The sequence below is a fragment of the Actinomadura sp. RB99 genome (assembly GCF_014706005.1).
GTDB lineage: Bacteria > Actinomycetota > Actinomycetes > Streptosporangiales > Streptosporangiaceae > Spirillospora.
This window is the reverse complement of sequence record NZ_JABMCA010000030.1, coordinates 1-57,195: the sequence shown is the minus strand read 5'-3', so window position 1 is coordinate 57,195 and position 57,195 is coordinate 1. Positions and strand designations below refer to the sequence as shown.

The 57,195-nt window shown below is 73.3% G+C and carries 49 protein-coding genes and 1 pseudogene (1 of these 50 only partly in view); 20 read left to right on the top strand and 30 right to left on the bottom strand.

The annotated features are described in order from the left end of the window. Together amrb99_RS25330 and amrb99_RS25325 are read left to right on the top strand one after the other, a co-directional pair. Positions 1-683: the 3' portion of an ABC transporter ATP-binding protein gene (locus tag amrb99_RS25330; RefSeq protein WP_347256849.1), read on the top strand. 115 nt of this gene lie to the left of the window's left edge; 683 of the gene's 798 nt are visible here — the last part of the coding sequence; the start codon falls outside the window, past its left edge; its stop codon occupies positions 681-683. 107 nt (positions 684-790) lie between these two features. Next, positions 791-1,312, top strand: coding sequence for a YbhB/YbcL family Raf kinase inhibitor-like protein (locus amrb99_RS25325; RefSeq protein WP_190860381.1), 522 nt, complete (start codon positions 791-793; stop codon positions 1,310-1,312). Between the two features lie 64 nt (positions 1,313-1,376). Here the strand turns inward: amrb99_RS25325 and amrb99_RS25320 are convergent, their stop codons facing one another. Beyond that, positions 1,377-2,360, bottom strand: coding sequence for a DUF5937 family protein (locus amrb99_RS25320; protein ID WP_190860379.1), 984 nt, complete (start codon positions 2,358-2,360; stop codon positions 1,377-1,379). Positions 2,361-2,418: 58 nt separating this feature from the next. Here amrb99_RS25320 and amrb99_RS25315 point away from each other — a divergent pair, with 58 nt between their 5' ends. Further along, complete coding sequence (locus amrb99_RS25315) at positions 2,419-3,633, top strand: MFS transporter (RefSeq protein WP_190860377.1); 1,215 nt, start codon at positions 2,419-2,421, stop codon at positions 3,631-3,633. Positions 3,634-3,639: 6 nt separating this feature from the next. On the opposite strand, the gene amrb99_RS25310 is transcribed toward amrb99_RS25315, so the two are convergent. Further along, positions 3,640-3,984 carry a hypothetical protein gene (locus amrb99_RS25310; RefSeq protein WP_190860375.1) on the bottom strand — a complete coding sequence of 115 codons (345 nt, stop codon included), beginning with the start codon at positions 3,982-3,984 and terminating at the stop codon, positions 3,640-3,642. 71 nt (positions 3,985-4,055) lie between these two features. Then, a complete protein-coding gene (locus amrb99_RS25305) occupies positions 4,056-5,372 on the bottom strand; it encodes a lysine 2,3-aminomutase (RefSeq protein WP_347256848.1) in 1,317 nt (438 codons plus the stop codon). A gap of 354 nt (positions 5,373-5,726) precedes the next feature. Here amrb99_RS25305 and amrb99_RS25300 point away from each other — a divergent pair, with 354 nt between their 5' ends. The 3 genes from amrb99_RS25300 to amrb99_RS25290 are packed head-to-tail and all read left to right on the top strand — an operon-like array spanning position 5,727 to position 7,866. Further along, the gene (locus amrb99_RS25300) at positions 5,727-6,530 is read left to right on the top strand and encodes a DUF998 domain-containing protein (RefSeq protein WP_347256847.1); all 804 of its coding nucleotides are present in this window, start codon (positions 5,727-5,729) and stop codon (positions 6,528-6,530) included. Beyond that, positions 6,527-7,516, top strand: a complete 990-nt coding sequence (locus tag amrb99_RS25295; protein WP_190860373.1) for an alpha/beta hydrolase — start codon at positions 6,527-6,529, stop codon at positions 7,514-7,516. The genes amrb99_RS25300 and amrb99_RS25295 overlap by 4 nt, the downstream gene beginning before the upstream one ends. Next, a complete protein-coding gene (locus tag amrb99_RS25290) occupies positions 7,513-7,866 on the top strand; it encodes a hypothetical protein (RefSeq protein ID WP_190860372.1) in 354 nt (117 codons plus the stop codon). Before amrb99_RS25295 ends, amrb99_RS25290 begins: the two co-directional genes overlap by 4 nt. Before the next feature lie 9 nt (positions 7,867-7,875). Here the strand turns inward: amrb99_RS25290 and amrb99_RS25285 are convergent, their stop codons facing one another. Then, a complete protein-coding gene (locus amrb99_RS25285; protein WP_241755909.1) occupies positions 7,876-8,274 on the bottom strand; it encodes a hypothetical protein in 399 nt (132 codons plus the stop codon). Positions 8,275-8,536: 262 nt separating this feature from the next. Here amrb99_RS25285 and plsX point away from each other — a divergent pair. Continuing rightward, a pseudogene (gene plsX / locus amrb99_RS25280) lies at positions 8,537-9,577 on the top strand (phosphate acyltransferase PlsX); the annotation flags it as partial. Between the two features lie 460 nt (positions 9,578-10,037). After that, positions 10,038-11,783 carry an arginine--tRNA ligase gene (gene argS, locus amrb99_RS25275; RefSeq protein ID WP_190860365.1) on the top strand — a complete coding sequence of 582 codons (1,746 nt, stop codon included), beginning with the start codon at positions 10,038-10,040 and terminating at the stop codon, positions 11,781-11,783. Positions 11,784-11,788: 5 nt separating this feature from the next. Here the strand turns inward: argS and amrb99_RS25270 are convergent, their stop codons facing one another. The 12 genes from amrb99_RS25270 to amrb99_RS25215 form a co-directional block, all read right to left on the bottom strand. Beyond that, positions 11,789-12,730 carry an LLM class flavin-dependent oxidoreductase gene (locus tag amrb99_RS25270; protein ID WP_347256846.1) on the bottom strand — a complete coding sequence of 314 codons (942 nt, stop codon included), beginning with the start codon at positions 12,728-12,730 and terminating at the stop codon, positions 11,789-11,791. Beyond that, the gene (locus amrb99_RS25265; RefSeq protein ID WP_190860363.1) at positions 12,727-12,978 is read right to left on the bottom strand and encodes a DUF2630 family protein; all 252 of its coding nucleotides are present in this window, start codon (positions 12,976-12,978) and stop codon (positions 12,727-12,729) included. Before amrb99_RS25265 ends, amrb99_RS25270 begins: the two co-directional genes overlap by 4 nt. 204 nt (positions 12,979-13,182) lie before the next feature. Then, entirely contained in the window at positions 13,183-14,124 is a 942-nt protein-coding gene (locus amrb99_RS25260) for a hypothetical protein (RefSeq protein WP_190860361.1), read from the bottom strand. An 84-nt stretch (positions 14,125-14,208) separates the two neighbouring features. Next, positions 14,209-15,060: an aldehyde dehydrogenase family protein gene (locus tag amrb99_RS25255; RefSeq protein ID WP_190860359.1), complete on the bottom strand. Its 852-nt coding sequence runs from the start codon at positions 15,058-15,060 to the stop codon at positions 14,209-14,211. Beyond that, positions 15,053-16,483 (bottom strand): aldehyde dehydrogenase family protein, encoded by a 1,431-nt coding sequence (locus amrb99_RS25250; protein ID WP_194737163.1) that lies wholly within the window; start codon positions 16,481-16,483, stop codon positions 15,053-15,055. Before amrb99_RS25250 ends, amrb99_RS25255 begins: the two co-directional genes overlap by 8 nt. A 2-nt stretch (positions 16,484-16,485) precedes the next feature. After that, entirely contained in the window at positions 16,486-17,442 is a 957-nt protein-coding gene (gene deoC, locus amrb99_RS25245; protein ID WP_190860357.1) for a deoxyribose-phosphate aldolase, read from the bottom strand. A gap of 55 nt (positions 17,443-17,497) precedes the next feature. Continuing rightward, entirely contained in the window at positions 17,498-18,565 is a 1,068-nt protein-coding gene (locus amrb99_RS25240; RefSeq protein WP_190860355.1) for a hypothetical protein, read from the bottom strand. Then, positions 18,562-19,074, bottom strand: coding sequence for a SigE family RNA polymerase sigma factor (locus amrb99_RS25235; protein WP_190860353.1), 513 nt, complete (start codon positions 19,072-19,074; stop codon positions 18,562-18,564). The genes amrb99_RS25240 and amrb99_RS25235 overlap by 4 nt, the downstream gene beginning before the upstream one ends. 87 nt (positions 19,075-19,161) lie before the next feature. Next, positions 19,162-19,704 carry a protein kinase gene (locus tag amrb99_RS25230; RefSeq protein ID WP_190860351.1) on the bottom strand — a complete coding sequence of 181 codons (543 nt, stop codon included), beginning with the start codon at positions 19,702-19,704 and terminating at the stop codon, positions 19,162-19,164. Between the two features lie 11 nt (positions 19,705-19,715). Then, positions 19,716-20,255, bottom strand: a complete 540-nt coding sequence (locus amrb99_RS25225; protein WP_190860349.1) for a chorismate mutase — start codon at positions 20,253-20,255, stop codon at positions 19,716-19,718. Positions 20,256-20,293: 38 nt separating this feature from the next. Continuing rightward, positions 20,294-21,253, bottom strand: coding sequence for a DUF1152 domain-containing protein (locus tag amrb99_RS25220; protein WP_190860347.1), 960 nt, complete (start codon positions 21,251-21,253; stop codon positions 20,294-20,296). 117 nt (positions 21,254-21,370) lie between these two features. Continuing rightward, the gene (locus amrb99_RS25215) at positions 21,371-23,080 is read right to left on the bottom strand and encodes an LLM class flavin-dependent oxidoreductase (RefSeq protein WP_190860344.1); all 1,710 of its coding nucleotides are present in this window, start codon (positions 23,078-23,080) and stop codon (positions 21,371-21,373) included. Positions 23,081-23,232: 152 nt separating this feature from the next. Here amrb99_RS25215 and amrb99_RS25210 point away from each other — a divergent pair, with 152 nt between their 5' ends. From amrb99_RS25210 to amrb99_RS52585, 3 genes are all read left to right on the top strand, one after another. Continuing rightward, the gene (locus amrb99_RS25210; protein WP_190860342.1) at positions 23,233-23,496 is read left to right on the top strand and encodes a hypothetical protein; all 264 of its coding nucleotides are present in this window, start codon (positions 23,233-23,235) and stop codon (positions 23,494-23,496) included. A gap of 116 nt (positions 23,497-23,612) precedes the next feature. Next, positions 23,613-24,683, top strand: coding sequence for a CoA transferase (locus amrb99_RS25205; protein ID WP_190860340.1), 1,071 nt, complete (start codon positions 23,613-23,615; stop codon positions 24,681-24,683). A gap of 42 nt (positions 24,684-24,725) precedes the next feature. Continuing rightward, entirely contained in the window at positions 24,726-27,740 is a 3,015-nt protein-coding gene (locus amrb99_RS52585) for an AAA family ATPase (RefSeq protein ID WP_347256845.1), read from the top strand. A gap of 197 nt (positions 27,741-27,937) precedes the next feature. Here amrb99_RS52585 and amrb99_RS25195 read toward each other — a convergent pair whose 3' ends face one another. Together amrb99_RS25195 and amrb99_RS25190 are read right to left on the bottom strand one after the other, a co-directional pair. Then, positions 27,938-28,756, bottom strand: coding sequence for a methyltransferase domain-containing protein (locus amrb99_RS25195; RefSeq protein ID WP_241755908.1), 819 nt, complete (start codon positions 28,754-28,756; stop codon positions 27,938-27,940). Positions 28,757-29,023: 267 nt separating this feature from the next. Next, a complete protein-coding gene (locus amrb99_RS25190; protein ID WP_190860338.1) occupies positions 29,024-30,991 on the bottom strand; it encodes an acyl-CoA dehydrogenase family protein in 1,968 nt (655 codons plus the stop codon). A 218-nt stretch (positions 30,992-31,209) separates the two neighbouring features. Here amrb99_RS25190 and amrb99_RS25185 point away from each other — a divergent pair, with 218 nt between their 5' ends. Then, positions 31,210-31,974, top strand: coding sequence for an IclR family transcriptional regulator (locus amrb99_RS25185; RefSeq protein WP_190860329.1), 765 nt, complete (start codon positions 31,210-31,212; stop codon positions 31,972-31,974). Between the two features lie 61 nt (positions 31,975-32,035). On the opposite strand, the gene amrb99_RS25180 is transcribed toward amrb99_RS25185, so the two are convergent. The 4 genes from amrb99_RS25180 to amrb99_RS25165 form a co-directional block, all read right to left on the bottom strand. Then, positions 32,036-32,830 (bottom strand): enoyl-CoA hydratase-related protein, encoded by a 795-nt coding sequence (locus tag amrb99_RS25180; RefSeq protein ID WP_190860327.1) that lies wholly within the window; start codon positions 32,828-32,830, stop codon positions 32,036-32,038. Between the two features lie 114 nt (positions 32,831-32,944). After that, entirely contained in the window at positions 32,945-34,078 is a 1,134-nt protein-coding gene (locus tag amrb99_RS25175; protein WP_190860324.1) for an acetyl-CoA C-acetyltransferase, read from the bottom strand. Positions 34,079-34,241: 163 nt separating this feature from the next. Continuing rightward, a complete protein-coding gene (locus amrb99_RS25170; RefSeq protein ID WP_190860321.1) occupies positions 34,242-36,281 on the bottom strand; it encodes an MFS transporter in 2,040 nt (679 codons plus the stop codon). Positions 36,282-36,399: 118 nt separating this feature from the next. Beyond that, positions 36,400-36,798, bottom strand: coding sequence for a hypothetical protein (locus tag amrb99_RS25165; protein WP_347256844.1), 399 nt, complete (start codon positions 36,796-36,798; stop codon positions 36,400-36,402). Positions 36,799-36,905: 107 nt separating this feature from the next. Between amrb99_RS25165 and amrb99_RS25160 the strand changes: the two genes are divergently transcribed. Next, positions 36,906-37,070 carry a hypothetical protein gene (locus amrb99_RS25160; protein WP_173096635.1) on the top strand — a complete coding sequence of 55 codons (165 nt, stop codon included), beginning with the start codon at positions 36,906-36,908 and terminating at the stop codon, positions 37,068-37,070. 130 nt (positions 37,071-37,200) lie between these two features. Further along, positions 37,201-38,019: a methyltransferase domain-containing protein gene (locus amrb99_RS25155; RefSeq protein WP_190860318.1), complete on the top strand. Its 819-nt coding sequence runs from the start codon at positions 37,201-37,203 to the stop codon at positions 38,017-38,019. A 190-nt stretch (positions 38,020-38,209) separates the two neighbouring features. Here amrb99_RS25155 and amrb99_RS25150 read toward each other — a convergent pair whose 3' ends face one another. The 3 genes from amrb99_RS25150 to amrb99_RS25140 all read right to left on the bottom strand — a co-directional run bounded on the left by amrb99_RS25150 (position 38,210) and on the right by amrb99_RS25140 (position 42,480). Then, a complete protein-coding gene (locus amrb99_RS25150) occupies positions 38,210-39,205 on the bottom strand; it encodes a zinc-binding alcohol dehydrogenase family protein (RefSeq protein ID WP_190860454.1) in 996 nt (331 codons plus the stop codon). Continuing rightward, positions 39,205-41,544, bottom strand: a complete 2,340-nt coding sequence (locus amrb99_RS25145; protein ID WP_190860315.1) for a SpoIIE family protein phosphatase — start codon at positions 41,542-41,544, stop codon at positions 39,205-39,207. The genes amrb99_RS25150 and amrb99_RS25145 overlap by 1 nt, the downstream gene beginning before the upstream one ends. A 234-nt stretch (positions 41,545-41,778) precedes the next feature. After that, positions 41,779-42,480, bottom strand: coding sequence for a metal-dependent transcriptional regulator (locus tag amrb99_RS25140; RefSeq protein WP_151542213.1), 702 nt, complete (start codon positions 42,478-42,480; stop codon positions 41,779-41,781). Positions 42,481-42,580: 100 nt separating this feature from the next. Between amrb99_RS25140 and amrb99_RS25135 the strand changes: the two genes are divergently transcribed. Next, positions 42,581-43,285 (top strand): UdgX family uracil-DNA binding protein, encoded by a 705-nt coding sequence (locus amrb99_RS25135; RefSeq protein WP_190860312.1) that lies wholly within the window; start codon positions 42,581-42,583, stop codon positions 43,283-43,285. A 6-nt stretch (positions 43,286-43,291) separates the two neighbouring features. On the opposite strand, the gene amrb99_RS25130 is transcribed toward amrb99_RS25135, so the two are convergent. Together amrb99_RS25130 and pdxH are read right to left on the bottom strand one after the other, a co-directional pair. Further along, a complete protein-coding gene (locus amrb99_RS25130) occupies positions 43,292-44,719 on the bottom strand; it encodes an MFS transporter (RefSeq protein ID WP_347256843.1) in 1,428 nt (475 codons plus the stop codon). After that, a complete protein-coding gene (gene pdxH / locus amrb99_RS25125) occupies positions 44,716-45,453 on the bottom strand; it encodes a pyridoxamine 5'-phosphate oxidase (RefSeq protein WP_347256842.1) in 738 nt (245 codons plus the stop codon). Before pdxH ends, amrb99_RS25130 begins: the two co-directional genes overlap by 4 nt. 126 nt (positions 45,454-45,579) lie before the next feature. Here pdxH and amrb99_RS25120 point away from each other — a divergent pair, with 126 nt between their 5' ends. Next, positions 45,580-46,689, top strand: a complete 1,110-nt coding sequence (locus amrb99_RS25120; protein ID WP_190860304.1) for a citrate synthase 2 — start codon at positions 45,580-45,582, stop codon at positions 46,687-46,689. Positions 46,690-46,829: 140 nt separating this feature from the next. On the opposite strand, the gene amrb99_RS25115 is transcribed toward amrb99_RS25120, so the two are convergent. Next, entirely contained in the window at positions 46,830-49,721 is a 2,892-nt protein-coding gene (locus amrb99_RS25115; RefSeq protein ID WP_190860302.1) for an ABC transporter substrate-binding protein, read from the bottom strand. A gap of 206 nt (positions 49,722-49,927) precedes the next feature. On the opposite strand from amrb99_RS25115, the gene amrb99_RS25110 reads away from it, so the two are divergent. Together amrb99_RS25110 and serC are read left to right on the top strand one after the other, a co-directional pair. Continuing rightward, positions 49,928-50,263 carry a hypothetical protein gene (locus amrb99_RS25110; RefSeq protein WP_190860300.1) on the top strand — a complete coding sequence of 112 codons (336 nt, stop codon included), beginning with the start codon at positions 49,928-49,930 and terminating at the stop codon, positions 50,261-50,263. Positions 50,264-50,273: 10 nt separating this feature from the next. Beyond that, positions 50,274-51,413 (top strand): phosphoserine transaminase, encoded by a 1,140-nt coding sequence (gene serC / locus amrb99_RS25105; RefSeq protein WP_190860298.1) that lies wholly within the window; start codon positions 50,274-50,276, stop codon positions 51,411-51,413. A gap of 214 nt (positions 51,414-51,627) precedes the next feature. Here serC and amrb99_RS25100 read toward each other — a convergent pair whose 3' ends face one another. Further along, a complete protein-coding gene (locus amrb99_RS25100; RefSeq protein ID WP_347256858.1) occupies positions 51,628-52,515 on the bottom strand; it encodes a hypothetical protein in 888 nt (295 codons plus the stop codon). Positions 52,516-52,755: 240 nt separating this feature from the next. Between amrb99_RS25100 and amrb99_RS25095 the strand changes: the two genes are divergently transcribed. Then, positions 52,756-53,793 carry a hypothetical protein gene (locus amrb99_RS25095; RefSeq protein ID WP_190860293.1) on the top strand — a complete coding sequence of 346 codons (1,038 nt, stop codon included), beginning with the start codon at positions 52,756-52,758 and terminating at the stop codon, positions 53,791-53,793. Between the two features lie 478 nt (positions 53,794-54,271). Then, a complete protein-coding gene (locus tag amrb99_RS25090; RefSeq protein ID WP_190860291.1) occupies positions 54,272-56,452 on the top strand; it encodes a hypothetical protein in 2,181 nt (726 codons plus the stop codon). On the opposite strand, the gene thpR is transcribed toward amrb99_RS25090, so the two are convergent. After that, positions 56,389-57,012, bottom strand: coding sequence for an RNA 2',3'-cyclic phosphodiesterase (gene thpR / locus amrb99_RS25085; RefSeq protein ID WP_190860288.1), 624 nt, complete (start codon positions 57,010-57,012; stop codon positions 56,389-56,391). The two genes, amrb99_RS25090 and thpR, sit on opposite strands and share 64 nt — an antisense overlap. Positions 57,013-57,195 lie beyond the last annotated feature (183 nt).

The following is a 57,195-nucleotide window of genomic DNA, read 5'->3' as shown; positions in this document are numbered from 1 at the left end:
AGGGCAACGCCGCCAGCGCGTTCTCCCGGGTGCTGCGCCGCAAGAACCGTCCTTCGATGAAGGAGGTCCACGCGATCAAGGGGCTGTCGTTCGTCGCGTACCGCGGCGAGGCGGTCGGGATCATCGGGACCAACGGCTCCGGCAAGTCGACGCTGCTGAAGGCCATCGCGGGCCTGCTGCCGCCGCACAGCGGCGCGGTGTACACCGACGGCCAGCCGTCCCTGCTGGGCGTGAACGCGGCGCTGATGAAGGACCTCACCGGCGAGCGCAACATCGTCCTCGGCTGCCTGGCGATGGGCATGACGCCGACGGAGACGAAGGCCCAGTACCAGAAGATCGTCGACTTCGCGGGGCTCAAGGAGGGGTTCATCCAGTACCCGATGCGGACGTACTCGTCCGGCATGGGGGCGCGGCTCCGGTTCGCGATCGCCGCGGCGAAGACCCACGACGTGCTGCTGATCGACGAGGCGCTCGCCACCGGCGACGCCAAGTTCAAGCGCAAGAGCAAGAAGCGGATCGAGGAGCTGCGCAACGAGGCCGGCGCGGTCTTCCTCGTCGCGCACCAGCTGGACACGGTCAAGGAGATGTGCGACCGCGTCATCTGGATCGACGAGGGCCGGATGCGGATGGACGGCGATCCGGAAGAGGTCATCGCGGCCTACAGCGAGGCCGCCGGGAAGTGATTCCGGTCACGGACCGGTTCGTCACCGGGTTCTCTATGGGCGCGGTCAAGACCTGACCCGCCTGATAGAGATGGAGTGACAACTGATCCTTTGACGAGGAGGTCGCCATGGCCGGCCGGCCACCGCTTCCGCACGAGCACCTTCCCGAGGTCCCGTCGTTCACCGTGACCAGCGACGACGTCGTCCACGGCGAGCGGCTCGACGACAAGCACGTGTTCGACGACTGGGGGTTCAGCGGCGGCAACCAGTCCCCGCACCTGCGCTGGTCCGGGTTCCCGCCGGAGACCAAGAGCTTCGCCGTGACCTGCTACGACCCGGACGCCCCGACGGGCAGCGGGTTCTGGCACTGGACGCTGTTCGACATCCCGGCGGACGTCACCGAGCTGCCGACGGGCGCGGGCACCGCCGACTCCAAGATCGGGATTCACGCCCGCAACGACTACGGGAACAAGGAGTTCGGCGGCGCCGCGCCGCCGCCCGGCGACCCGCACCGGTACGTGTTCACGGTGCACGCGCTGGACGTGGAGTCGCTCGGGATCGGCTCGGACGTCTCCCCGGCCGTGGCGGGCTTCAACATCACCGCCCACACCCTCGCCCGCGCGACGATCATTCCCGAGTACGGCGTCTGACGCCCCGCTGAGGCCGTCCCGCTGAGGCCGTCCCGCTGAGGCCGTCGCGCCCGCCGGGGCGGCCTCAGGAGGCGCCGACCAGCATGTCCCCCATGGCCGTCCGCCGGTACAGGACGGAGCGGCCGCTGCGCTCGCGGGTGACGAGGCCGGACGCGCGCAGCACCGCGAGGTGGTCGCCGGTCCCGCCGAGGCTCACCCGGAGCCGGGCGCTGAGCCAGGTCGTGGTGGCGGGCTCGGCCAGCGCGCGCAGCAGGTCGGCGCGGGTGCGGCCGAGCAGCCGGGCGAGCGCGTCGTCGTCCCGCGGCACCCGCCCCTCCCGCCCCTCCCACAGGGCCGCCACTCCCCTGGCCCGGTACATCAGCGTGTACGGCCAGTTCCGCTCCAGCGCGACGCCGAGTTCGGAGAACACGGTGGGGACGAACATCAGCCCGGCGCCGTCCAGCCGGTAGGCGCCCTCGTCGGGGATGTCCACCTCGATCATGCCGCCGCGCCACCGGACCTGCCGGGACAGGCCGTCGAGGGCCTCCGCCCAGCCGTAGGCGGCGAGCCGTCCCGCGCGGTGCACGATGTCCTGTTCGAGGATCGCGCGCAGCACCGGCCAGTCCGGTTCGACGAGCGCCGTCCACGCGGCCTCCAGCGCGTCGCTGAGGCGCCGTACGACGTCGGGCGCGTGCAGGACCGCCCGGACGTCGTCCGGCGGCGTGGGAAGGCCGTCGAGGTTGCGGGCGATCTCCTCGCGGGCCTGGGGTTCGGGCGTGGCGCGGGCGACGGCGAGCTGCTCGGCGACCGTGAGGTTCGGGCGGCCCGGCGGCGGCTGGACGAAGTCGGCCATGTACCCGTGGCGGCGCCGCAGGAACGCCAGCGCCCGGACGGCCGGGTCGGCGGCGATCGACGCGTAGCGGGGGCGCGCCCGCTCCACCCACGGGCTCACCGGGCCGGCCGGCACGCGCCCCGCCGCGAGGCCGAGCGCGGTGATCGTCTCGTGCAGCGGCGCGATGCCGAACCGGCTCGCCGCGAGGTCGCCGGGCCCCACCTCGATCCGGTACATGTTTCGCTCCTCCCCGAAACATTATCCAGGCCGGCCCCGCCGCCCGAGTCTGGTCGCCATGACGGCATCCACCGCTCCCCCCGGCCCGGCCGCACCGGCCGCGTCCGCGCGCTACCGCGACGTCTTCGGCGTCCCCGAGTTCCGCACGCTGTTCGGGCTGCAGACGCTGCAGGTGACCGGCGACTCCGTCCGGATGATCGCGCTGTCGGTGCAGACGTTCGAGCGGACCGGGTCCGCGCTCGCCGCGGCACTGGTGTTCTGCGCGGGCATGCTCCCGTACGCGGTGGGCGGCGCGCTCCTGCTCTCGCTCGCCGACCGGGTCCCGATGCGGCGGCTGCTCACCGGGTTCCACCTGCTGCGCCTCGCGGTCACGGCCGTCCTGGCGTGCGGCGCCGTCCCGCTGCCGGGGACGATCGCGCTGATCACCGTGCTCGGGCTGGTGGCGCCGGTCGGCGGCGCGACCGTGCAGGGCCGGCTGCCCGCGCTGCTCCCCGGCGACGGCTTCGTGCTGGGCCGGTCGCTGTTCACGATGACGTCCGCCGGGGCGCAGATCACCGGGCAGGCCGCCGGAGGGCTGCTGCTGGCGGCGCTGTCCCCGGCGGGGACGCTCTGGCTGGCCGCCGCGAGCGCCGCCGTGGCCTCGGCGCTCGCCCGGTTCGGGCTGCCGGACGTGCCGGCGCCGAACCGCGGCGGCTCCGGGGTGGCGCGCGAGACGTGGCGGGTGAACCGGCGGCTGCTCGGCGCGGGCACCACGCGGGGCCTGCTGCTGGCCTTCTGGCTGCCGCTGTCGCTGTCCGTCGGGTCGGAGGCGATGGCGATCCCGTACGCGAGCGGGCTCGGGAATCCGGGGGCGGCCGGGCTGATGCTGTCGTCGGCCGCGGCCGGGATGTTCGCGGGCAACCTGCTGGTCGGCCGCTGGATCCGGCCCGGCCTGCGCGACCGGCTCACGTTCCCTCTCGCGCTGCTGACGGGCGCGCCGCTGCTGCTGTTCGCCCTGCACCCGCCCTTGCCGCTGGCCTGCGCGCTGATGCTCGCGGGGACCGTCGGCCTCGGCTACGACCTGCCGCTCCAGCGCCGGCTCGTGGACGCGACGCCGCAGACCGTGCGGGGCCAGGCGATCGGGCTGGCGAGCACCGGGGTGATGACGGGCCAGGCCGCCGCGATCGGCGGCGCGGGCGCGCTCGGCGACCTGCTGGCCCCGGCGCAGGTCATCGCCCTCTGCGGGGCCGCCGCGGTGCTCGCCGCGCTCGCCCTCCACCGCCACCTTCGCTGACGGCGCCTATTCGGCGGAACGGCGGCGTCGTCGTCCGGGCCACAGGAGCCAGGTCTGGAGCGCCCCGGACCCGGTCGTCGCGACGTAGAACAGGACGTTGGTGAGGGCCTGCGGCATCTCCCCGAAGTCGAGGAGGTAGAGGCTCACCATCGACAGCGGCGCGGTGGCCAGGATGAGGAAGACGCCGATGAAGCCGGGGTCGTCCGCGAACAGGTCGGCGGCGAGGACGATCCCGGTCGTCACCGTGACGGCGGCGCCGTAGCCGATCGCGATGGCGAGCCGCACCCGGTCGGCCGTGCCGCGGGCCGGCCGGGGGGATCGGGGGGCACGGGCGGAGAAAGAGGAGAACATGTCGGCAATGCTCGCCGCGCGCCCGGTGGCGCCGCCTGAGTACCGGTACTCAGGCGGCGCCCGGAAGGTACCTACTTCTCCCAGGGGAAACGGTCGGCGAACGCCGGCTTGAGATCGTCCAGCCAGGCCGCGTCGGGGTCGTACTTCGCGAAGAACGGCTTACCGACCAGGTCCGCGTCGCGGCACTGGATGAAGTGCAGGACGAACACCTTCTCGCCCATCAGGTCGATGACGCCGTCCACGCACACCTTGCCGGGGGTGGCGGACATGGACGGGCCCCGGACGGTCCTGGAGAGCCCCGAGACGTTCTTGTAGGCGTCCCGGTAGATCTCGTAGGCGCGGGCGAGCGGGACCGCGAAGTAGTCCTGCGGACCGGTGTCGCGCTCGACGAACATGTAGTACGGGACCAGGCCCATCCGGGTCTGGGTCCGCCACATGCCCTCCCACGTCGCGGAGTCGTCGTTGATCGTCCGGATGAGGGGGGCCTGGGTCCGGATGACCGCGCCCGTGTCGCGGATGCGGCGGCACGCCTCGGCGACCATGAGCGGCTCCAGCTCGCGGGGATGCGAGAAGTGCGCCATGAAGGCGAGGTTCTTGCCCGACTCGACGACCTGCTCGAACAGCCGCAGCATGTCGTCGGCGTCCGGGTCGGTGACGAACTTCTGCGGCCAGTACGCCAGCGACTTGGTGCCGATCCGGATGGCCTCCAGCTGCTCCAGCTCCAGCAGCGGCTCGATGTAGCGCCGCAGCACCGGCTCGCCCATGATCATCGCGTCGCCACCGGTGAACAGGACGTTCGTCACCTGGGGGTTGGCGAGGAGGTAGTCGCGCAGGGCGGTGGGCTCGTCGCCGGCCATCTTCAGGTCGGGCTCGCCGATGAACTGCGCCCAGCGGAAGCAGTAGGTGCAGTACGCGTGGCAGGTCTGCCCCTGCTTGGGGAAGTACAGGACCGTCTCGCCGTACTTGTGCTGCATTCCGGGGATCTTGCCGTCCCCGAAGCTCGGGATGTTGAGCTCCATCTGCCCGGCCGGGTGCGGGTTCAGCTTCATCCGCACGGCGTGCGCGGCGGCCTCGATCTCGGCCTTGGGGGCCTCGCGGCGCAGCAGGTCGGACAGGCGCGCGACGTCCTCGGCCGGGAGCATGTCCTCCTGCGGGAACACCAGCCGGTAGATCGGGTCGTCCGGCGCGGCCGACCAGTCGATGAGCTCCTCAATGACGTAGGCGTTGGTCCGGAAGGGCAGGACCGTCGCGACCGCTCGGGTGGCGAGCCGCTGCTCGGGCGACAGACCGGCGCGAGCGGTGAGCTCGTCCAGGTGCTTCGCCGTGAAGGCGCGGAACTTGCGACCTGTGGATCGCATTGCGGGAGCCGCGTCGTTCACCAGTGTCACGTGTTGGTACTCCTTGATGTCATGGGGGAGCGGGTCCCCGGGCGCGTCGTCACGGACGGTGATCAAAAAGCCGCGGGACACCCCCATTCAACCGTTTGGGACCGGTTCATACCGAATTGATACCCCCTACAGGGTACGGAAAAAGCTGGTCAGCCCGGACCCCGACAAATCGCCCCTGCATCATCGTCGACGCCCCGCCCCATGTTCAACGACTACGGGACGTCAACCTCTCCGTCACGGCGGGGCCACGCTTCGGCCAGCGGATACTCCGGAAACCGCGCCCCAGGTCACACGCTGACACGATGTTCGGAAATACTGGCGAGGGCGGCACCGCGGACGGGCGAAGGGGCTGGTGTGCACTCCCATGACACGGACAGTCCGGCCGAGCCGGTCGATGGCCAGGGTGGAATCGCGCCCGGACCCGGCACCGGCGGACCGGACCTCCACGAGCCCGGCGGGCCGGGGGTCGCCCCGCGCTACGTGATCGTCCTGGCGTTCCTCGCGGCGCTCTTCTACGCCTCCTTCTTCCTGGAGAACTGGCTGAGCCCCGACCTGGACGTCGTCAACGGCTACGTGAGCGAGCTGTCGGCGATCGACCAGCCGTTCCACCTCGTCTACAGCGGCGGCGACCTGATCACCGGGGTCCTGTCGATCATCGTGTCGGCCGGCACGCTGCGCCGGCTGCGGCGCCGGCCGCTGGCCACCGCCGGCTGGGCGTTCCTCGGCCTGTTCGGGATCTGGGCGATCGGGGACGCCTCCTTCCCGCTGGACTGCGCCCCGAACCTGGAGACGTGGTGCGCGCTGCGGGAGCGCTCCGAGCACGTGTCGTTCTCGCACGAGTTCCACTCCGTCACCAGCACCGTCGTGATCACCTGCGGGGTGATCGCGCTGTTCCTGCTGTCGCTGGCCGCGCGCCGCTACGGGTGGTGGCCCGTGCTGGCCCGCTGGGGCTGGGTGGTCGCGGCGGCCGAGACCGTGTTCGCGCTGAGCACGCTGCTCGCGATGTACCTGGGCCGCTGGCTCGGCATCATCCAGCGCGTGCAGATCTCCGTCCTGTGCGCCGGGCTGCTGCTGATCGCCTGGGCGCTCTACGCCGACCGCCGGAACGCCGGGCGGGCCCCGGCCTCCCCGCCGCTACGGGAGAAGACGCACCTATGAGCGACAGCCGCGCCGCGAACGACGGCGAGATCACGCACGAAGGCGGCACCGTGAACGACGGCGACTCCGCGAACGACGGCACCGTGAACGACGGCGGCGCCGCACACGACGGCCGCGCCGCCGTGAGCGAGGTCGTGAACGTGGGCCGCGAGCAGGTCCACGTCGTCGAGGAGGGGCCGGCGGACGGGCCGCCGCTGCTGCTGAGCTCCGGTCTCGGCGGCGCCTGGTTCGACTGGCGGCCCAGCGCCGACCTGCTGCGCGACCGGAACCGGGTGATCGCCTTCGACCGCCCGGGGCTCGGCCTCAGCCCGGCCGCGATCGCCGCGCCGACGCTGCGCCGCGAGGCGGACGTCCTCGCCGCCCTCGCCGAGCGGGCCGGCCGGCCGGTGATCGCGGTCGCGCACTCGATGGCGGGGTTCCACGCCGAGGCGCTCGCCCGGCTCCGCCCCGACCTGGTGCGGGGCCTGGTGCTCGTCGACCCGAGCTACGAGCCGCACCCGCACGAGCTCGTCCGGTTCGCGGCGGCCGCGACGCCGCTGGCGACCGCGGCCGGGGTGCTCCTCGGCGCGACGCGGCTGGCGCGGGTCCTCGGGCCGATCGGGCGCCGCGCCGTCCTGAAGCACACCAGCCGGCGCGACGAACCGGTCCCGGACGTGGTCGTCCGCTCGGTGTACGGGCGCGGGACCGTCCTCGGCACGGTCATCGCGGAGGATCTCGCGTACCGGGAGCAGGCCGTCGATCTGGCGCGGCTCCGCGAGCGCCGCCCGTTCCCCGCCGTCCCGCTGATCGTGCTGACCGCGCTCGGCGACGTCAAGGGCGAGGCCAAGAGGCGCGAGTGGTCGGAAGGGCACGCGCGGCTGGCGAGGATGACGCCCTACGGGAGCCAGGTGGACCTTCCGGACGCGCGGCACATGGTCCAGCTCGACCGCCCGGACGCCGTCGCCGACGCGGTCGCGGAGGTGCTCCGGGCGGAGGAGACGGTATGAGGCGCGTCCTGGCGCTGGTGCTGGCGGCGGTGCTGGGCGCGACCCTGTCCGGATGCAAGGTGATGCAGCGGATCTCCGAGGAGTCCTACCGCAACGCCGTCACCGACGGGGTCGTGGCCGAGCTGAAGAAGCGGGACATCCGGCTGAAGGCCCGCCCGTCCTGCCGGACGCCGAAGATCGGCGACACCGTCCGGGTGGCCTGCACCGCGACGACGAAGGCGGGGCAGCCCGTCGTGGTGACCGGCACCGCCCTCGGAGCCGACGGCGCGCACCCGGTCGAGGAGTACACCGTCACCGTCGCCGGGCGACAGGTCCTGGACCAGGACTGCCTCGGCCTCGGCTGCTCCTGAGCCGCCGTCTCAGCCGCTCTTCTTGTGGCAGGAGGCGCCGAGGCACTGCGCGTTCTCCACGACCGGGCGGCCGTCCACGAGGATCGTGAAGTAGTTCCTCTTGGCCTCCTGCTCGCCGCTGCCGATCACCTTGACCTGCTTGTTGTCGGCGGTCGTGCCGGTGCAGGACACCCGCATGCTCTTCTTCGTCCAGCCGGGCAGGTCCTCGCACTTCAGCGGCGACCGCAGGTTCACCCCGCGGACGCTCAGCTCGTCGGTGGCCTTCGCCGGCATCGCGTTGCGCAGGGCCGCCTGCGTCTTGTACGTCAGCTCGCCGCCCGAGGTGACCAGCACCCACGCGGCACCGCCCGCGACCAGCAGGACGAAGAGCACGGCGGAGCCCAGGATCAGGGTCTTCTTGCGATTCATCACCATTTCCACGTCCGGTACATCACCGTCCGTACTGGATCACATGCGGTGGGTACCGGACTTTTCCCTGATCATGCGCATTCGTTGCCCAGGGGCGCGGGCCGTCCGGCGCGGCGGTCGCGGCGGTCGCGGCGGTCGGGGGCGCGTGAGGCTCGCCACCTCCGGGCCGCGCACCGCCAAGGCACCCGAACCGAGGACTTACCATGCGATGAGCTGCGGATCTCGCGCGCGCCACCCGTCCCTCTCCCTCCTGGAGCGACCCATGACCGGTCAAGGCGAGCCGCCGCGCCCGGCGGCCCGCCGTCCGGCGACGGTGCGGCCGCTGCCGATCGCGGTCGACACGATGGGCGGCGACCACGCCCCCGGGGAGATCATCGAGGGCGCGGTGGAGGCGGTCCGCGCGCACGGCGTGCGGGTGGTGCTGGTCGGGCAGGCGCCGCGGATCCAGCGCGAGCTGGACCTGCACGGCGTCGCCGGGAAGATCCCGATCGTGCACGCCGAGGAGGCCCTCGACATGGGCGAGGGCGCGCTCGCGAGCTGGCGCAAGCCGAAGTCGTCGATCGCGATCGCCTGCCATCTGATCAAGCAGGGCCGGGCGTCGGCGCTGGTGTCGGCGGGCAGCACCGCCGGGGTCGTCGCGACGTCCCGGCTGCGGCTGAAGGGCCAGCAGGGCGTGATGCGGCCCGCGATCGCGGTGACGCTGCCCACCTCGCCGCACCCGACGATCCTGCTGGACGCGGGCGCCAGCGTGGACGTGAAGCCGGAGGGGCTCGTCCAGTTCGCCGCGCTCGGCACCGCGTACGCGCAGATCCTGCTGGGCGTGGAGCGGCCGAGCGTGGGGCTGCTGACGATCGGGGCCGAGCCGGGCAAGGGCAACAAGGTCACCAAGCGGGCGTACGAGCTGCTGTCCGGGTCCAGCCACGGCATCGAGTTCGCGGGGAACGTGGAGGGCCACGACCTGCTGAGCGGCGAGGTGAACGTGGTCGTGACCGACGGCTTCACCGGCAACGTCGCGCTCAAGACCATGGAGGGCACGATCCGGACCGCGTTCGCGGAGATCCGGGGCGCGATGACCGCGAGCGCGCCCGCGCGGGTCGGCGCGCTGCTGCAGCGCCGCCGGCTGCTGGAGCTGCGCGAGCGGCTCGACCCCGACACCTACGGCGGCGGCGTCCTGCTCGGCCTGAACGGGACGGTCGTGATCGCGCACGGCGCCTCGCACGCCCGGGCGATCACCTCGGCGTGCGAGCTGGCGCACCGGCTGGCGGCCGGGCGGATCGTGGAGCGGATCCGCGAGCAGGTCGCGGCGACGCGGACGTCCCGGTTCGGCCGGTGGACGCACGGTGAGCGCGACTCCCAGGCCGACAAGGCAGATAAGGCCGACAGGCCGGACAAGAGCGACAGGGCGGACCGCGCGGACCGCGCGGACAGGGCCGACCGGGCCGACCGGGCCGACCGGGCGCCGAAGTCCCCGGAGCGGCCGCCGGAGCCCGCCAAGCCCGCGGAGCCGGCGCGGGAGGCCGCGGCGCCCGCCGGCGAGCGCGCCGCGCCGGAACGGACCGAGCCGCCCGCCGCGACATAGTCCGGGACGGTCCGGGAGAGATCTCGCGGGTGTGAACGGGGTACCGGCGGCGGCCCGGCGCGGGCTGACGGCCCCCGAGGCGCGCGAACGGGTCGCGGCGGGCCGCGCCGACGACGTGCCGCGCCGTCCCGCACGGCGGGAAAACCCGTGCCATGCGGTACGCGCGCGCCGATAACCTTGGAACATGCCCGATCCGCAACTCGTACTCGCCGCCCGGGTCCAGGACGCGCTGAGCGCCGCCTTCGGACCGTCGTACGCGGACGCCGACCCGGTCATCCGGCCGTCGCAGTTCGCCGACCTTCAGGCCAACGTGGCGCTGCCGCTGGCCAAGAAGCTGGGCCGCAAGCCGCGAGACGTGGCCGACGAGATCGTCAAGCACCTCGACGTCGCCGGCGTCGTGTCGGACGTGCAGGTCAGCGGGCCGGGCTTCATCAACCTCACGCTCAGCGACGAGTGGATCGCCGGCGAGGCGCAGCGGGCCCTGGAGGACGCGCGGCTCGGCGTCCCCGTGACCGCCGCGCCGCAGAAGGTCGTCGTCGAGTACTCCTCGCCGAACGTGGCGAAGGAGATGCACGTCGGGCACCTGCGGACCACGATCGTCGGCGACGCGATCGCCCGCATCCTGGACTTCCTCGGCCACGACGTGGTCCGCGACAACCACGTCGGCGACTGGGGCACCCCGTTCGGCATGCTGATCGAGCACCTGCTCGACCTCGGCGAGGACGCCGCCGCGCGGGGCGACTCGTCCGTCAGCGACCTCACCGCCTTCTACCAGGCCGCCCGGGCGAAGTTCGACGGCGACGAGGGGTTCGCCGACCGGTCCCGCAGGCGGGTCGTCGCGCTCCAGGCCGGCGACCCCGAGACGCTGCGGCTCTGGAACGTCCTCGTGGACGTGTCCAAGAAGTACTTCAACTCCGTCTACGGGCTGCTCGGCGTCACCCTCACCGACGACGACATCAAGGGCGAGAGCTTCTACAACGACCTGCTCGCCCCGACCGTCCAGGAACTGGAGGACAAGGGCATCGCGGTGGTCAGCGACGGGGCGCTCTGCGCGTTCCCGCCCGGCTTCACCGGCCGCGAGGGCGAGCCCCTCCCGGTGATCATCCGCAAGAGCGACGGCGGCTACAACTACTCCACCACCGACCTCGCGACGATCCGGTACCGGGTCGACACCGAGCACGTCGACCGGATGATCTACGTGGTGGGCGCTCCGCAGTCGCTGCACTTCCAGATGGTCTTCGCGGTCGCCCGGATGGCCGGCTGGCTGAACGACGACGTCCGGGCCGACCACGCGCAGATCGGCAACGTCCTCGGCACCGACGGCAAGATCCTGCGGACCCGCGCCGGCGGCACCGTCAAGCTCGCCGAACTGCTGGACGAGGCCGTCGAGCGGGCCGGCACGGTGTTCGACGAGATCCAGCACGACGAGCCGTTCGACGACGCCACCCGCGCCGCGATCGTCCAGGACGTCGGCATCGGCGCGGTCAAGTACGCCGACCTGTCCGTGGCGCGCGACAGCGAGTACGTCTTCGACCTCGACCGGATGATCTCGTTCAACGGCAAGACCGGCCCGTACCTGCAGTACGCGGCCGCGCGGATCCGGTCGATCTTCCGCAAGGGCGGCGTCGCCCCCGACGAGGCGACCGGCCCGATCGTCCTCACCGATCCGGCCGAACGCGCGCTGGCCCTGCAACTGCTCGGCTTCGGCGCGGTCCTGGAGCAGGCGGGCGAGACCGCCGAGCCGCACAAGCTCGCGACCTACGTCTACTCGGTCGCCGACGCCTACACGACGTTCTATGAGAACTGCCCGGTCCTGAAGGCCCCGGACGAGGCGACCAAGGCGTCCCGGCTCGCCCTGTGCGCCGCCACGCTCCGCACCCTCACCACCGGCCTCCACCTGCTGGGCGTCCCCACCCCGGAACGCATGTAGCGAGGTCAGTGCGCGGGAGCGGCCTGCGCCGGGGCGGCGTTCGGCGCCGGCCCGGCGGAGAGGCCCCGCCTCTCGCGGGCGGCCTGCTCGCGGACGGCGGGGACGACCTCCAGCGCGAAGACCGGAAGCTGCTCGGGATCGCCGCCGAACAGGAACGTGTCGACGCCGTGGCCCACGGCCAGCTCCGTCATCTCGTAGACCCATTGGCGCGGCGGTCCGTGCAGGAAGCCGCGCGAGTCCCGCCCGTCGATGGAGCCTTCGAGCAGGTAGACGCGGCGCAGCTCGGACGGGGCGCGGCCCGCCCGGGCGGCGGCGTCGTCGAGGCGGCGCTGCCCCTCGGCGAGCCGCTTCGGCGGGACGAGCGACGACGGCGCGATCCAGCCGTCGGCGACGCGCCCCGCGAGATCGAGCGCGCGCGGCCCGGTCACCCCGAACCAGATCCCGATCTGGTGGGCGGGCGCCGGCCCGGCCTGCGCGGCGGCGAACCGGTGGTGCTCGCCCTGGAAGCGCAGCCCGTTCTGGTCGCTCCAGTGCAGCCGGATGATCTGCACCGCCTCCTCCAGGGAGCGGCGCGCGGCGGCGGCGCCGAGCCGCGGGCCGCCGTAGGCCTCCACGCCGTCCCAGGACGTGCCGGCGCCGAGCCCGAGCTCCACGCGCCCGCCGCTCAGGGCGTCCATCGTGGCGAGCGCCTTGGCCAGCAGCGCGGGCGGCCGGAGCGGCAGGCACGCCACGGCGGGCAGCACCCGGATCCGGGGCGTGACGGCCAGCGCGGTCGCCATCAACGTCAGCGCGTCGGCGGTGTCGCGCAGGTACGGGCGGTCCCGGACGCCGAGCAGGTCGAGCCCGTACCGGTCCGCGTCCTGCGCGATGCGGACCAGCGGCGCGGACGCGTCCGGCGCCAGCGACAGGCCGAAGCGCAGCGGCCGCCGGGCGAGGGGCTGCGTCACTGCAGGTACCCCTCGACCTCGTCCGGCGGGCGGACGTGCGCGTCCGCGTCGCCGGGGTCGCTGCCCGCGTCGATCCGGGCGCGGCGGCGGCGCAGCAGGTCCCAGCACTGGTCGAGGGCCACCTCGAGGTCCTCGAGCCGCCGGTGCTCCTCGTCGCGGTCCAGGTCGCCGCGCTGGTAGCGGTCGCGCAGCCGCTGCTCCTCACCGACGTACTCGTCGATGCGCGCCAGGATGTCCTTCTCGTCCAATGGGCCCTCCCGTGAGCCGGCCGTCGTGGATCGCCGGCCGGCGGCGTGCGTGTGCGCGGCAGGCTCCGCCCGTGCCCGTGCCCGTGCTCGGGCACGGCCCCGCCCGCGGGCTCGCCGCTCGCCGCGTCCCGGGCAGGGCGCGGCGACGGGCGGGTCGGTGCCGCCCCTGGGGGCGGACCCCCGGGGGCGCCGTCCGGGCGGCGGTCAGCGCTCGCGCTGGCCGGCGCTGGTCAGGCCGCTCAGGAAGCCGCCGTCGGTGCCGGTCGAGTGCTGCAGGCCGTTGGAGGTCTTGGGCTCGACCATCGGCCCGGCGGGCGGTGCGGTGGCCGACTCGGCGGTCCGCCGGGCCGTCGTCCCGCCCGCTCGCGGGCGGGTCCCGGTGGTCCCGCCCGCCCCGGCGGTGCTCGCCTTGCGAGCGGTGCCGGACGAGCGGGATGTACCGCTCTTGCGGGCCGTGCCGCTCCGCGTGCTCGCGGTCGTCCGGGACGAGGACGCGGTGGACTTGCGCGCGGCGCTGGTCCGCGGCTTGGCCGCCGTCGTCCTCTTCGCGGTCGACGGCCGGGTCTTGGACGCCGTGGTCTTGCGCGCCGTCGACTTCGGCGCCGACACCCGCGCCGACGTCGTGGACCGCGAGCGGCTCGCCGCCGAGGTGGACTTGCGGGCCGTCCCGGACGTGCTCTTGCGCGCGCTGGTGCCCGTCCTGCTCCTGGACGCCGTGGACCGAGCGGCCTGCTGCTGCTTCCCCATGTCCTTGGCCGCGGTGTTCATCGCCTTGGCGGCGTCGGTCATCGCCTTGGTGGCGGTGGTCATGGCCTTGGTCATCGCGGTCATGGCCTTGGCCGACGAGGACGCCTTGGTCGCCACCGACTTCATCTGCTTGGCGGCGGCCTTGGCCTGGTCGGCGGCCTTGGTGACGCGCTGCGACGCCTGTGTGGACGTCCGGCTCGACGCGGCGCTGGTCCGCTTCGCCGGAGTCTTCCTCGCGGCGGTCGAGCGGCTGGTCGTGGACCTCGACGGCGTCTTGGCGGCCGAGGTGCTCTTGGAGGCCGTCTTCTTGGCGGCCGTGGACTTGTTCGCCGTGGTGCTCTTCGTACGAGCGGCCGTACCTCGGCTCGTCGTCGTACGCGATGCGGTGTTGGTAGGCACTGATCTACCCCCCGTGATGATCAGTTACGGGGGGTTCTATTCCACCGTTCGTGACGCTCTACACACTCCGCGCCATTTCCACTTTCAGACGCCCACGGGATGCCACACCGTCTTGACCTCCAGAAACGCCGTCATACGCGCGGTTCCGGGGTCGCCGGACCAGTCCTCGGCGGCGCGGAAGACACGCTTCAGGTTCTCGGCCGCCTTCTCCTCCAGAGCGGTCACGTCGGCCTCCGGGACGCCGGTGAGGTCGATGGCGTTGACGTCCATGTGGGAGGCGAGCCAGGGGGCGAGTTCGGTGCGGTGTCCGGTGAGGATGTTGACCACGCCGCCCGGTAGGTCGCTGGTGGCGAGGACTTCGGCGAGGGTGATGGCGGGGAGTGGTGCGGGTTCGGAGGCGATGACGACGGTGGTGTTGCCGGTGGCGATCGCGGGTGCCAGTACCGAGACCAGGCCGAGGAGCGGGTCGTCGGGTGCGATGATGGCGACGATGCCGGTGGGTTCGGGGGTGGAGAAGTTGAAGTAGGGGCCGGTGACGGGGTTGGCGGCGCCGGTGACGGCGGTGATCTTGTCGGCCCATCCGGCGTACCAGACCCACCGGTCGATCGCGGCGTCGACCTGGGCGGCGGCGTGGGTCTTGGACGCGCCGCCGTGGCGGACCTCGGTGATGAACTGGTCGCGGCGCCCTTCCAGCATTTCGGCGATGCGGTAGAGGATCTGCGCGCGGTTGTAGGCGGTGCGGGCCGACCAGCCGGTGAAGGCTTTGCGGGCGGCGGTGACGGCGTCGCGGACGTCTTTGCGGGAGGCCTGGGAGGCGTTGGCGAGGAACCGGCCTTTGGTGTCGGTCACGGGGTAGGTCCTGCCTGACTCCGAACGCGGGAACGCGCCGCCGATGTAGAGCTTGTAGGTCTTGCGGACGGTGAGACGTTCAGACATTGAGGTAGGGCTCCAGTCCGTGGCGTCCGCCTTCGCGGCCGTGTCCCGATTCCTTGTAGCCGCCGAACGGGGAGGCGGGGTCGAACTTGTTGAAGGTGTTGGCCCACACCACCCCGGCGCGCAGCCGCTGCGCGGTCCACAGGATCTGCGAGCCCTTGTCGGTCCAGATCCCCGCCGACAACCCGTAGGGGGTGTTGTTGGCCTTGGTGACCGCCTCGTCGGGGGTGCGGAACGTCAGCACCGACAGCACCGGCCCGAAGATCTCCTCCCGCGCGATCCGATGCGATTGCGCCACATTGGTGAAGACGGTCGGCGGGAACCAGAACCCGCGGTCGGGCAGCTCGCACGGCGGCGCCCAACGTTCCGCGCCCTCGGCCTCGCCGGCCGCCGACAGTTCGCGGATCCTGTCCAGTTGCGCGGCGGAGTTGATCGCGCCGATGTCGGTGTTCTTGTCCAGGGGGTCACCGACCCGCAGCGTCGCCATCCGCGCCTTCAGCCGCTCCAGCACCTCGCCTGCGACCGATTCCTGCACCAGCAGGCGCGATCCGGCGCAGCACACGTGGCCCTGGTTGAAGAAGATGCCGTTGACGATGCCTTCGACGGCCTGGTCGAGGGGGGCGTCGGCGTAGACGATGTTGGCGGCCTTGCCACCCAGCTCCAAGGTGAGCTTCTTCGATGTTCCGGCCAGGGTGCGGGCGATCTGGCGGCCGACGTCGGTGGAACCGGTGAAGGCGACCTTGTCGATCCCGGGGTGGGCGACCAGCGCGCGGCCCGTGTCGCCGGCGCCGGTGATGATGTTGACGACGCCGGGCGGCAGGTCGGCCTGGCGGCAGATGTCGGCGAACAGCAGCGCGGTCAGCGGCGTGGTCTCCGCCGGCTTCAGCACGACGGTGTTCCCGCAGGCCAGCGCCGGGGCGATCTTCCACGCCAGCATCAGCAGCGGGAAGTTCCACGGAATCACCTGGCCCGCGACGCCGACCGGGCGCGGGTCCGGGCCGAACCCGGCGTGGCCGAGTTTGTCGGCCCAGCCGGCGTAGTAGAAGAACCACGCCGCGACCAGCGGAACGTCCACATCGCGGGATTCGCGGATCGGCTTGCCGTTGTCGATCGACTCCAAAACGGCCAGCTCGCGGGAGCGTTCCTGGATGATGCGGGCGATCCGGTACAGGTACTTGGCGCGCTCAGCGCCCGGCAGCGGCCCCCACACCGTCTCGAACGCCCGCCGCGCCGCCGCCACGGCACGGTCCACATCCGCCTGGTCGGCGGCGGCGATCTCGGCGAGGGTCTCCTCGGTGGCGGGATTCACCGTCTTGAACGGCTCCCCGCCCCCATCGGTGAACTCGCCATCAATGAACAGCCCGTACGACGGGCGGATGTCGACGACCGACGCCGACTCCGGTGCGGGCGCGTACTCGAACACCATGATCAGTCCAGGGTGAAGTAGTCGGGACCGGAGTAGACGCCGGTGGACAGCTTGCGGCGCTGCATCAGCAGATCGTTCAGCACACTGGAAGCACCCAGCCGGAACCAGTCGGGCGACAGCCAGTCCTGGCCCGCGGTCTCGTTCACCAGCACCAGATACTTGATCGCATCCTTGGTGGTACGGATCCCACCCGCCGGTTTGACACCGACCTGGCGGCCCGTCGCCGCGCGGTAGTCGCGGACGGCCTCCAGCATCACCAGCGTCACCGGCAACGTCGCCGCCGGAGACACCTTCCCGGTCGAGGTCTTGATGAAGTCCGCGCCCGCCCGCATCGCCAACCACGAGGCACGCCGCACGTTGTCGAGCGTCGCCAGCTCACCGGTCTCCAGGATCACCTTCAGATGCGCCTCGCCGCACGCCTGCTTGACCGCGGTGATCTCCTCGAACACCTTCAGGTAGTCGCCGGACAGGAACGCGCCCCGGTCGATGACCATGTCGATCTCGGCCGCGCCCGCCGCCACCGCCGCGCGGGTGTCGGCGAGCTTGGCCTCCAGCGGCGCCCGCCCGGACGGAAATGCCGTCGCCACCGACGCGACCCCGACCCCGGTGCCGTCCAGCGCCGAGACGGCCGTCTCCACCATGTCCGGATACACGCACACCGCCGCGACCTTCGGCACCGTCGCATCCGCCGGATCAGGCCGAACGGCCTTGGCGCACAACGCCCGCACCTTCCCCGGCGTGTCCGCACCCTCCAACGTGGTCAAATCCACCATCGAGATCGCCAGATCGATCGCCTCGGCCTTCGCCGACGTCTTGATCGACCGGGTCGCCAGCCGCGCCGCCCGCTCCTCCGCCCCGACCTGGTCAACGCCCGGAAGTCCGTGCAGGAATGCGCGCAGCTCGGCGGCGCCGATGAGAGTCTCCGTTGACACGCCCCCAGCATCGCCGAAGACCCCCATCGGCACAAACGGCACGGAACCTCCGGCGGACCGGTCCGCCGGAGGTTCCGTCCGATCAGCCGAGCGGCGCCGTCGTCCAGCGCGCCGGGTCGTCGCCGAGCAGGGTGACCCGCCGGTACAGGCCGGTCAGCCCGCCCACCGCCTGGAGGCTCCGCAGCGGCCCGCCCGTGGCCTGCAGCGTGACGTCGAAGCCGTGCGAGCCGTAGACGACCAGCCGCTGCGCGTTCGCCGGGTTGCGGCCCGTCTTCGGATCGGAGCGGGACAGGCGGGAGTCGAAGGCGGGATGCCCGTCGACCTTCGTGTTGGTGCGCGCCGGGGTTCGCCGGCTTCCGGCGGTGACCTCGATGAGGAGCTCGCCGCCCCCCTGCCCGGAGGAGGTGAGCCAGAGTTCGGCGTCCGGGCCCTGGCCGAGCGAGACCTGCGCCGGCTTCAGCCCGCCTGGTACGCCGGTCGCCCGGAACGGGAACGCCGCGGGCCTGCCGCCGCCGAACCGCACCCCCTTCGCGATGCGCTGGACGGTCTCCTTTTTCGCGATCCCGCGGTCGAGGACCGACAGCAGCGCCCAGCGGTGCGGCTGGTACTCCCAGCGCAGTTCGGCGGGCACCTGGTCGGAGCCCGGCCCGCCCGGCTCGATCGTCCAGTGCCCGACGCGTCCGTTGATGAGCTCCGTACCCGTCCAGCGGCCCTCCTTCCCGCCGGGCAGCTTCGCGATCGGCGGCTCCGGGCCGGGCCCGAGGACGGTCAGCTCGACCGCCGTGTCCGGTTCGTCCCCGCCCTTGCCCTTGCTCGCGGACACCGTGACGCTGGGCCGCTCCTGGTCGTCCCGCGAGACCTTGGTCTGCGCGTAGCCGGGCGGCAGCCAGCCGAACGACGCGGGCGGGACGAGCAGGTCCGGATACCGCACCTGCTCGGCGGGCCGGACCCGCCGCGGCTGGTCCGGCGAGCCGGGCAGCACCGCGACGGCGACCGCCGCCGCTCCGAGCCCGGCCGCCAGCGTGCCCGCCGCGGCGCGCCGCCCGCGCCTGATCCGGCGGCCCCTCCTGATCGCCGCCGCCGCGTCCACGGACGTCACCGGTCCGGGCGTCGCGGCGATCCCTTCCAGCCGCTCCTTTAGATCGTTCATGCCGGGTTCTCCCCATCCGTGAGGCTCTGCACCGGGTGCAGCGCGCGGCGCAGCGCGTCCAGCCCGCGCGACGTCTGGCTCTTGACGGTCCCCGTCGAGCAGTTGAGGACGCCGGCGGTCTGCTCGACCGACAGATCGCAGTAGAAGCGCAGCACGACGGCGGCCCGCTGCCTCGCCGGCAGCGCGGCGAGCGCGTCCCGCAGATCGAGGCCGCCGTCGGGGTCGGGCGCGCCGCCCGGTCCGTCGGGCGGCTCCGCGACGAGCCGGACGCGCCGCAGCCAGCCGCCGCGCTGCTCGGCGAGGAACACCCTGACCAGCACCGTGCGCGCGTAACCGTCGAGGTTGTCGGCCGCCGACGCGCGGTGCCACCGCAGGTACAGACGGGTGATCGCGGTCTGCACGAGATCGTCCGCCCGGTGCCAGTCCTGGCACAGCAGGTACGCCACCCGCCGCAGCCAGGGCGTCCTGGCCGTCACGTAGGCGGTGAACTCGTCGTCCCGTCCCTGCATGTGCTCGCTCCTCGGCCGTTCCACACCCCACTGATGCGTCCAGGGGCCGGGAAGGTTGCACGGCCGGCACGAACGGCCTCAGCGTTTTCAGGCCGTCGCGTGCATGCCCGCGTCAGCCGCGTCCCACATCCCCAGGGTCGCGTCACCGCTCCCGATGGCCGAGGGTCTTGCCGTCAGGACTGAACGCCATCGCGCTGACGGGGTTGGTGTGCACGGCCGGATCACGAAGACCTTGCGGGTGTCCGCATGCCCGCGGCAGCACGTCGACGTCCTGCGCGCTGGGACACCGTCGCGGATCGCGGCGGAGCATCCTGCGCAGGACCGGCGCCAAACGCCCGCGCGCGCTCTACGGGCGCGGGCTCGCCCCGCGAGGCGGTCGGCAGCAGCGCCGCCATCGTGCCGCCGGCGCCCTTCGACGGCGTTGTCCAGGATGACGCGGAGGGACCAGACGTCGGACGCGGCGGTGGTCTCCCGGTCGTCGACCTGCTCGGGGGCCAGGTAGGCGGGAGTACCGAGCAGGGCGCCGTCGGCGGTGAGGGCGGTCTCCCCCGGCACGGCGGCGAGCCCGAAGTCGAAGGCCACGACCCGCTCGCCTTCCAGGATGTCGGCGGATTTGATGTCGCGGTGCACGACCCCGCCCGTCAGCAGATCGATGGAATCGCGCGGAGCAGCCCGGCGCGGTGCAGGGCGTCCGGGCGGCGGGCCGCCTCGACCCGCCCGACGGCCGCCACCAGCTCCGTGCGGCAGGACGGGGCGCGGCGCGCGTCCTGCGTCTCCCTGAGGTCGGCGAGCATCTCGCCGGTGATCCGGTCGAGCAGCGGCCGGACGTCTTTTTCCAGGTCGGGCCGGTGCGCCGGGGCGTCGCCGGGGCGGATCGCCCACCGGGCGAACAGGCCGTGCTGGACGAGCTTGCCCGCCTCGATCTGGTCACGGAAGATCCGCTGCGCGGCCTCCGGGTCGATGCCCATCGCCGCGGACCGCTCGGCGACCGAGTCGAGTATCCGCTGCTCGCGCACCGGATCCTCGATGGGCTTGCCCGTCCCCCACTTGGCGGCGGCGACCAGGTCCGCGACGTCGAGCCGCCACGCCGCCACGTCGACCAGTGGCGCCAACCCCGCGTCCGCCCGCGCCGGAACAGCGAATCCGCTCAGAACCAGCGTCGCGGCCACAATGACCTTCATCCGCCAAGGCTAGGCCCGGGCGCAGCAGCCCGTTGAGGTCAGTGAGGGTATTGCCGAGGCGGGCGGGTCTGCGGGAGTTCCTCCCGGAACGCTTCGATCGCGGCGGCGATCTGATGGATCGTCCGGGTCTTCTCGAGACGGTCGAGATAGAGCGAGCGGCGGGCCAGCCCGTCCAGGTCGACGGCGAAGTACATCGCCATCAGGGGATTGATGAACAATTCGCTCCCCCGCGTGCGTTCGGTGAACCGGACGTCGCCGAAATGGCCGCGCAGGGCGGCCGCTATCGAGCCGTTGACGATGCTCGGATACGGTTCGTGCGCCGCATGGGCGTACTCCACCGCGTCGAGGTAGAGCGAGGCTTCGCGGCTCTCGGCCGGTAGGGAGAAGGCGCCCAGGTAGGCGCCGTCGCGGGCCAGGGCGGCGAGGTTCTCCAGGACGTGGACGTGGTTCACGCCGTGATAGGCGTCCACACCGAACCCGAGCGAGACGACGATCTTCTCGGGGACGTCGAGGCCGTGCACGGCGGCGAGGCTGGCCATGTCCTCCTCGGGCGTGCCGAGCCCGGCCTCGTCGCCGCGCAGCAGGATGTCCGTGCCGCCGTCCACCAGGACGATCGCGTCCAGCCCGAGCCGGTCCACCAGGTGGCCGTACGCCTCGCGGAGGGGCCGCACGCCGAACTTGGGGAAGGCGTGGACGGTCGACGGGAGGCCGTTGCGGTGGAGCCAGCGGGCGAGGGCGCCCTCCGGGAAGTAGGCGTCGCGGCTCTCGGTCTCGGGCGTCACGGCGGCGACGCCGTCGTCCAGCCAGGTGTCGGAGGGCAGCCCGTAGAGCGAGCTGAACGAGAGGTTCGCGAAGTGGACGTCCTTGCCCCGGTCCAGGAGGGCGATGGCGAGCGGCAGCCCGGCGTAGACGTCGAATCCGCCGCCGGCCCCGGCCACCAGGATCCGCCGGGCGTCCCGGAGCCGTGCGAACAGCGGCGGTTCATGGAGCGAGAACACCCCGCGACGGTACTGCGGCGGCGAACATTCGTCCCCTAACACCACGAACCCGAGCGGCACGGGGTGCATCAGACGTACTGGTGGCCGTGGTGATCGGGGGACCACGGCCACCCCTTCTCAGTAGGGGGACGGGCCGCCGAACATCTCGCTGATCCGCGGCGCCAGCTCGTAGTTCCCCCGGATGGCGAGCCGGCCGTCCATGAGCAGCGACGCCGGGTTGGCGTCCCCGGCGAGAATGCGCAGGAAGTCGGCCGTGCGGGCGCTGAGCGCGATGGCGGGGTCCCCGGACCCGCCGGCGCGGGCCCTGGCCCGTTCACCGGACACGTGGACCGTCCAGGTGGTCGCGGGGCCGTGGCCGGGCGTCAGGCGGAACTCGATGTCGCCCGCGAACCCCGCGGCGGCGGACGGGTCATAGGCGCGGGCCATCCCGGTGAAGAACAGCCGCTGCGCGTTCGGCCCGAAGCGGCGCTCGATCTGCTCGTCCGTCCTGCCGTGCACCAGTTTGTAGAAGCCCTGCGCGGCCCGCCGCCGGGCCGCGGCGCGGATCTCCTGCCGCACGGGGCGGCGGGTGCGGGACGAGCGCTGGGCGCGCGCGACCTCGGCGTCCTCGTCGATGCGGTAGCCGGGCGGCGATGTCCGGGCGGGCTTCCGCCGTGCGAGGGCCGCCTCGATGGCGGGCGCGAGGCGCTCCGCCTTGGCCGCCTCCCGCTCCTCGCGGCCTTCGGTGAAGTGCGGCAGCACCGACGTGCCGAACAGTTCGAGGCTCTCGCAGATGTGCTCGTGCCGGTTCGGCCCGGCCTGCAGCACGAACGAGATCTGGTCGACGCCGACCGACTCGTACCGCCGGATCAGATCGACGACCTGCTCCGGGGTCCCGACCGCGCCGCGCAGGGAGCCGACGTTCACGTTCAGCGACTCGGCGTTGGCGATGATCTGCTCGCGGTCGAACCCCTGGGACGCCCGGCGCTCCTGGAACTCGTCCCACACGCTGGTGCGTCCGGGGTCGTGCGGCGTCGCCCCGTAGTAGTGGGCCAGCGCGAACGCGAAGAAGTGCGCGCCGTCGATGCCCCGGTCGATCGCGGTGGCCTCGTCCTCGTGCAGCATCATCGGGAGCACCACCGACACGTTCGGGTTCACCGCGAACCCCGCCGGGACGCACTCCTCCGACTCCAGGATGCGGTAGTACTCGTCGACCCACTTTCCCGCGTCCTCGGGTTCGACGAACGAGAACGACAGCGCGCCTATCCCGTTGCGGGCCGCGAACTGGATGGTCTCCCGCCTCGAACAGGCCACCCACAGCGGCGGATGGGGCTTCTGCACGGTCTTCGGGATGACGTTCCGGGGCGGCATCCGCAGGTACGGCGACCGCCATCCGGCGAACGGCTCCTCGACGAACATCCGGGTGACGGCGTCGATCGCGTCCTGCCACTGCGCCCGCTTCTCGGTGCGCCGCACGCCGAACCCGCCGAGTTCCGCGCCGGAGCTGGACTCGCCCGTCCCGAAGTCCACCCGCCCGTTCGAGACCAGGTCGAGCGTCGCGATCCGCTCGGCGATCCGCGCGGGATGGTTCACGGCGGGCGGCAGCTGGACGATCCCGTGCCCGAGCCGTATCCGCTTCGTCCGCTGCGACGCCGCCGCGAGGAACACCTCGGGCGCCGACGAGTGGCTGTACTCCTCCAGGAAGTGGTGCTCGACCTCCCAGAGGTGGTCGAACCCGACCCGGTCGGCGATCTCGACCTGGTCCAGCGCGTCCTGGTAGAGCCGCAGCTCCTGCCCGTCCGCCCACGGCCGGGGCAGCTGGTGCTCGTAGAAGAGACCGAACCGCATCTCGACCACCCCCATGACCAGCGAAGACACCCTGCGACCCGGCCCTACCCGGCCAGCATCACCCGAATTGGACACCCCGTCAACAGCCACCTCCGGCGACAACTTGCCAGTGATTACTGGCATTTTCAGCCGGCGAGAGGGAGGATCGGCGCATGAGGAAGATCACTGCCGCCGCGACGGCGCTCGCACTGTCCGGAACGCTGGCCCTCGGCACCCTGCCCGCGGAGGCCGCGCCCAAGCCCAAGGCGCCGGCCGCGCAGCTGCCCGCGCAGCTCCGGACCCAGGTGGAACTCGGCTTCGTCGGCTGGGACGACAAGGGCCCGTACGTCGTCTGGGGCAACATGTCGTGCCACATCCACCTGCTCGCCCCGGAGGAGTGGTCCTGGGCCTGGGGCAGCGGCCCCTGCTGGTTCTGACGCGCGGGCCGAGCACGCGGACCAAGCACTTGCTTGACTGAGCCGTCCGGAGATCGACACGATGGCGGGAGGCCGGGCGCCCGCCCGCCGGAGGGCCGAGGACGCGGAGAGAACCCATGGCGCCGCTGGACGGACTGCGCGTGCTGGACCTGACGATGTGGCGGCCGGGCCCGTACACCACGCAGCTGCTCGCCCAGCTCGGCGCCGACGTCATCAAGGTGGAGCCGCCGGGCGGCGAGCCCATGCGGATGTTCCAGGGGCACTTCGACCTGCTCAACCGGCGCAAGCGCAGCATCGTGCTGGACCTGAAGTCCGACGAGGGCCGGGAGCGGTGCCTGGAGCTCGCGGCGGACGCCGAGGTGTTCGTCGAGGGGTTCCGGCCCGGCGTCGCGGACCGGCTCGGGGTCGGCGACGCCGTGCTGCGCGCGCGCAACCCGCGGCTCGTGTACTGCTCGATCTCGGGTTACGGGGCGGACGGGCCGCTCGCGCAGGTGCCGGGGCACGACGTCAACTACCGCGCCTACACGGCGACGCTGCCGCCGGACGCGGTGTCGCCGTCCCTGGAGGAGCTGCCGGTCGCCGACATGTCCGCCGCGACGATGGCCGCGTTCGCGATCACCGCCGCGTGCCTCAAGGCCCGCGCCACCGGCAAGGGCGACCGGATCGACCTGGGGATGGCCGACGTGCTGGCGCACTGGACGAGCACCGTCCCGGAGGCCCTCCGGCCGCAACCGGCCACGCCCCCGCCGCCCCGCCCGGCGCCGCACGTGACCGGGCCCGTCCCCGGGTACGGGGTCTACGCCACCAAGGACGGCCTGAAGATCACGCTCGGGGTCGTGTCGGAGGAGCGGCTGTGGGCGGCGACCTGCCGCGCGCTCGGCCTGGACGGGGCGGCGGACGTCCCGTTCGCCGAGCGGCTCGGCCGGGTCGCCGAGCTGGACGGCGAGGTGGCGGCCGCCATCGCCCGGCTCACCAGGGACGAGGCGATGGAGCGGCTGTCGGCCGCCGGGGCGCCGGTCGCGCCGCTGCTCACCGGCGCCGAGATGCTCGACCTCGATCATTTCCGGGCGCGCGGCGTGCTGGACGCGGGTCCGGTCCGCACCGCGGCGCACCCGCCGCTGCCGGGCGGGCGGGTCGCGGGGCTGGACGAGCACCGCGGCGAGGGCTGGCGCCATCTCACCGACTGATATTCAGGTGGGATTGTCGGATTCATTTGGCATTCTTGTGACGTGAGCGCGCGTGCGATGAGTCCCGTCCTGGTCGGCAGGGCAGCCGAGCTCGGCCTGCTGGAGGACGCGCTGGCGTCGGCTCCCGGCGCGGTGCTGGTCGGCGGTGAGGCGGGCCTGGGCAAGACCCGGCTGATCCGCGAGTTCGCGGCGTCCGTCGCCCGCGGCGGGCGGGCCCGCGTCCTCATCGGCGGCTGCCTGGAGCTCGGCTCCGACGGCCTGCCCTTCGCGCCGTTCACCACCGTGCTGCGGGGCCTGGTCCGCGACATCGGCATCGACGGCGTCGCGGCGCTCGTCCCGCGCGGCGACACCGGGAGCCTCGCCCGGCTGCTGCCGGAGTTCGGCGAGCCGGAGAGCGACGCCGCGTCCGGCGAGGAGCGGGCCCGGCTGTTCGAGGTGGTGCTGACCCTGCTGGAGCGGCTCGCCGAGCGCGAGCCGGTCGTCCTCGTCATCGAGGACGCGCACTGGGCGGACCGTTCCACCCGCGACCTGCTGGCGTTCCTGGTGCGCAACCTGAGCGTTGCGCCCGTCCTGGTCGTGGTGACGTACCGGTCGGACGAGCTGCACCGCGCCCATCCGCTGCGGCCGCTGCTCGGCGGGCTGGAGCGGGTCGACCGGGTGAGCCGGCTGGAGATCACCCGGCTGGCCCGCTCGGACGTCGCGGCGCTGGTCACCGAGGTGCTCGGGCACGCGCCGCCGCCGGGCCTGGTCGAGCGGATCGACGCGCGCAGCGAGGGGAACCCGCTGTTCATCGAGGCGCTGCTCGACGACGACGGGACCCTCGCCTGCGAGCTGCCCGAGTCGCTGCGGGACCTGCTGCTCGCGGGCGTCCAGCGGCTGCCCGAGGAGACCCAGGACGTGCTGCGGGACGCCAGCGGCGGCGGCACCCGGATCGAGCACGCGCTGCTGGCCGCCGTGTCGGGCCTGGACGACTCCGCGCTGACCCGGGTGCTGCGCCCGGCCGTCGCCGCGAACGTGCTGGTCGTGGACGGCGACGGGTACGCGTTCCGGCACGCGCTGATCCGCGAGGCCGTCCACGACGACCTGCTGCCCGGCGAGTACACGCGCCTGCACACCCGCTACGCCGAGGCCCTGGAGAACGACCCGGGGCTGGTGCCGTCCGGACGGCTCTGGGTGGAGCTCAGCCACCACTGGAAGGCCGCCAACGACGCCACGTGGGCGCTGGTCGCGTCGTGGCGGGCGGCGGCCGACGCGCGCAAGGCCCTCGCCTACGCCGAGTGCCTGACGATGCTGTCGCGAGTGCTGAACCTCTGGGACCGCGTGCCCGACGCGGCGGAGCGCATCGGCGCCGACCACATCAAGGTGATGGAGGACGCCGCGGCCGCCGCCGACCTGGCCGGCGAGTACGACCGGGGCCTGAAGTTCGCCACGGCCGCGCTGAAGGAGGTCGAGGCCGCCGGCGAGGACGCGATGGACACCGAGCGCTGGGCGGCGCTGCTGGAGCTGCGCGGCCACATGCGCTACGAGATGGCGCGCCCGGGTTTCGTCGACGACCTGCGGGCCGCGGTGAAGGCGCTGCCGGCCGATCCCCCGACGGTGCTCCGCGCGCGCGTCCTCTCGACGTTCGCGACCTACGTGCGGTTCTCCACCGACATCCCCGAGGCCCAGGCCGCGGCGGCGGAGTCGCTGGAGATCGCCCGCAAGCTCGCCGACCCGGTCGCCGAGACGCAGGCGCTCATCACGCTGTTCTGCGCCGACATCGACTACTCCGACTACAGCGCCACGACGGAGGCCACGCTCAACGAGATCGAGCGGATCGCCACCGTCGGCGGCAACCACCGGGCCCTGCTGCGCTACTACGTCATCAAGTCGCACTTCCTGGAGGGCGCGGGCCGGCACGAGGAGGCCGCGGCCGTCGCCGCGAAGGGCAAGGAGCTGGCCCTCGAGTACGGCGTGGCGCGGACGCAGGGCACGTTCCTGTGCATCAACCAGGCCGAGCCGCTGGTCTCCCTCGGGCGGTGGGACGAGGCCATCGCGGTGATGAACCACGCGATGGAGCAGGAACCCGCGGTGACGATCCGGACGTCGCTGCTGGTCCTGTCGGGCGCCGTGGCGCTCGCCCGCGGCGACCTGGACACCGCCCGTGAGCGCCTCGAGGGCTCCCGCGAGATCATGCGGCTGAAGATGAAGTGGCTGAAGACCCAGGACTACTTCAGCTCGCTCTGGCTGGAGGCGCGGCTGGCGCTGGCCGAGGGCCGCCCGCAGGACGTGCTCCCCGCGGTCGAGCGGGTGATCGAGGTGGCGGGCCTGCCGGACGACGCCCGCTACGCCCTGCCGGTGCTGATCGCGGGCGCCACGGCCTGCGCCGAGATCGGCGCGGCCGCCGCGCCGATGCTGCGCCGGATCGAGGAGCGCGCCGCCGGCCTGACGATCAGCGGTCCGCTGCAGCGCGCCAACAAGCTCCTCTTCGACGCCGAGGCGGCGCGCGCCCGGGGCGTCCTCGACCAGGCCGCCTGGGACGCGGCCGCCGCCGCGTGGGAGTCGCTCGGCAACCGGTACGCCCGCGCGCAGGCGCTCGTCCACGCCGCGGAGGCGGCGCTGGCGGACGGTGACCACGACGCGGCGGCCGGGCGGCTGCGGATCGCGGCCGACGCCGCCGCGGACCTCGGCGCCGCGCCGCTCGCGGAGCGGGTCGCCGAGCTGCTGCGCCGGACGCGGGCGCCGCGCCGCGGCGGCGCCGAGCCGTCCGCGCCGCTGGGCCTGACCCCGCGCGAGTACGAGGTGCTGCGCCTGGTCGCCGAGGGCCGCAGCAACCGCGACATCGCCGAGGCGCTGTTCATCTCGGTCAAGACGGCCAGCGTGCACGTGTCGAACATCCTCGGCAAGCTCGACGTGGCGAACCGGGGCGAGGCCGCCGCGACCGCGCACCGGCTCATGCTGTTCGCCGGCTCGGCGGGGCGCTCCGCCGAGCGGGCGGGCGCGGGCGGGCATGGTTCCGTGGCGGGAACCCCCCTCCCGGACCCCCGCCACCGAACCGTCGGACCACACGGGAACTGACGTGGCCGGCCTTCACGGCCGCGCGCCGCGGAAGCATGCGGTGCTCCTCCCCCCGGAGAGGCGGCCCGCGACCGTTCCGGCCACTGCCCAGTGTGCTCCGCCCATTGCGCCGTGCAACGGGCGACATACCGAAAACGGCGGGCACGAGTTCACATGGTGATGATCTCGTGCCCGCCGCGGGCGCGCCGCACCCCGCGCTAGCGCGGGACGCGGGCCACGCAGAAGACGGTCTGCCCGAACGGCGGCCGGACGAGCCGCTCGATGGTGCGGGTCACCGGCACCACGGTCCGGTCGTAGATCTTGACCAGCCGGGGGTCGGGGTAGCCGGCGCCGCCGCGGCGGACCGCGAACCACCAGGCGATCCCGCCGAGGAAGTTGATCGGCTTGAGCACCTCGGGGACGAGCCCGGCCTCGCGGACCGAGGCCTCCAGCGTCGCCGGGGTGTAGCGCGTGACGTGCCCGACCTTGCGGTCGAAGTCGCCGTACAGCTGCATGTAGCCGGGCACCCAGATGACGATCCGCCCGCCGGGCAGCGTGACGGACGCGAGGTCGCGCAGCGCCTGGACGTCGTCCTTGATGTGCTCCAGGACGTTCATCATCACGACCGTGTCGACCTTCTGCCGGATGTCGATCTCGGCCGGCAGTTCGAGGTCGATGACCTCGACGTCGTCGTTGTCCGCGTAGCGCTTGCGCAGCTCGCCGACGCAGTACGGGTCGTTGTCGCTGACGGCGAGGTAGTCGAGGCGGCCGGCGAACTGCTCGGAGAAGTGCCCGAGCCCGGAGCCGATCTCCAGCAGCGAGCGTCCGACGTGGGGAGCGACGGTCTCGTACTCGTACTTGCGGTAGTTGCGGGCCTCGTCACCGCCCAGGTGGTTCTCCAGCGCCCCGTCGCCGGCGGCGGGCTGGATGACCTCTCCGTCCCCCGCGGTGGGCGCCGCGGGCGCGGGTTTCGGGCCGCTTCCGAGTAGATTGAGTAGGGTTCCTGCGATGGACTTCTTCTGACCAGGTTGCTGCATACTTCCCGCTCGCTGGGTGCGTTGGCGTTCTGCTTGTTTTCGCCGGATCGACGGGCCGGATCCCTCGGGATGGCCTGATCTCTGGCGCAAGGTCGGGACAGTCTACCCATCCGTACGCAACCGCAATGCCCGGCGTTCGGGAATCGGTGCACGGGACCGGCGACCGGTCTGTCCCGGTGTGACCGGTCCCACCGACCGGCGACCGGGACACGCCACCGTAGCGCACCGCAGTCCGCCGGTCACGCACCGCAGGTCAGAGCGGCGTTCTCAGCCGATCGTGCGGTGCACGCTCTCCCTTTCGCTCGGACCTGGTTCGGCGGGCGCGATCCACGGTCCGGGAATGGAGGGGTCCAATACGCCTTCCTCGACCCAGGCGAAATCGCCGGCGAGGACGGCGCGCGCGAGTTTCACGTCCATCTCGTCGGTATTGCGCCACAGCCCGTCGAAGAGTTCGTCGACGCGGACGCGCGCCTGCCGGCAGAACGCGTCGGCCAGCAGCACCGCGGACGCACCGGGGACATTGGCCTCGCTCGCACCGTCAACAATGGATCCGGAAAGCGGACCAAGGCCCGAGGAATCGGCATTGGCGCGGACGCAGACGGCGCTCATCGCGAACAATTCCGCGCCGATGTCCACCATCCGGCCGAGGAAGCCCTGCTTGTACTCCAGCCGCCCCTGCCAGCGGCCCGCCGCGTAGAAGATGGACCGGGCCAGCTTCCGGGAGGCGCGCTCCACGTACCGCAGATGCTTGGCGAGCGCGCCGAACTCGGCGTACGCGTTCGGCCGCTGCCCCGCGCCCGTCACGAGGGTCGGCAGCCAGCGCGCGTAGAAGCCGCCCGCCTTCGCCGCCGCGCGCGCCTTCCTCCCGGCGGACGCGTCGGGGTCGATGATGTCGCCCGCGACGGACAGGTGCGCGTCCACCGCCTCGCGCGCGATCAGCAGATGCATGATCTCGGTGGAGCCCTCGAAGATCCGGTTGATCCGCAGGTCGCGGAGCAGCTGCTCGGCGGGCACGCCCCGCTCGCCGCGCGCGGCGAGCGACTCGGCCGTCTCGAAACCGCGGCCGCCGCGCAGCTGGACCAGCTCGTCGGCGATCCGGCAGGCCATCTCCGACGACCACAGCTTCGCCAGCGCCGCCTCGATCCGGATGTCGTTGCGCTCGTCGTCGGCGAGCTGGCCGGACAGGTCGAGGACGGCCTCCAGCGCGTACGCGGTCGCGGCGATGAACGCGATCTTGCGGGCCACGGCTTCGTGCTCGCCGACCGGCCGCCCCCACTGCACCCGCTCCTTCGACCACTCGCGGGCGATCTTCGCGGCCCACTTGCCGCTCGCCGCGCAGATCGCGGGCAGCGAGAGCCGCCCGGTGTTCAGCGTGGTCAGCGCGATCTTCAGGCCCGCGCCCTCCGCGCCGATCAGGTTGGCCTTCGGGACGCGCACGTCGTGGAAGCGCGTCACGCCGTTCTCGATGCCCCGCAGCCCCATGAACGCGTTGCGGTTCTCCACCGTGATGCCGGGCGCGGCCATGTCCACGATGAACGCGGAGATGCCGCCCCGGTGCCCGTCGGACTTCGGCACGCGCGCCATGACGACGACGAGGTCCGCGACGACGCCGTTGGTCGTCCACAGCTTGACGCCGTTGAGGACGTAGTCGTCGCCGTCGGGGACGGCGGTGGCGCGCAGCCGCGCCGGGTCCGAGCCGACGTCGGGCTCGGTGAGCAGGAACGCGCTGATCTGCTTCGCGCACCGCGGCAGCCAGTGCTCCTTCTGCTCCTCCGTGCCGAACATCTTCACCGGCTGCGGGACGCCGATGGACTGGTGCGCCGACAGCAGCGCGCCGAGCGCGGGGCTCACCGACCCGACGACCATCAGGGCCCGGCCGTAGTAGAGCTGGCTGAGCCCGAGGCCGCCGTAGTGCTCGGGGATCTTCATGCCGAGCGCGCCCATCTCCCGCAGGCCGTTGACCACGTCGTCGGGGATGCGGGACTCGCGCTCGATCAGCGCGGGGTCGATCCGGGTGGCGCAGAACTCGGTGAGCCGCGCGAGGAACGCCTCGCCGCGCCGGCGCGACGCCTCGTCCGGGCGGGGATGCGGGTGGACGAGATCGAGGCGGAAGTCGCCGAGGAAGAGCTGTTTCCCGAAGCTCGGCAGCCGCCACTCGCTCTCGCGGGCCTCCTCGGCGACCCGCCGCGCGGTCCGCTCGTCGACGGGGGTCTGGCTGCGACTCGGCTGGCTCATGCCGGCTCCTCGGAAGCGTTTCCCCTGCTCCCGCCCGCCCTTCGGGCGGCAGCCCTGGGGGGTCTGGGGGATCCGCCCCCAGAGGTTGCACTGTCCCGAAATTACTCCCCGGCCGTCCCGCCGTGTACTCCCGCGCCGTCCAGGCGTGTCGCGCGCGAGGGGGCCGAGTACCGCCAAAGCCCTTGACCTCGCCAGGCGGGAGGGGTTCGCTGTGCGTGATGGATGAGACACGCAGGCCCACTCTCATCGCCTCGGTGCAGCGGGCGCTGCACCTCATGGAGGTGGTGGCGTCGCATCCGAGCGGCGCGCCCGCGAAGCAGCTGGCCCGCGAGGCCGGGCTGCCCCTCGCCACCGCCTACCACCTGCTGCGCACCCTCGCCCACGAGGGCTACGCCATGCGGCTCCCGGACGGCGTCTGGGTGCTCGGCGACCGCGTCCAGTCGCTGCACGGCCGGAGCCGGACGCAGCAGCTGCTCGCCCGGGTCCGCCCGACGCTGATCGCGCTCCGCGACGAGCTGGGCGTCGCGTGCTACTTCGGCATGCACGTGGACGACGAGATCCGCCTCATCGACATCGCCGACGGCCCGCGCGCGCCCCGCGTCGACGTCTGGGTCGGCTTCGACGAGTCCGCGCACGCCACCGCGCTCGGCAAGTGCATGCTGAGCCAGCTCGACGACGAGCGGCTCCGCGACTACCTCTCCCGGCATCCCCTCGTCGACCTGACCCCGAACACCATCACCGAGCGGACCCGGCTGCTCAGCACGCTGACCTCGCCCTGCGGGCTCTCCCTCGACCGCGACGAGTACGCCCTCGGCACCGGCTGCGCGGCGGTCCCGGTCACGGACGCGACCGGCACCGCGATCGGCGCGCTCGCCATCTCCTGCCGCACGGGCAGGCTCCCCCGGATCGAGAAGTCCGCCGACCGCATGCACGCCCGCGCCGCCGAGCTCCAGCGCACCCTGACCCTCACCGCGACCGGCTGACCGCGCCCCGCCGAGCCATCGACCCACGAGCCACCCGAGCAACGAGCCGGTCGCGCGGCGGTCAGCGGCCCTGGAAGTCGGGGGCGCGGTTCTCCAGGAACGCCGTGATGCCCTCCTTGGCGTCCTCGGTGGCGGCCAGGCCGACGAGCTCGGACAGCAGGTGCTCCACCTGGTCCTCCAGCGGACGGCCCTCGATCGCGAAGAACGCGTCGCGGCCGCGGCGCAGGCCGAGCGGGCTCTTGGCGGCGATGGTGCGGGCCAGCTCGTCCACCCGCGCGTCCAGCTCGGCGCGCGGCACCACCTCGGTGACCAGGCCGATGTCGCGGCCCTCGGCCGCGGTGACGCGCTGCCCGGTGTAGTAGAGCTTGAACGCGTGTTTCGGCGCGACGTTCCGGTTGATGATCGCCATGATCATCATGGGCCACAGGCCCACGTTGACCTCGGGGGTGCCGAGCTTGACGTCGTCGGCCGCCACCACCAGGTCGCACGCCGCGGCGAGGCCGAGCCCGCCGGCGACCGCGTGCCCGGCGAGCCGCGCGATGATCGGCTTGCCGAGCTTCGGGAACGCGGTGAACAGCCGGAACGGGGCGCTCTCCCGGATCGCCGCGGCGTCCGCGACGGACCGTCCGTCCGCCTGCGCCCGGCCGAGCCCGCCGAGGTCGGCGCCCGCGCAGAAGGCCCGGTCGCCCGCCCCGGTCAGCACGATGACCCGCACGCCGTCGTCGGCCTTCGCCCGCTCGAACGCGTCGAGCAGCTCGTCGATCATGGTGTCGCTGAGCGCGTTGCGGGCGTCGGGCCGGTTCAGCGTGATCCGCGCGACCCGCTCCGCGACCTCGTAGACGATCGTCTCGTACATGCTCCACTCCCCGCCGCGCTCCACCGGAAGGCCATCATCCCGCCCCGCGAACACCCGTGGCCCACCCCCTGAACCGAGGATGGGCCACGCAGAAGCGGCCGGGACCGCGGGAAGCTACAGCCGCTCGATGATGGTGGCGTTGGCCTGGCCGCCGCCCTCGCACATCGTCTGGAGGCCGTAGCGGCCGCCGGTGCGCTCCAGCTCGTGCAGCAGCTTGGTCATCAGGATGCCGCCGGTCGCGCCCAGGGGGTGGCCGGTGGCGATGGCGCCGCCGTTGGGGTTGGTCTTCTCCAGCGAGGCGCCGGTGTCGTGCGCCCACGCCATCGGGACCGGGGCGAACGCCTCGTTCACCTCGAAGACGTCGATGTCGTCGATCTTGAGGCCGGCCTTGGACAGCGCCTTCTCGGTCGCCGGGATCGGGCCGGTCAGCATGTAGACCGGGTCCGAGCCGGTGACGGCGAGGGTGTGGATGCGGGCGCGCGGGGTCAGGTTGTGCTGCTTGACGGCCTCCTCGGAGGCGATCAGCAGCGCCGACGCGCCGATGGAGATCTGCGAGGACACCGCGGCGGTGATGACGCCGCCCTCGCGGAGGGTCTTCAGGCCCGCCATCTTCTCCAGGGTGGTGTCGGGGCGGGCGCCCTCGTCCTTGGACAGCCCGGCGAGCGGGGCGATCTCGCGGTCGAAGTAGCCGGCCTCGATGGCCTTGGCGGCGCGCTTGTGGCTCTCCAGCGCGAACTTCTCCAGGTCCTCGCGGGTGAAGCCCCACTTCTCGGCCATCAGCTCGGCGCCGCGGAACTGGGAGATCTCCTGCTGGCCGTAGCGCTCGCCCCAGCCCTCGCCGTACGGGAAGTCGAGGCCCTGGACGATGGTGGCGCCCATCGGCACCTTGGCCATGTGCTCGACGCCGGACGCGACGACGAGGTCCTGGGTGCCGGACAGGACGCCCTGCGCGGCGAAGTGGATCGCCTGCTGGGAGGAGCCGCACTGGCGGTCGATGGTGACGCCGGGCACGCTCTCCGGCAGCCCGGCCGACAGCCAGGCGGTGCGCGCGATGTCCAGCGCCTGCGGGCCGGCCTGCATGACGCAGCCCATGATCACGTCTTCGACCGCGGAGGGGTCGACGCCGGTCCGGTTCACGAGCTCCTTGAGCACGTGCGCCCCGAGGTCGGCGGGGTGCACGTCCTTGAGGGCGCCCTTCTTGGTACCGACGGGGGTACGGACCGCGCCGACGATGTACGCCTCGGCCACTACGCCTCCAAAATTCTGGGGTTCCGTCCCGAAACCGAGTGAGATTCGGTCGTCAGTATGAGATTACATCCCTCATAGCGCAACGCCATGTGAGCTGAGTCTCGGCGCAGCGATGCTCACCGTACGACGGAAGGGTTCCCGAGGGGTCCGTGACGCGGGCGCGTCAGGACGCGGTCCCGGCGGGCCGGCCGGGCTTCAGGACGGTCCCGTCGGCGTCCTCCCCCAGCGAGACGCGGGCGAGCTTGGTCAGCACGTCCGACAGCTCCGGATGCTCCTCGGGCGACCAGCCCTCGACGTGCTTCTCGAGGCCCTCGCGGCGCGCGGCGAACAGCCGCTCCGCGGTCGCCCCTCCGGACGGCGTGATGGCGAGGACGTCGCCGGCGCGCCGGACGTACCCCGCGTCCACGAGCCGGTCGACGTACGGGCGGCCCTGCTCGATGGGGACGCCGGCGCGGTCCGCGAGGTCCATGCCGGCGACCGTCTCGTCCTTGGCGATGCGGCACAGCGCCCAGATGCTGCCGGCGGGCATGTCGACGCCGCAGAGGCGGGCGAGCCGGTTGTAGACCTCGGCGGCCTTCGCGTCCCGCCGCATGAGCTCGCTGAGCGCCCGCTCGATCTCGTGCCGGGACGAGCGGACGGTCGGCGCCGCGCCGAACCCCTCGCCGTAGTCGCGGGTCTGGGAGGTGGCGCGGAGCGGCACCTCGCGCAGGAACCAGGTGAGGACGAACGCGACCCCCGCGACGGGCACGGCCCACAGGAACACGGTGTCGATGGACTGCGCGTAGGCGTGCAGCACGCCCTGCTTCACCGAGCCGGGGAACCGGTCCAGCAGCTTCGGGTTGCCCTGCACGGCGGACGGGTTGAAGCCGGGCGGCAGCATCCCCCGCCTGGCGAGGCTCTCCACATGCGAGGCCAGTTCGTTGCTGAAGACCGAGCCGAACACCGCGACACCGAACGACCCGCCGATCTGACGGAAGAACGTGACCCCGGACGTCGCGGAGCCGAGGTCCTGGTAGGAGACGGCGTTCTGCACCGCGATGACCAGGACCTGCATCACCAGGCCCAGGCCGAACCCGAGGAGCGCGAACCGCAGGCTCATCGACAGCGTCGAGGAGTTCTCGTCCAGCCGCGACAGCAGGAACAGGGCGATCGCGATGAGCGGCGTGCCGATCACCGGGTAGATCTTGTACCGGCCGGTCCTGCTGATCAGCTGCCCGGAGCCGATCGAGGCGACCAGCATGCCGATCATCATCGGCAGCAGGTGCACGCCGGACAGGGTGGGCGAGACGCCGTGCACGACCTGCAGGAAGATCGGCAGGAAGGTCAGCGCGCCGAACATCGCGAAGCCGACCGCGAAGCTGATCGCCGACGACAGCGAGAACACCGCGTGCCGCAGCAGGTGCGGCGGCATGATCGGCTCGGCGGCGCGCCGCTCGACCAGCAGCCACACCGCGATCAGCGCCACCGACACGACCGCGAGCACGATGATCGGCGCGGACAGCCAGTCGTAGCGGGTGCCGCCCCAGGTCGTCATCAGCACCAGCCCCACGGACCAGCCGACGATCAGCAGCGAGCCGAGGTAGTCGATGCGGTGCCGCTCGCGCTCCCCCGAGGCGTGCAGGACGGCGGCGATGACCAGCAGCGCGACGATGCCGATCGGGATGTTGATGTAGAACACCCAGCGCCAGGACAGGTTGTCGACGAACCAGCCGCCGAGCAGCGGCCCGCACACGCTGGCGATGCCGAAGACGGCGCCGAACATCCCCTGGTAGCGGCCCCGGTCCCGGGGCGGCACGACGTCCCCGACGATCGCGACGACGAGCACCATCAGCCCGCCGCCGCCGAGGCCCTGCAGCGCCCGGAAGAAGATCAGCTCCGTCATGTCCTGCGCGATGCCGCACAGCGCCGACCCGACCAGGAAGAGGACGATCGACCCCTGGAACAGCCGCTTGCGGCCGTACTGGTCGCCGAGCTTGCCCCACAGCGGCGTCGAGGCGGTGGACGCCAGCAGGTACGCGGTGACGACCCAGGACAGGTGGTTGAGGCCGCCGAGGTCGCTGACGATGGTGGGCAGCGCGGTGGAGACGATCGTCTGGTCCAGCGCCGCCAGCAGCATGGCCAGCATCAGCGCGCCGAGGATGACGTACAGGTCCCTGCCCTTGGGCATGGCCTCCTCGCTGCGCGCCACCGTGTCAGCGGTCATACCGCCTTCCCCCCTCGCCGACCGACGGGGGAGGTCTACCCACAGAGATCACCCCAAATCGGAACCCGGCGGCGCCGGGTCGGGGCCCCGGCGCGGCGGCCGGGGCCCTGGGGGGACGTCAGCGCACGATGTCGCGGGCGACCTTGGCGGCGCCCAGGGCGGCCGAGCCGCCCGCGATGGCGGTGGCCCCGGCGGTCACCCACAGCGGGAGGCCGCGGCGGGTGCGCAGCCCGCTGACCGTGTCGAGCGCGTCGACGAGCAGCCCCGCGCGGGCCCACAGCCGCCGCCCGGGCCCGTCGCTCAGCAGGTAGCCGGCGCCGAGGGCGATCTCGCGGGCGGCGAACATCCGGGCGACGTAGTCGCGTCCCGGGTCGGTGCCGCCGGCCGACGTCATCACCTTCACGGTCAGCTTCGGCGCGGCGAACGCCGCGAGGCCCAGGGCGACCCGCGCCCGCGCCACGTTGGTCATCAGGTCGTCCAGCCGGTCCCGGCCGTCTACTTCCTTCGCATCTGCCACATGCGCGAGGTTATCGGGCGGCTCGCCGGGCTCCTACTCCGAGGTAACCCTTGCCTTACGCGTCTATCGTTCTAGGAGGCGGCACTCCCCCCGGATTGAAGGTGACCATGGACGAGGGCCTTCTCAGCCTCGCGGTCGTCGCGCTCCTCGCCGCGTTCTGCGTGCGCTGGGTCGCGGTGAAGCTGCGCATGCCGATGCCCACCCGAGCCGCGGTGATCATCGTGTTCGTGCTGGTCGTCGGGGCGCTGTACGGCGAGCACCTGAGAGGCTGACGCGGCGGGGCGGTGAATTTCCCACCCCGGGATCCGAACTTCCCGCCCCGACCGGGAGTCATAACTGGCGAAACCGGCTTCACGCTGTCCCCGTGCCCGAGGAGCCGGTCCGAGCCGAGGGAGACCACCCGTGCCGCATCCGGCGACCGCGGTCCAGGAGACCACCGGCGGCATCGCCCCGCACCTGAGGCGCCTGCTGGAGTTCGTCGAACCCGACCGCGACGACGTCTGCCTGGACGTGGCGCGCGGCCGCGGGCCGATGCCCGCCGCGCTGCGCCCCCGGGTCCGGCACGTGACGGCGGTGGACGCGACGCCCGCGCCGGAGGAACCGGGCAGGAACGGCCGGATGGCGACGGTCGAGTTCGGGACGGGCCCGGTGCGCATCACCGGCTCGCCCGACGACGGGGACCGGCCGCCCGCCATGGCCACCCGCGAGGACCCGCGCCCCCGGCCCGCCGCCCCGGCGGTCGAGGCCGACGCCACCGCGCTGCCCTACCACGACAACACGTTCTCGCTGGTCACGGCCCGGTTCTCGCTGTACACGCTGGGCGAGCCGGAGCGGGTGCTGCGCGAGTTGCTGCGGGTCTGCCGGCCCGGCGGGCGGCTGATCATCGCCGACCTCGTCCGCGGCAACCTGGCCGGCCCCGAGCGCGACCGGATCGAGCGGCTCCGCGACCCCGACCACCCGGGCACCCCGTCCATCGCCCGGCTCACCGAGATGATCACTTCCGCGGGCGCGTCGATCCGCCGGCTCGACGTGTTCACGGTCGAGCGGCCCGTGGAGCCGTGGCTCGCGGGCGCGCGGGACGAGGCGTCCGCCGACCGGATCCGCGAGGCGCTCACCGACGAGGTCGACGGCGGCCCCCGCACCGGCGCGAAGCCCCGCGTGATCGGCGGCGAACTCTGGTTCACCCAGTCCTGGGCCCACGTCGCCGCAGAGCCGATTTGATCGCCCTCGGCGGTCGGGCGTTGGACGCCCTCCCTTCAACGGGCGTTCGTGCGATCGCTGCATCGCTCCGACTCGCCCTGGGGGCTCGCTGCGCGATCGGATTCTCGCAAGCTCGAATCCGGCTTCGCTCGCGATCGCGACGGTGAGGGTCGTTGCGTGGCCGGGGAGGCGGCTGAGGTCGTCGTGACGGTTACGGGACGAGGACGGCGGCTCCGGTGAAGCGGTCGGCGGCGAGGTCGGCGAGGGCGCGGTCCGCGGCGTCCAGCGGGTAGGGGTGCGTGGTGACGGCGACGTCGAGGCGGGCCGCGAGGCGCAGGAACTCCTCGCCGTCCGCGCGGGTGTTGGCGGTCACCGACCGGACCTGCCGCTCCTGGAACAGGTGCCGCTGGTAGTTCAGGGGCGGGACGTCGCTCAGGTGGATGCCGGCGACGGCGAGCGTGCCGCCGCGGTCCAGGCGTTCGAGCGCGGCGGGGACGAGCTCGCCGGCCGGCGCGAAGACGATGGCGGAGTCGAGCGGTTCCGGCGAGGCGTCGAAGGAGTCGCCGGCCCAGGACGCGCCGAGGTCGCGGGCCAGCTCGCGGGCGGCGGGGCTGCGGGTGAACACGTGCACGTCGGCGCCCTCGGCGAGCGCGATCTGCGCGGCGAGGTGCGCGGAGCCGCCGAACCCCCAGATCCCGAGCCGCCCGCCCGGCGGCAGGTCGGCGCGGCGCAGGGCGCGGTAGCCGATGATGCCCGCGCACAGCAGCGGCGCGGCGCGCACGTCGTCGAGCTCGGGCGGCAGCGCGTAGGTGTAGGCGTCGACGGCGAGAGCGTACTCGGCGTAGCCGCCGTGGGCGTCCCAGCCGGTGTAGACCGAGTACGGGCACAGGTTCTCGGCGCCGCGGCGGCAGAACCGGCACGCGCCGCAGGTGCCGCGCAGCCACGCGACGCCGACCCGGTCGCCGGCGGCGTGCAGCGCGCCCGCGCCCGCCTCGGCGACCTCCCCGACGATCTCGTGGCCGGGCGTCACGCCGGGCAGGTGGACGGGCAGGTCGCCCTCCGCGACGTGCAGGTCCGTCCGGCAGACGCCGCAGGCCAGGACGCGCACCAGCAGCTCCCCCGGCCCCGGCGACGGGACGTCCCGGTCGGCGCGGCGCAGCGGCCCCGAGGCGATCGGAGCCGGCGCGTCCACCGCCCAGGCCCGCATCACGGGGTCAGCGGCAGCTCGAACCAGACGGCCTTGCCGTCGTTGGTCGGGCGGGCGCCCCACCGGGTCGCGAGCTGGTCGACGAGGTAGAGGCCGCGGCCGCCCTCGTCGGTCTCGCCCGCGCTGCGGATGCGCGGCAGCCGCATGTCGGAGTCGAACACCTCGACCCAGATCGCGTCGCCGCCGCGCCGCAGCCGAAGCCGGAACTCCTTGGTGGGCGGCTCGCGGCGGCCGAGGTCGGCGCCGAGGGTCCAGTCGTCCTCGTCGAACCCGCCCGGGTCCATGGCGGGGTCGAGGCCGCCCTCGAACGCGCCGCCGACCTGCGCGGTGTTGAACTGGACGGGCGGCGGCGCGCTCAGCGGCTCGCCGCCGCGGCCGGGCGGCCCGGCGGGCACCGGGACGACCAGCTCGCGGCGCGGCTGCGGCGTCGAGGTGGCGTGCAGCACGACGTTCGTGACGACCTCGGAGACCAGCAGGCAGGCCAGCTCGGCCTGCTCGTCGAGCATGCCCCAGGACGCGAACGCGTCGGCGGCCATCCGGCGCGCCTCCGACACCATGATCGGCTCGGCGGGGAACGTGCGCTCCTCGACCGCCAGCTCGTCGGCGGCGGTGCGGATCACCACGATCGCCACGTCGTCGTCGATGTCGCCGGGGACGGCGTCGTAGGCGGCGTTCGCGATGGCCTCGACGCCGCCGCGCGCGACCCGCTGGACGGCGTCGCGGACCATCTCGCGGGACTCCTCCCGCGTGTAGTACTCGCCGTCGTCCTTGGGCCGCCGGTCGATGAGGCCGTCGGTGTACAGCACGAGCGTCGAGCCGGGCTGCAGCTCGCACTGCTCCTCGTTGAAGAGGATCTCGCCGCCCATGCCGGGGGCGCGGACGCCGAGCATGGCGCCCTCGCTCTCGAAGTCCAGCTCGCCGACGTCGCCGTCCACGATGAGCAGCGGCGGGTCGTGGCCGGCGTTGGCGAACTCCAGCACCCGCGACCACGCGTCGTACACGAAGTAGGTGCACGACACCAGCGGCGGGCGGACGAGGTCGTCGCTGTTCCAGCCGGACCGCATCCGCTCCGGGCGGGTCATCGTCCGGACCCACTCGTCGAGCTTGCGCAGGATGTCGGCCGGGGGCTTGTCGTCCTGGGCGAAGGCGCGCAGCGCGGCGCGCAGCTGGCCCATCACCGCCGCGGCGCGGGCGCCGCGTCCCTCGACGTCGCCGATGACGAGCCCGACGCGTCCGGCCGACAGCGGGATCACGTCGTACCAGTCGCCGCCGACCTGGGTCTGGATGCCGTGCCCGTGCGCCTCCAGCGGGCGGGCCGGCTCGTACCGCCAGGCGATCTGCAGGCCGTCCAGCGGGGGCGGGCGGTCGCCGGGCAGCAGGTGCTTCTGGAAGGCGAGCGCGGTCTCGCGCTCCTCCTCGAACAGCAGCGCGTTGTCGACGGCGAGCGCGACGCGGCTGGCGATGGCGCCGAGCAGGTCGCGGTCGAAGCCGTCGTAGTGCGGGTCGGGCCGCTTGGACAGGTTGGACAGCGCCAGGCTCATCACGCCGAGCAGCTCGCCGCGCACCAGCAGCGGCGCGGAGATCACCGAGGTGATGCCCATCGACTCGCCGAGCCGCTGGGACGACTCGGTCGGCGCGGCGAAGCGGTGCTGGACCATGTCCTCGACGAGGACGGCGTCGCGGCGCGCCATCGCCTTGGCGCTGAAGTGGCCGGGCGGGTACGAGACGGGCTCGCCGACCTCGGCCCAGGTGCCGGGCGGCGGCTCCCAGTTGCCGGCGTGCCGGGACACCCGCCGGTAGAGCCGGTCGCCGCTGTAGAGGTCGATGAAGCAGTGGTCGGCGAACTGCGGGACGAGGGTGTCGGCGACGCGCCGCAGCGTCGACTCCAGTTCGAGGGACCCGGCGAGCCGCTCGCCGATCCGCTCCAGCAGCCCGTACCGCTCCTGGTCGCGCTGGTTCGAGCGCAGCGCCTCCCGCGCGAAGATCACGACGCCGTCGACCGCGCCGGACGGGTGCCGCAGGGGGACGGCGTGCGCGCGCGTGTAGACGGTGGTGCCGTCGGCGCGCAGGTTGCAGAAGGTGCCCTCCCAGACGCCGCCCTTCAGGACGTGCCGGGCGAGCTCGGTGGCCTGCTCGTGGTCCTCCTCGGCGATGCCGAGCGACAGGATGGAGTGCCCGATGATCTCGTCGCCGCCGAACCCGAAGAGCTGGCGCGCGAACGCGTTGCCGTAGATGACGTTGCTGAAGCGGTCGCAGACGATGACCGCCATCTCCATCTGGTTGAGGACGGTCTCGGGCGGCAGATGCGCCTCGAAGGGCGCTTCCCCCCAACGCTTCATCTCCCCATCCCGATCACAGTCGCGGTCCCGCCGGTGGCCGCGTCGCGTCCGCGCGGCCGGGCCGCACCGCCCGCGGCGATGATCACCGGGCGTCGCGGCGCGGTCCTCGTTCGTGTTCTCCTCGTCGTATTGAACGACGAACCCGCCACCGGGATACGCCCGAACGGCGCGATGGTATGGAGATCTTCGGTATAGACCGTCGCGGCGGGGGCGGGGGGCGGCACGCCGACCGTGTCAGCGCCTGCTGACGAAGACGTGCTCGGCGATGTCGCGCGGCAACTCCGTCGCAGCACCGTCGGCCTCGTCGTCACAGGTCACCCGCACCCCGTCATCGGTCGCCCGGAGAGTCACCTCTCGTCCCGGTTGTATCCCTATTTGCTTGAGTCTAAGCATCAGGTCGCTGTCCATCTGCACCTGCTCGCTGATCCGCCGGACGACGGCGGCGGCGCCCGACGCGCTCGCGACCGCGGTCATCACCGACAGCGGCGCCGCGGCGGCGTCGTCGCCGTGGCCGCCCAGCTCGTCCAGGCCGGGGATCGGGTTGCCGTGCGGGCAGGTGGTCGGGTTGTCCAGCAGCGCGACCAGCCGCCGCTCGACCTCCTCCGACATCACGTGCTCCCACCGGCACGCCTCGATGTGGACGTCCTCCCAGGGCAGTCCGATGACGTTGACCAGGAGGCATTCGGCGAGCCGGTGCTTGCGCATCACGCGGGTGGCCAGGCCGCGGCCGCTGTCGGTCAGCTCGAGGTGCCGATCGCCCTCGACCCGCAGCAGCCCGTCGCGTTCCATCCGCGCGACCGTCTGGCTCACCGTCGGGCCGCTCTGGGAGAGCCGCTCGGCGATGCGCGCGCGAAGGGGGATGATCCCCTCCTCTTCGAGCTCGAACACCGTCCGGAGATACATCTCCGTGGTATCGATCAGGCCGTGTGAGGTCACAGCTCCCTCCAGTCTTATGGCCTTGAAGTCTACTTGCTCGGGCCCACCGTCGCCGGATCGCGCGAATATCCCGGAGACGGCGGGTACGGGGAAACGCGAGATGAACGCGGAAACTTCCCACGACGCCGAGCCGTTCCTGCCGGACTCCCCCGCCGGGCGCTCCGATCTGGACGCGCTGCGCCGCGCCGCGGCCGGGTGCCGGGGCTGCGGGCTCTACGAGAACGCCACCCAGACGGTGTTCGGCGAGGGCTCGTCCGGCGGACGGGTCGTCCTCGTCGGCGAGCAGCCCGGCGACCAGGAGGACCGCCAGGGCCACCCGTTCGTCGGCCCCGCCGGACGCGTCCTGGACCGCGCGTTGGAGGAGGCGGGGATCGAGCGCGGCGACGTCTACGTCACCAACGCCGTCAAGCACTTCAAGTTCAAGCGGCAGTCGGGGGGCAAGCGGCGCATCCACGAGACGCCGAACGCGGGCGAGATGCGCGCGTGCCGGCCGTGGCTGCTGGCCGAGCTGCGGACCCTGGACCCGGACGTGGTCGTCGTGCTCGGCGCGACCGCCGGCAAGGCGCTTCTGGGCTCGTCGTTCCGGGTGACGAAGCTGCGCGGGCGGCTGCTCGCCCTCCCCGACCTGGAGACGATCGGCACCCCCGCCGCCGGGCGGGAGATCGACGAGACCCCGCCGGGCGACGCGGACGCGCAGGTCGTCGCGACGATCCACCCGTCCGCCGTCCTGCGCGCCGAGGACCGCGACGCCATGTACGCCGGTCTGGTCGACGACCTCAAGGTCGCCGCTCAGGCCCTCCGCTGACCCGCCTCAGGTCGGCTCGGCTCGGGCGGTACGGGTGTCGTACCGCAGGAGCGCGGGGACGAGCAGGGCGACCGCGACCACCAGGACGGCGCAGGCGATGCCGCCGCCCACCCAGGAGGCGGTGGCGCCGGCGACGCTCGCGACCGCGCCCGCCCGCACGTCGCCGAGCCGGGGACCGCCCGCGACGACGACGGTGAACACGCCCTGGAGGCGGCCGCGCATCTCGTCGGGCGCGTACGTCTGGAGCATCGTCTGGCGGAACACCGACGACACCAGGTCGGCGCCGCCGCCGACGGCGAGCAGCAGCACCGCCAGCCACAGCTGGTGCGCGAGGCCCGCGGCGGCCACGGCGAGGCCCCACACCACGATCGACGCCACCAGCGCGATCCCCTGCCGGTGCACGCGGCCTATCCAGCCGGAGATCAGCCCGCCGAGGAACGCGCCGACCGCGATCGCGGCGAACAGGTAGCCGACCGCGCCCTCGCCGCCGAACCGGGTCTCGGCCCGTTCGGGGAACAGCGCGCGCGGCATCGCGACGCCCATCGCGATGATGTCGACGACGAACGACATCAGCAGCACCGGCTGGGTGCCGAGGTAGCGCAGCCCGTCGATCACCGACCGCAGCCCGGGCGTGCCGGCGACCTCGCCGAGCGGCGGGATCGACGGCAGCCGCAGCGCCGCCCACAGCCCGACGGTGAACAGCACCGCGTCCATCCCGTAGGCGGCGCCGTAGCTCCAGCGGGCGAGGATCACGCCGGCGAACAGCGGTCCGGCGAGCATCCCGACCTGGCTGGCGGTGAAGTTCAGCGTGTTGGCGGCCGGGACGAGGGACTTGTCCACCAGCCGCGGGATGATCGCGCTGCGGGTCGGCGACGACACCGCGAACCCGGTCGCCTGCACCGCCACCACCACCATGATCAGCAGGAGGCTGTCCAGGTGCAGCAGCGCCTGGACGAGCAGCAGCAGCGTGGCGCCCCACATCACGCAGGACGAGGAGAACAGCAGCTTGCGCCGGTCCATGTGGTCGGCGACCGCGCCGCCCCACAGCCCGAACACGATCAGCGGGACGAGGTTGACGAGCCCGAGCACGCCGACCCAGAACGACGACCCGGTCATGTCGTAGACCTGGACCGGCACCGCCACGGCCGTGACCTGGAAGCCGACGAACGACACGCCCTGCCCGAGCCACAGCCGCCGGTACGGGGGGTGGCCGAGGGGGCGGGTGTCGATCGCGAGCCGCCGGACCATGCCGCGGCCGCGCCTCCCCGACGGGGAGCCGGCTCGCGGCTCTCCGGGTTCCTCCGGTTCCTCGGGTTCCTCCGGTTCCTCGGGGCGGCTCTCGGGCTCGTCGGCGGACGCGTCGGGGGCGTCCGCGGCTCCCTCCCTCGGGATGTCAGGAGCGTAGGCGGGGGGTGGCTGCTGTTCCGATGTCACGGAGACAGTCTCTCCGTCACCCACCTCCCGGCCGCGTCCGGGTCCGCGTCCAGGGGGCGGCCCTGATCGTCCAGCGCCGTCCGCCGGTACCGGATGCGGTCGTGCAGCCGGTCGCGCCTCCCCTGCCAGAACTCGATGCTCTCCGGGACGACCCGGAACCCGCCCCAGAAGTCCGGCAGCGGCACCGCGTCCCCCTCCGCGACCGCGTCGCCGCCCGGCGCGGTGGCCGGATCCGGCCACCGCTCGGCGAGTTCGGCGAACCGCCGCTCCAGCACCGACCGGTCCGCGATCACCCCGGACTGGTGCTCGCTCGCCCACGCGCCGATCCGCGACCCGTAGGGCCGGGTCCGGAAGTACGCCTCCGACTCGTCCGGGGACAGGGCGAAGACCGGGCCGGCGACGCGCACCTGCCGGTGCATCGCGTGCCACGGGAAGACGAGCGCCGCGCGCGGGTTCTCCGCCAGGTCGCGGCCCTTGGCGGAGGTGAGGTTGGTGAAGAAGCGGAAGCCGTGCGGCCCGTACCCCTTCAGCAGCACCGTCCGGGCGCTCGGGACGCCGTCCGCGGACGCCGTGGCCAGCACCATCGCGTTCGGTTCCGGGAGCCCGGCGGCGTGCACATCGGCGAACCACGCGGCGAACAGCGCGAGCGGATCGGCGGGGAGGGCCGCCTCCGCCAGCTCGCCGCCCTCGTAGGACCTGCGGAGCCGTGCGGGGTCGGGTGTTGGGGAATCCACAGCGTCAGAGCCTCTCACCTGGGGATTGTGCATCTCACATGGACCTGGGTACTGGGCGGTAAGGCGGACAGGGTTCAATGGCACGACACCGCCTTATCAACAGTTGGGGACGAAAGGCAGGACGACATGTCCGACTTCAAACCCGGTCTTGAGGGGGTCGTCGCCTTCGAGACCGAGATCGCCGAACCGGACAAGGAGGGCGGCGCCCTCCGCTACCGGGGCGTCGACATCGAGGAGCTCGTCGGCCGCGTCTCCTTCGGCGACGCCTGGGGACTCCTGGTCGACGACAGCTTCGACCCGGGGCTGGCCCCCGCCGACCCGCACGTCCTGCCGGTCACCTCCGGCGACGTCCGGGTGGACGTGCAGAGCGCGCTCCCCACCCTCGCCCCCGCCTACGGGATGAGGCCGCTGCTCGACATCTCCGACGAGCAGGCCCGCGCCGACCTCGCCCGGGTGTCGGTGACCGCGCTGTCGTTCGTCGCCCAGTCGGCGCGCGGCATCGGCGTCCCGATGGTGCCGCAGAGCCGGATCGACGAGGCCTCGACCATCACCGAGCGGTTCATGGTCCGCTGGCGCGGTGAGCCCGACCCGAAGCACGTCCGGGCCATCGACGCGTACTGGGTCTCCGCCGCCGAGCACGGCATGAACGCCTCCACCTTCACCGCCCGCGTCATCGCCTCCACCGGCGCCGACGTGGCGGCGAGCATCTCCGGCGCGATCGGCGCCATGTCGGGCCCGCTGCACGGCGGCGCCCCGGCCCGCGTCCTGCCGATGATCGAGAAGGTCGAGCAGCTCGGCGACGCCCGCAAGGTCGTCACCGACATCCTCGACTCCGGCGACCGGCTGATGGGCTTCGGCCACCGCGTGTACCGCGCCGAGGACCCGCGCGCCCGGGTGCTGCGCCGCACCGCCAAGGAGCTGGACGCGCCGCGCTTCGAGGCCGCGAAGGCCCTGGAGGACGCCGCCCTCGCCGAGCTGCGCGAGCGCCGCCCCGACCGCCCGATCGAGACGAACGTGGAGTTCTGGGCCGCGGTCATCCTGGACTTCGCCGAGGTCCCGACCGCGATGATGCCCGCGATGTTCACCTGCGGCCGGACCGCCGGGTGGGCCGCGCACATCCTGGAGCAGAAGCGCACCGGCCGCCTCGTCCGGCCGAGCGCCCGGTACGTCGGGCCGGGCACCCGGTCGATCGACGACGTCGCCGGAGCGGCGGAGGTCCTCAAGCGCGGTGCTTGATCGCACGGCCGGCTGACGCGCCGGTTCCCCCTCCCCCCGCTGAACGCGCCTGAGGCCCCCGGTTCACACGGAACCGGGGGCCTTCGTGCGCCCTCGGCGGGCTCGTGCGGGCTCATGCGCCCTCGGCGGGCTTCGCGCCCTCAGCGGGACGGCTCGGACGGCGCGCCGTCGCCCGCCGGGCAGTCCGCGCGGGCCTGGTGGCCGGTGACGAGCCGCCCGCAGACCTCCTCGACCTCGACGGCGCCGTCCGGGCGGACGGTGGCGAGCAGCACGGGCTTGTCCGGCACCACGTGGCCGTCGGGGCGGCCGGTGAACGCGAGGACGCCGCTCGCCCCGTTCCACAGCGGGCCGTCGCCCGGGTCGTCCAGCGCCGCGAACACGCCGCCCGCGGTCGGCGGCGCCGCCTGCGCGGTGAAGACCTGGCCCGCCACGAACCCGATCATCGAGGCGGCGTCGTAGCTGACGGCGGCGCGGGTCTCCGACGGCCGCAGGTCGCGGGGCGCGTTCTTCCCGATGATCGAGTCGACGGCGCCGGGATAGGCGTTGAAGAACACGTTCCGGCGGTCGCCGACCCACGCGCTCGTCCACGCCTCGTGCGCGGCGAGCGGCATGTAGAACAGGCGGAACGTGGCGACCCGGCCGATCTGCGGCGCGTTGTCGCTGACGTACTTGGCGATCTCGTCGTCGGCCAGGACGAGCTGCCCGCTGGGGCAGGTGTGCTGGAGGACGTCGGTGAAGGTGCGGAACTCGTCCGAGCGGCCCGCGTAGTAGAACAGGTCCGGCGGCTTCCGGCACAGCTCGTGGACGGTCTTGCCGAGGTTCCCCGGGCTGTCGTAGTCGCGGACGACGACCCGCCCGCCCTTCACGTATCCGGTGAAGGCGCTCTTGAAGGACGCGGCCAGGTCCCTGCTGTACAGGTCGTGGGGGTCGGCGTTGTAGATGACGTCCACGGTGCGGGCCCGCTCGCCCCCGACCCGCCCGCGGCTCGCCCAGTAGGCGGCGTGCTGCGCCAGCCGCCGGTTGGGCGGCGCGAGGCGGAAGTAGTACGGGGAGAAGCCCGCGTCGTGGCCGAGCATCCCCGTCTCGTTGTAGCTGTTGGCGGTGCCGACCATCGGCAGCGCGGCCGTCGACAGCACCTTGATCGCGTCCTGGGTCTCGGCCCGGCTCTGCTCGAACCCGACGACCGCGACGACGGACCGGTCCTTCAGCGCCAGGTCGCGGATCTGCCCGGCGACCTGCCGGGCGTGCTGGAACCGGGCGCCCGCGTTCGCGACGAGCACCCGCATCCGCAGGCTCTGGCTGGCCGCGTTGAACTCCTCCTGCGCCATCGCCAGGCCGACCAGCTCGCCCTCGGCGCCGGCGAGCAGGTCGAGCTGCCGGTTCTGGATGGCGGGGTCGGCGGTGATCGGGCCGAGGTAGACGATCGTCGCGTGCGGCTTGCCGGACCGCGCCACCGCGTCGTTCTGCCTCTTCAGCCGCCCGAGCACCGACGACAGCCGGTTGTCGTTGTTCTCGCCGTCGCTGGCCTCGCCGAACTTGAACGACCCGTCGGTGATCCCGACGCACTCGCCGGACGCCGTCCGCTTGATGCCGAACGGCGAGCAGTACCGGTCGACCTGCACGGAGATGACGGTGATCGACGCGGCGGCGACCGCGACCATCGCGATCCACGGCAGCGCCGGATGCGTCAGCCGCGGCCGCCGCCGCACCGGCCGGACGGGCGGGATGTCGCCGCCGGGGTCGCGGGTGATGTCGACGCGCAGTTCCCGCCGCGACCCGAGGACGCCCACGCGCCGCTGCTCGCGCCAGTACCGGTCCCACAGCGCGCGCGCCGCGAACACGCTCTGCGGCTCCCCCGACCACAGGTCGACGCGGACCGCCTGCGCGAGCCGGTCCACCAGCCGGGGCCCGGCCGCTGCGGAAGGGCCGTCCTCGGCGGGGGTGGCCGGGTCGACGCCCGCGGTGACGACCAGCGGATCGAAGCCGGGCGGCGCCGCGCCGGCGCCGCCGTCGGCGCGGACGTGCTCGATGGACTCGATCACCCGCACGCCGGGATGCCCGGGCGCCAGATGCTCGAAGATCAGCACCGGATAGCGGACCCGCGCCCACGCCGCCCGCCGGTAGTCGCGCCGGTAGTTGCGCCGCAGGTCCTCCAGGAACGCCGCGACCAGCAGCAGGTCGAGCTGCTCGGCGTGGTCGTCCGGCTCGACGGGCCGCGGGTCGAACACGTTGAGGGCGAAGCCGAGGAAGCCGGTGGAGTCGCGCTGCAGGTACGGCTGCCCGACGAACCAGCCGAACCGCCGCACCCCGTACCAGCCGCGCGTCCGCGCGACGATCTGCACCGTCACGAACGCCAGCCCGACCACGGCCGCCAGCACCGCGGACGCCAGGTCCAGCGCGGCGGCGGTCCCGGCGCTGATCAGCGCGACGACCGCGACGCCGATCGGCGCGATCTGCTCCAGGAACGACAGGAACGTCGCGGTGCGGCTGCGCGGCTCCTCCAGGTCGCGCAGGACGTCCCGGCCCCGCCGCCGGATCACCCGGTTCAGCTCGCGGCGCCGCGCGTTCTCGTTGTCGCCGACGGGCGGGTGCGTGAGCCGCCGGACGAGCTGGAAGTTCTCCCGCTCCGACGGGGAGGCGTACCGGGGCGGCGACTGGTCGCCGGCCAGCCGGATCTCCCGCAGGTCCCGCAGCCACAGCGCCATCTCCAGCAGCGGGAACCGCAGCGCCGGCTCCCCGCGGGCCCGGCTGCTCGGCTGCGACAGCTCCCGCTTCGCCTCGCGCAGCACGCCCGCGACGTCCGTGGCGGGGGTGTCGGCCGCGATGTGCGAGACGGGCGCGCGCTCCTGCTCGCACCGGTTCTTGAACATCTCCGCGACGTGCGCGGCGGGCCCCGCCGGGCCGAGCAGCAGGAGCAGCGGCCGCAGCCGCTCCCGCCAGCGCCACGGCGGCCGCTCGCGCAGCCGTTCGAACAGGTCGAGCACTCCGCGCAGCCGATCCTCGGACAGGATCCGGTCGCCGTCGCCCGGCATGGGAAACCCCTCGCTCTCGCCCTCGTCCCCCGGCGGCTCCTCTTCTCGGCACGCACCTCCCGCGCGCGCCCTCGAGTCATTGGACGTCGTGTATAGCGAAATGGATCGAAAATTTCCGAGATACACCCGACGTTCGTGGTAATTCGGCCACGGTCCCCGACCTGCGGCGTGCCGCGCACCGGGACCCGTTTGCCATCATGGGCACCATGACCGAGGACCCGGACGAGCCGCTGGAAGGCGACATCGGACCCGCCGCCCGCGCCGTCCGCCCCGCCGAGCCGGAGCCCGACCCGGCCGACGAGATGCGCCGGTACGCGGCGGAACGTGAGGAACGCCGCCGCCGCACCAACGCCGTCTCCGGCCGCGTCGCCGCCGTCCTCGGCGCCGCGCTGCTCGCGTTCCTCACCTACGACGCCGTCCGCGCCGCCGTGGACGACCACGCCCACGGCCGCGACTGGATCTATCCGCCGGGGGTCGTCGCGGCTGTCTGCGGAGTGATGCTGGTGGCCCTGCTTACCTGGGTCGTACACCGCACCAAGTAGCCTTCTGCGAGTGACCGAAAGCGCGAATCCAGCCATAGCCATTCCCGCCGACATCAAGCCCGCCGACGGCCGCTTCGGATGCGGTCCGTCCAAGGTCCGTCCCGAGCAGCTCGCCGCGCTCGCCGAGTCCGGCTCGACGTACATGGGCACCTCCCACCGGCAGAAGCCGGTCAAGTCCCTCGTCGGCCGGGTCCGCGAGGGCCTGGCGCAGCTGTTCTCCCTCCCCGAGGGCTACGAGGTCCTGCTCAGCAACGGCGGCACCACCGCGTTCTGGGACGCCGCCGCGTTCGGTCTCGTCCGGCAGCGGTCGCAGCACCTGACGTTCGGTGAGTTCTCCAGCAAGTTCGCCAAGGTCACCACGGGCGCGCCTTGGCTGGGGAACCCGACGGTCATCGAGAGCCCGGCCGGCCAGCACCCGGAGGCGTCCGCCGAGGAGGACGTCGACGTCTACGCGCTCACCCACAACGAGACCTCGACCGGCGTCGCCATGCCGATCAAGCGTCCCGCCGGCACCACCGCGCGCGACGGCCTCGTCCTGGTGGACGCCACCTCCGGCGCCGGCGGCCTGCCCGTCGACGTCACCGAGGCCGACGTCTACTACTTCGCGCCGCAGAAGTGCTTCGCCGCCGACGGCGGCCTGTGGGTCGCGCTCGCCTCGCCCGCCGCGCTGGAGCGGATCGACGAGATCGCCTCGTCCGACCGCTACGTGCCGGAGTTCTTCAACCTGAAGACCGTCCGGGACAACTCGTCCAAGGACCAGACCTACAACACCCCGGCCGTCGCCACCCTGATCCTGCTCGCCGAGCAGATCGAGTGGATGAACGGGCAGGGCGGCCTGGACTGGACGACGTCCCGCACCGCCGACTCCTCGCAGCGCCTGTACACCTGGGCCGAGAAGACCTCGTACACGACGCCGTTCGTGACCGACCCCGAGCAGCGCTCGCAGGTCGTCGGCACGATCGACTTCAACGACGACGTCGACGCGGCGGCCGTCGCCAAGGTGCTGCGCGCCAACGGGATCGTCGACACCGAGCCGTACCGCAAGCTCGGCCGCAACCAGCTGCGGATCGGCATGTTCCCGGCGATCGACCCGTCCGACGTCGAAGCCCTCACCGCGTGCATCGACTACGTGGTGGAACGCCTGTCCTAATTGCATTGCCCTTGGCGGTCGGGCCCTGGGGGCCCTCCCTTCGGCGGGCAATGCGTGCGATCGCAGCATCGCTCCGACTCGCCCTGGGGGCTCGCTGCGCGATCGGATTCTCGCAAGCTCGAATCCGGCTTCGCACGCGATCGCGACGGCTCAGGTCGCCGCGTGGCCGGGCCGTCGGCCGAGGTCGCTTGACCCTGGGGCTTCGGCTCCGGGGTCAGGCGACGGGGGTCAAGGCCGGGGAGTCCGGGGTGACCAGGCGGTGCCGGAGGGTGGCGCGGTCGCGGGCGCGGTCGGCCTCGGTGAAGCCCGTCCAGACCCGGTCGTCGTGGTCCGCAGGCCGCGCCGTCGGGACGAAGGAGGCCGCGGCCAGTACCTGCGGCCGGTCGCGGCGCCCGGGCGCGCGCTCGGTGCCGACCCGCATGTAGGTGCCCTCGCGGAGCATGACGATCGTCGCGAACCGGACCCGCGTGTACCGCTGCACCACCCGGAACCAGCGCGGGTTCGACGCCCAGTAGATGTTCTGCTCGGAGTCCACGGCGACGGCGAGCGGGCTCAGCGCGGCCCGCGCCAGGTGCACCTGGGCCGGACGGTCGCGGTCCACCCACGCGAGCGCGGCCCGTCCGACGAGCGCCTCCAGGACCTCGGTGACCCCGGACGACCCGCCCCGCCCGGCGAGCACCTGGAGGATCGCCTCGCTGTCGGTCGCGCCGGACGGGGCGGGCGGCCCGAACCGGGCCCGCAGCGCCCCGGCGTCGACGTCGCCGTTGTGCGTCCCGACGATGCCTGCGGACTTCGGTCCCGGCCCGGCAACCAGCATGGGGGCGGCGTTCGCCGCGTCCGCCGGGGACCCCTGCGTCGCCCAGCGGGTGTGGCCCATCGCGACCGGCGCGCGGTCCAGCTCGGCGAGCAGCTCGGTGCGCCAGACGGCGGAGAACCGGCCGCGGCCCTTCACCACCCGGCACCCGGCGTGCCCGAGGCCCGGCCAGCCCCCGAGCAGCGCCACCCCCGCCGAGTCCGTGCCGCGCTCCTCCGCGAGCGAGCCCAAGGTCACGAACACGTCCGACGCCCGTCCCGGGTCGTCGGCGAAGGGCGAGCGCACCACCCCGAACAAACCGCACATGCCAGATGAGATGCAGATCATCGCCGTCCGGTTCGCGCCGCGCACGGCGCCGCATAAGCTCAATGCGTGAACCGCGCGCCCCAATGGCTGCTCCCCACCGTGCTGACCGCGCTGATCCTGGCCGTGGTCATCGGAGCACTGCTGCGTTGACCGCCGGGGCACTCCCGGCTCGCGGGGCGCGTCGTATGATCGACCGGGCGGGGGAACGGGGTTGATCACGAGATGTCAGTGCGTCCGTCGGCCCCGCGTGCCCTGCTCGGCGCCACCGCCGCACTCGCCCTCGGCGCCGCCTCCGCCGCCTGCTGGGCCCCGCCCGCCGCGGCCGCGACGGCGTCCGGCGGCACCACGGCCTTCACGATCGGCGACCCGCGGATCACCGAGTCCAGCGGGCTCGCGGCGAGCACGGTCCACCCCGGCATCGTCTACACCCACAACGACTCCGGCGGCGTCCCCAAGATCTACGCGCTGGGCCCGGACGGGCGGGTGCGGGCCGTGCTGACGCTGGGCGGCGCGACGGCGCGCGACTGGGAGGCGATGGCGCTCGGCAAGGACGAGAAGGGCCGCCCCGCGATCTACATGGGCGACATCGGCGACAACCTCGGCGGCGCCTGGCCGTACGTCACCGTCTACCGGATCCCCGAGCCCGCGCAGGTGCGCAGCCAGACGATCCGCGCCACCGCGTTCAGGATCAAGTACGCGGACGGGCCGCGCAACGCCGAGACCCTCATGGTCAACCCGCGCACGAACCGGCTCTACATCGCCAGCAAGCTGTTCGGCGGCGCGATCTACGAGGCGCCGAAGCACCTGCGCACGTCCGGCTACAACGTCATGCACAAGATCGGCAACGCGCCCGCGATCGCGACGGACGGGGCGTTCGCCCCCGATGGCAGCACCTGCGTCATCCGCACCTACTTCGGCGCCCGCATGTACGACGTGACGCCGGACGGCCGCCCCGGCAAGTCGCTCGGCTCGGTGTCGCTGCCGTTCCAGCCGCAGGGCGAGTCGATCACCTACACGCCCGACGGCAGGTACTTCCTGGCCGGTTCCGAAGGCGTCAAGCAGCCCGTCTACAAGGTCCCGGTGCCGGGCGCGGACAAGGCCGGCACCTCACCGTCGGCCTCCGCGAAGACCGCGAAGAAGGCGGCGAAGGACGACGCCGACCAGGGCCACCGCGACGCCGGCGGCGTCCGGACCGGGCTCTTCGTCGCCCTCGCCATCGCCGCCGCCGTCGGCTACGGCCTGTTCCGGAGACGCGGATGACCCGTGCGACCTCCGCGACCGGTGCGGCGCGGGCGGCCGGCCGCGACCTGACCGTCCGGCCACGGTCTGCTCCGCGAACCCCCGAACCTCTGCGAACCCGGCGCCGCGCTTGCGAGAATCCCATCGCGAAGCGAGCCGAAGCGTCCCCCACGTTCGTCCCGTTGCCCGCCGAAGGAGGGCGCCGCATGCCGCAGGGTGACACGCCCCGGAAGCCCCCGACCGGACCGCCGCCGGCGACCGCCGCCGGCGTCCCGAACCCCCACCACGGCCCGAACCCCCACCACGGCCTGAAGCCCGGCCACGGCCCGAAGCCCGGCCCGCGCGGACCCGAGCGTTGCGATCGCGTGCGAAGCCAAGTTCGAGCTTGCGAGAACTTGATCGCGCAGCGAGCCCCCAGGGCGAGTCGAAGCGATGCAGCGATCGCCGCATTGCCCGTGGAAGGGAGGGCCTCCAAGGCCCGACCGCCGAGGGCAATCCAATGAGCACCGAGCTCGTCGGGCTCTCGGGGGCCGGGGGACGGTGGCGGCCGGTGGCGGCGGGGCCGTTCGCGCTGCTGGCGGTCGCGCTGGCGCTGCTGTCGATCCGGCCCGTGTGGCTGTGGGCGCTGCTGATCGCGGCGGTGTCGACGTTCCCGTGGCTGCTCGGCGCGGCGCCGGAGGCGCGCCGGCGGCGGCCCCGGCCGTACTGGCGGCTGTCGGCGGCGGGGCTGGAGCGGATCGGCAAGGGCGGGCTGGTGATGGTCCGCTACGAGCGGGACCGCATCGACGGGCTCGCGATCACGACCGGCGACGGCATGCTGACGGTCTTCCACCGGTTCGGGCGGACCGCGGTCGGCGGGCTGACGGCGATGGGGCTGGAGCCGCTGGCGCTGTTCGTGACGGCGCGCCGGCTCGGCATCCCGATGCACGTGCTGGACGGCGAGGCGAGCGACCTGCTCGATCCCGCGCTGGACGAGGCGCTGCGGCACCAGGGGCCGGACGGGGACGTGCCCGGTCCCGGCTTCTCGGCGCCTGGGCCGCTGCCGCGCGACCACGCCGCGGAGAAGCGGCTGCTGGACCAGGAGGCGGCGCTGCTCGCGGCCGTGCACGAGCCGCCGCGTCCGAAGGACGGGGCGGGCGGCGCGGCGCCGGAGCGCGGCGAGCTCCGGCTCGACACGCCGGACCCGCTGCCGGGGCGGCGCCGCGTCGCGCTGCTCGGCACGCTCACCGGCGTGCTCGGCGCGATCATGATCGTGCGGATCGCGGTGCAGGGCGCGGGCGGGTTCGAGGCGCGGCTGGCCGCGGGATGCTGGGCGCTCGCCGCGATCACCGGGGTGCTGGCGGCGCGGCGGCGGCTGCTGCGCGCCGCCCGGGTGCACTGGACGATCACGGCGGAGCGGCTGCTGGTGCGGGCCCGGCCGGGCCGCCGCCAGTTGCAGGACCTGCCGTCCGGGAAGGTCGCGGCGGTCGTGGTGGGGCCGGGGCTGCGGCTGGACCCGCTGAGCGGCGAGCCGCGCCGCGCGGAGCTCGCGGCGCTGGCGTTCGGGCACCGGCTGGAGCTGGTCGCGCGGCTGCCCGCGCACGGCCTGGACGGCTTCCAGCTCGCGCACGCGCTCGACGACCACGGCTACCACGTGATCACGCCGGGGGCGCGGCCGCCGCGCCGTCCCGAGTACGGGCTGGAGGGGCTGCCGGACATCTTCGCGCAGGTCCCGGGCGGCCGGCTGGTCGTCGCGGACGGCGGGCTCGGCTGGGCGGACGCGGCCGGCGACGTGGTGCTGAAGATGCCGGAGGACCGGATCGGCGGCATCGAGCTGCTGACGATCGCCGGGCACGCGTGGGTGCGGCTGTACGACGCCGACGGCGACGAGTTCTTCGCCGCGCCGCTGTCGGCGCTGCGGATCTCCCGCACGGACCTGCGCGAGTCGGCCCGGAAGGCGGGCCTGCCGGTGAACGACGCGGAGTACGACGCCTATCTCAGCGCCGCGTTCCATTCGGCGATGTCGACGCTGGCGGCGCCGGAGCCGGAGACCCGCGCGACGGCGCCGCTGTCTGCGCCGGGCGCGGCGTCCGACGGGTCCGAGGGGCCTGACGGGTCCGGGGCGCCGGGGGGCGCGCGGGACCCGCTCCGGACGTCCGGCGGGCTCCCCGGCGAACCGGACTTCGCGTTCACGGCGCCGGAGCCACCGAGCCCGGTGACCGCCCCCGGCGCGCTGCTGGACGCGACGCGCCGCTCCCGCGTCGGGACGTACGGGATGAGCGTCCTGCTGTGCGAGGCGGTCGCGCTGATCGGCGCGGTGTGGCTCGGCCCCGACCTCGGCGGGTTCGGCACCACGGCGAGCTGGTCGGTGCCCGCCGGGCTGCTGGTCGGCCTCGCGGGCTACTGGCTGTACGACCGGAACCGCTCGCAGCTGCGCGTGTCGGCCGCCGGGCTGGCGGTCGTGACGCGGCGCGGCCGGGTCGAGTGGGACCTCGCCCGGGACCGCATCGGCGGCGTCGGCATCGACGAGTCGACCGAGCGGCTGCCGCGGCTGGTCGTCTGGGGGCCCTCAGGACGCGTCCTGCGGCAGGTGACGTTCCCGCCCGACCTGGAGGAGCTCCGCCGCGCCTGCGAGCGCTACGGCGTCCCCTGGGGCCCGCCGGACGCCGACCGGCCCGCGCCTCCGCCGCCGGAGCTGTAGCGCAGCGACCAGGTCTTCAGCGGCTCGTAGGTCAGCTGGTCGTACTGCTTGCCGGGCAGGTGGCTGCACATCAGCTGGACGGCGTCGGCCGTCCACGAGCCGGTCGCGAACGCCGACAGCGCCTCCATCAGCGGCCGCACGTCGATCGGCTGCCGGGACCGGGCGAGGGTCATGTGCGGCCGGAACGAGCGGTGCTTGTCGGGCGGCGTCCCCGCGCGGCGTCCCGCGGCGGCGACGGACGCGGCGAGCCGGGCCAGGCCGCGCCGGTCGCCGTACAGGCCCGTCCACAGGACGCGGGCGTGCGCGCCGTTGCTCGGGAACGCGCCGCCGCCGGCCAGGGACAGCGTCATCCGCTCGTGCCGCCGGGCGGCGCGCTCCAGCCGGGGCAGGAGCCGGTCGACGGTGCGGTCGTCGCACTCGCCGAGGAAGGCCAGCGTGACGTGGAGCAGCTCCCGCCGGATCCACTTCAGCTCGGGGACGTCGTCCTTGTGCGGAAGGACGGCCTCCTCGAGCTCGTCCAGGATGTCCGGTGGCGGTACGAGCGCCACGAAGAGCCTCATGGGAACGTCCAGAGAGCCACCACTTCAGCTTTCCAGCAGACGGCACCCGTTGTCACGCGGTTGCGCAGCGCCATCGGCGCCGGTTGGCACAGCGCCATCGGCGCCCGGTTGGCACAGCGCCGCAGGGCGGCTGGCCGTGGCGCCCCGCCGGCGGCCCGTGGCGCGCCGCCGGCGGCCCGTGGC

Coding starts and splice junctions, on each gene's coding strand:
- amrb99_RS25325 (WP_190860381.1), top strand. CDS start 791: ATGGCCGGCCGGCCACCGCTTCCGCACGAGCACCTTCCCGAGGTCCCG.
- amrb99_RS25320 (WP_190860379.1), bottom strand. CDS start 2,360: ATGTACCGGATCGAGGTGGGGCCCGGCGACCTCGCGGCGAGCCGGTTC.
- amrb99_RS25315 (WP_190860377.1), top strand. CDS start 2,419: ATGACGGCATCCACCGCTCCCCCCGGCCCGGCCGCACCGGCCGCGTCC.
- amrb99_RS25310 (WP_190860375.1), bottom strand. CDS start 3,984: ATGTTCTCCTCTTTCTCCGCCCGTGCCCCCCGATCCCCCCGGCCGGCC.
- amrb99_RS25295 (WP_190860373.1), top strand. CDS start 6,527: ATGAGCGACAGCCGCGCCGCGAACGACGGCGAGATCACGCACGAAGGC.
- amrb99_RS25290 (WP_190860372.1), top strand. CDS start 7,513: ATGAGGCGCGTCCTGGCGCTGGTGCTGGCGGCGGTGCTGGGCGCGACC.
- amrb99_RS25285 (WP_241755909.1), bottom strand. CDS start 8,274: ATGAATCGCAAGAAGACCCTGATCCTGGGCTCCGCCGTGCTCTTCGTC.
- argS (WP_190860365.1), top strand. CDS start 10,038: ATGCCCGATCCGCAACTCGTACTCGCCGCCCGGGTCCAGGACGCGCTG.
- amrb99_RS25255 (WP_190860359.1), bottom strand. CDS start 15,060: ATGTCTGAACGTCTCACCGTCCGCAAGACCTACAAGCTCTACATCGGC.
- amrb99_RS25250 (WP_194737163.1), bottom strand. CDS start 16,483: ATGGTGTTCGAGTACGCGCCCGCACCGGAGTCGGCGTCGGTCGTCGAC.
- deoC (WP_190860357.1), bottom strand. CDS start 17,442: ATGGGGGTCTTCGGCGATGCTGGGGGCGTGTCAACGGAGACTCTCATC.
- amrb99_RS25240 (WP_190860355.1), bottom strand. CDS start 18,565: ATGAACGATCTAAAGGAGCGGCTGGAAGGGATCGCCGCGACGCCCGGA.
- amrb99_RS25235 (WP_190860353.1), bottom strand. CDS start 19,074: ATGCAGGGACGGGACGACGAGTTCACCGCCTACGTGACGGCCAGGACG.
- amrb99_RS25225 (WP_190860349.1), bottom strand. CDS start 20,255: ATGAAGGTCATTGTGGCCGCGACGCTGGTTCTGAGCGGATTCGCTGTT.
- amrb99_RS25215 (WP_190860344.1), bottom strand. CDS start 23,080: ATGCGGTTCGGTCTCTTCTACGAGCACCAGCTGCCCCGGCCGTGGGCG.
- amrb99_RS25210 (WP_190860342.1), top strand. CDS start 23,233: ATGAGGAAGATCACTGCCGCCGCGACGGCGCTCGCACTGTCCGGAACG.
- amrb99_RS25205 (WP_190860340.1), top strand. CDS start 23,613: ATGGCGCCGCTGGACGGACTGCGCGTGCTGGACCTGACGATGTGGCGG.
- amrb99_RS25195 (WP_241755908.1), bottom strand. CDS start 28,756: ATGCAGCAACCTGGTCAGAAGAAGTCCATCGCAGGAACCCTACTCAAT.
- amrb99_RS25190 (WP_190860338.1), bottom strand. CDS start 30,991: ATGAGCCAGCCGAGTCGCAGCCAGACCCCCGTCGACGAGCGGACCGCG.
- amrb99_RS25185 (WP_190860329.1), top strand. CDS start 31,210: ATGGATGAGACACGCAGGCCCACTCTCATCGCCTCGGTGCAGCGGGCG.
- amrb99_RS25180 (WP_190860327.1), bottom strand. CDS start 32,830: ATGTACGAGACGATCGTCTACGAGGTCGCGGAGCGGGTCGCGCGGATC.
- amrb99_RS25170 (WP_190860321.1), bottom strand. CDS start 36,281: ATGACCGCTGACACGGTGGCGCGCAGCGAGGAGGCCATGCCCAAGGGC.
- amrb99_RS25160 (WP_173096635.1), top strand. CDS start 36,906: ATGGACGAGGGCCTTCTCAGCCTCGCGGTCGTCGCGCTCCTCGCCGCG.
- amrb99_RS25150 (WP_190860454.1), bottom strand. CDS start 39,205: ATGCGGGCCTGGGCGGTGGACGCGCCGGCTCCGATCGCCTCGGGGCCG.
- amrb99_RS25145 (WP_190860315.1), bottom strand. CDS start 41,544: ATGAAGCGTTGGGGGGAAGCGCCCTTCGAGGCGCATCTGCCGCCCGAG.
- amrb99_RS25135 (WP_190860312.1), top strand. CDS start 42,581: ATGAACGCGGAAACTTCCCACGACGCCGAGCCGTTCCTGCCGGACTCC.
- amrb99_RS25120 (WP_190860304.1), top strand. CDS start 45,580: ATGTCCGACTTCAAACCCGGTCTTGAGGGGGTCGTCGCCTTCGAGACC.
- amrb99_RS25115 (WP_190860302.1), bottom strand. CDS start 49,721: ATGCCGGGCGACGGCGACCGGATCCTGTCCGAGGATCGGCTGCGCGGA.
- amrb99_RS25110 (WP_190860300.1), top strand. CDS start 49,928: ATGACCGAGGACCCGGACGAGCCGCTGGAAGGCGACATCGGACCCGCC.
- amrb99_RS25095 (WP_190860293.1), top strand. CDS start 52,756: ATGTCAGTGCGTCCGTCGGCCCCGCGTGCCCTGCTCGGCGCCACCGCC.
- amrb99_RS25090 (WP_190860291.1), top strand. CDS start 54,272: ATGAGCACCGAGCTCGTCGGGCTCTCGGGGGCCGGGGGACGGTGGCGG.
- thpR (WP_190860288.1), bottom strand. CDS start 57,012: ATGAGGCTCTTCGTGGCGCTCGTACCGCCACCGGACATCCTGGACGAG.